The organism is Salegentibacter salinarum (genome assembly GCF_900168115.1).
In the GTDB taxonomy this organism is placed as follows: domain Bacteria; phylum Bacteroidota; class Bacteroidia; order Flavobacteriales; family Flavobacteriaceae; genus Salegentibacter; species Salegentibacter salinarum.
Map to the genome: position 1 here is coordinate 1 of NZ_FUZC01000016.1, position 57,671 is coordinate 57,671.

The following is a 57,671-nucleotide window of genomic DNA, read 5'->3' on the forward strand; positions in this document are numbered from 1 at the left end:
GTTGATCCTAGAATTTCTATTCCATTGATAAGAGGATTTTCCACCCCATGAATAAAGGAAATATTCAGGAAGCCATCGGTAACATTAACCGTTTTATTAATAACCGCCCCTACCTTATGCCCAAAAGTTCCGGAGATATCTATCCCTTCAAGTTCAGGATGAACTATGCCTTCCATCTCAACATTATAAATCCGTTGCCCTGCTTTTGAGGTTCCATGGTAACCATTGCCTAAATATAGGCGTATCTCATAAGTGCCGGGATCCAGTGGAAATGAATACATGACATTTGGCATGCCAGAGAAATAATCTGACCTTTCTGAGTTAAAAATACTGGTCGGGGTTGTTTCCAGATCAACTGAATCGGTATAATTCTTCATGCCGGAACTAGCGGTATTATTCCCTCCAGCTTCAGCCAGGTATGGGGAATTCTCCGAGGACGTGTCTGCCCCCCAGTCTATTTCACCATCGATGGAAGCTATTGCAGGTCCACCAGAATTAACACGGTATAGTACTGTAGGAGGCGCAGGATCTGAAGTTTGTGCATTTACGGTAACCCCAAAAAGCTGTTCCACGTAATAATTATCAGTGTCAGTAGCACGAACAGTAATATTAGCAATTGACGCTTCTGATGGGAAACTTATGGTTAAAAGGCTATCTAAAATGGCAGTATTGACAAGAGGATTACTATTATCTTCGATGCTATATAATATATTTTCCTTTCCAGCATTATCATCAAAAAAATTATTCAAATTAATAATTTCATCATCAGAATCTACCAACCTATTGAGATCGGGTATCTCCTGAACAATATATGGTTCTCCAGCTGTGATGGTCCAGGTAAAGGAAATGTTCGCTGCATCATTCGAATATCCATCTCCATCATCTACTATAATTGTAATAGTATATGGGCTTTGATTATTAGCATTATTATTAATTGTTCCTCCTATTTGTCCGTTAGTAGGCTCAATAAAAACCCCTTCGGGTGCACCTGAAATACTATAGGATAGATTACCATCCCCTCCACTTGCCACAGCGGCCAGACTTCCATCAAGTTCCTCCCCAACAATATTAAATTGATCTGGGATTTGGGAAACAACAATAGGGGTTTCCCCTCTTGAAGAACCTAAGATCTCTATTCCGTTAATAAGAGGATTTTCTATCTGACCGTGCAATAAAGATATATCCAAAAAACCATCATTCACGTCTACTATTTTAGTTAAAACAGAACCAGTGCGATGTCCAAACGTACCAGAAAGGTCAATATCTTTAATTTCCGGATGTGTGATCCCTTCAATTCCAACATCAAATATCCTCTCACCAGGATCTGAAGTACCGTGATAACCATTGCCCATATATAATCGAACTTCATATTTTCCTTGCTCTACAGGAAAGGAATAAGTTACATTGGGTGGACCGGACCAATGATCAGAACGTTCTGTATTAAAGATACTGGTTGGTGTAGTACTAAGATCTATTTCTTCTGAATAATTGTTGAAACTGAAACCACTGGTATTATTCCCGCCGGCTTCAGTAAGATATAGAGAATTCTGCCCAGAGGTATCTGCTTCCCAGTCTACCTCTCCATCAAGAGACATAATAGTCGGACCCCCAGCATTAATACGGTACAAAATATTTGAAATAGGAGCTTCATTTACCGTAATCCTTAATGTTTGTTCTACATATAAATTATCGGCATCTGTAGCGCGTACGGTAATATCAGAAACTTCAGGTGAAGGTGGAAAGCTTATCTCTAAAATGTTTTCTACAACAAAAGCTTCAATAGCAGGATTGGAATTATTAACTATAGAAAACTGTAGGTTGTCAGTTCCATAATCATCATTAAAATGATTACTCAAATCTATGGTTTGGTCTACTGATCCTATTATTCCGGTTACATCCGGGAGTTCTTTTACTATATATGGAGCACTTCCTGATACATGAAGATAATCCCATGTTCCCTCTAATTCTATTCCTTGTTCATTGGAGGATCCTATTAAACCAACAGCCAAATCCTTTTCAGAACTTTGAATAGCTTCCAGAATAGCACCTTGAGCTACAATAGAACCAGCTGAAATGCGAGGACCATTATCAAAAATATACTCGAAAGCAATATTTCCTGAGACAGGATCAATCACATAAAATAGCGCAGCTCCAGACTCCGGTCTATTCTGTTCGGGGACAGGTATTAATAATGGATCTAATGGCACGTCATTAATTTCCTGCTGTATAGTCAGCCCACTTTTGGTTAAAACAAATTTTATATAATTGTCCTGAAAACCAGTTCCTATAAATATCCCTAATTCCCCGTTTGGAGTACTCGGGTGACCATATAACTGCAATGGGTCATTAAAATTAAACAGTCCTCCAGCTACGGTAAAAACTCCTGTAGACTGGTCAACCCTTACTCCATACTGAAACCCTTTTTCCTGATTGTTATTAGTACCCAGAGCTGTTCCGGTAGTCATTTGCATGGTCATAGCTCCGATGGCTCCTCCTAAAATATCATTTGGATTCGGGTCACTGGGGTCATCACGCCTGTCCAGCCAGTTAAGCCAGTTGGGATTCGGATCACCATTATTCATAAGGCCCGTCAGTCCAAGACCCATATACCCCTGAAGATCTGGATTGCTGGAAAAAAGTTCATTAACTACTGGTAAACTAAAAGCATCACTCCCGCTTTCCATTGGATTTCCTAATTGGAAAGGATCTTCGGTATCAGGAATTCCATCATTATCATCATCAAGGTCATTCAGGTCTGAAATTAAGGGAGCGCCGGCTGCTTTATTATGGTCATTAGGTTGAGATCCCCCATTACAATGATCTGTTTCATTGTCTATTTCATCCTGATTGGTATACCCATCGCCATCATAATCTGCCAGAGAGTCATATCCTTCATCTTCAGGCTGTAAACATATACCAAAGTCCTGAGGTTCAAACACAACTAGTTTCCCATTTAGGGTTACCACCCAAATTGTCCCAGGAAAAATATCATTATCTCCATTACAGGCTACACCAAGGGCATCTCCACCAATACCGGAAGCAAATGATGGGGTAAGTTCTTTCAGACTTCCGTCTTCATTGAGTTGAACGCGTCGTAGGACACCCGTGTTCACTCCTGCGATTAGATCTCCCTTCATAGCCCCGTTAAAATTGGAAGCAGTATATTCATCTATAGCATTTGTATTTGTACCCCAGGTAGTGACCAATGCATCTTCTGGTCCATCGGGATTCGGATCTCCGGGGCCTCTGTAATCTCCCTCTACGGGATTTGCAAACCCCACAGGAGGCCAATTAGCGGGAAGACCCAGTGCAGGATTTGAGGTAAACCCATCTATATCCTTATTGGGATGATAAATCAGTGTACGAAAAATAGCTCCTTCAGTACCTGTTATCGCCGGGTTTGTATATAAGCCGGCCCCATATGGATTTGCTCTTACAGGGGTAGGATGCCCACCATAAAAACTACCAAATTGATAAGATTGTATATCCAGAGTAACCAGGCTTAAGTGATCTTTATTATTTATCTTCTCACCTCCTGAGGTATATGAGCTTCCTGGCTCACCAGGGTCATAATCATTATTGGCATCTCCCCCTCCTTCATTTACAGGAAAGCCTCCCCAGCCACCGTTAGCTCCATTATCTGTAACATAGACTGCTCCACTTTCGGTAACTACCAGATCATAAGCATTACGGTAACCGGGAGAAAATATTTGAACAGGTCCTCCAGCCATGATCATAGCCTGGTTGAGTCCATCATTCCCTCCAAATGGGTCATTAAAATCAATCCCATCATAACCAGGTGCATCAGGATCTGTTATTCCATTAAGGTTAGGTCTGGACGGATCGTCTAATGTGGGAATATCATAGATATATTTCCTGCCATTATCATCGAGTATAGGCATATTTTCAAGCATCGTGAGGTTAACTGAGAGAATAGCTGCTGAAAGGGCATACTCGGTTGTATATGCAAAGTTTGTTGAGGGTCCCCCTGCATTAGTATGCCCTCCCGAAGCAACTATTAAATAATCTTCTCCATTAATCGTGGTGAATTCCATGTTATTGGTTGAGTGATTTTCCTCAGATCGTGGTAAACCTCTTACGATGTCTAGCTCGTCCCAGCCGATACCGTTCCAGCTAAATCTGGTAATAATACCGGAATTTGTGTCTAGTCCCACATCTCCACTGCCCCCACCGCCACCGCCGCCAATTCGAAAATCACTGGTGGATACATATATAACCGGATTAGTTGCCGTACCAATTACTTCCAATCCTATGGTTTGCCGCATTGTACTTTCGTGAAGTGAACCATCATCATTGTAACCTTGTATAGACTGGATGCCATTAATTTGCTCCATTTCGGTAACAATATAGTCACCTTCGTCAGTTCTTTCCAGTGTTAGGGCTTTTATCACACCCACATATTCCGCAACGTATAATCTCCCATCAGGTCCAAAGGTTAGCGAAGTACCATTATTAATGGTACCCTTCCCATTAAGATCAATATTGTTCTGTGAAAAACTCTGAGCCTTTAGTTCAGAACTAGGGCAAAAGTGAAGATAAATGGAAACCAAAAGGATGGCTTTTAAAGCCGAATAGAATAAAGTTTTCATCTTTTAAATGATTAGAATTATGACCTGATAATTTTGAAAATTGGATAGAATATTACTCACCAGAACAGCTCTAGCGTAAAAATCTTTTATTTATTTAGAGTGGTAGGGACTATAGATTCCCAGCTAAGGACTTAGCGGGATGTTCAATGCTGAAAATGGAAGAAATGGTTTATTTTAAATATCGAAAACAGTAGATTTATATCCTTTGCTCCAGGAGCGCTCTTTAGCTTCACCATATCCGTAGCCATAATTATTGCCATAACCCAAATGGGCTTTAGACACGTGATTGAGAATAAATGCAATCTTAGAAAATTTTTCTTGTTCTTTTGCTCGCTGCGGAAATTCAAGTAATTCCTTATCTGTAAATCCCGCTTTTACTATATATAAAACTATATCAGCAAACTTGGTAAGTAAAAATGTATCTGCTACTAGCAATGATGGAGCTGTATCTATAACAATATAATCATAATCTTTTTGCATGTATTCAATTAAAACACCCATTTTTTCCGTTTTAAGCAGCTCGTAAGGATTTGGGGGATAGTTTCCACTTAAAAGAATATCTAAATGAGCATTCAAGCTTGATTTCTGAATTAGACAGTCCAAAGTTAAAGTATCATCTGCCAGATAATCGCATAAACCTAGTTTTTGACTTTTATTTATCACAAATGGCTGAAGTTTAGAGTTTCTCAAATCTCCACCAATCAGTAAAACTTTCTTTGAGGTATTTGCAAGCGTAATAGAAAGATTAATTGAGGTAAATGTCTTTCCTTCTCCTTTAATTGTAGAGGTTACTAAAAATGTAATACCCGAATTCTTATTTTTTTTAGTTATAAGTAGGTACTGTAAATTCGTTGTTAGAATTCTAAATGCTTCTGCCAGAACAGATCGATCATTTGATTTAATAAGTTTTAATTTTTGCTTCATTTTTGGAATTTCACCCACCAATGGTATATTTGAAGCCATACTTTCAATATCTACTCGCTTTCTTATCTTATTATCAAGAAGACCAGTTATATAGATTAATGAAAAAGGTATGAATAAACCTAAAATAAATGTTCCCATATATACACTTCTGGAATTAGGAGAAATGGGATAATCGCTAAAATATGCGCGATCTACTATTTTTGCCTTAGGTTCGGTTATGGCCATAGCCAACGAATTTTCTTCTCTTTTTTGCAATAAGAACAAATACAAAGTTTCTTTAATACTCTGTTGTCGTTCTATCCCCCTATACTGGAGTTCTTTTGTGGGAACTGAATAAATTTTAGAACCAATACTGGACGCCTGTCTTTGAATATCTTCTTGTGAAATTAAAAGATTTGATCTGGCTCGGTTTAGACTTTGTACCACATTGGCTTTGATTTGATCTATTTGACTGTTCAATTTTATTACCATTGGGTTTTTTTCACTGGACCCAGCCAAAAGCCTGTTTCGATCTAATATAAGAGAATTGTATTCATCAATTTGATCGTTGACTCCACCTTCTGACAGACCTAAATTAGATGGTAAAAGATTCCCATCAGAGTTTGAAGAAATATATTCCAACATTGCGTTGGAAAGCTCCAGTTGTGTGCCAATCTCCTGTCTTTTTTTATTATAATCACTCGCATTCTGTATAAACATTTGAGATTCTGCGTGTATATCTGTAAGTTGATTTTGTTGTTTGAAAATTTTCTTTCCGGTTTCAACTGAATCCAGTTCCTCATTGATAATTGCCAGGCGTTCATTTATAAAATCAAATGTATTTCCGGCTATTAGGTTTTTATCTTCTATCGCCGATCTGTTGAACTCCATAATTAATTGATCTAAAATATCTCGTGCTTTTTCTTTTACCGGATCGGTAAGTTCAATTCCAATCAAGAGGGAATTTTCGTCCGCCTGGGTAAAATTTATTTTGTTGCGATAATTGGCAGCTATTTTATTTATTTCTGAAAATTGAACTATGGTTTTACCCTCATAATCTCTATTATTTTCCCGGGGGCGAATTATTATTTGTGCAAACCCTAGATCTATCGTGTTACCTGGCTCCTCCTCTTTAATCCTTCCTGTTTGTAGATTTTTAATCTTGTATATCTTATTGGAAGATCTCCAAACTTCAAACCTGCCTCCACCATTTTGTTTCAGAAGATTTTCATCAAAGCCCATGACGTGGATTGAAAAAGGAACGTTCTCATAAAGTTCAATATCATTGAACTCGCCCTCTATATAATATTGAATATATAAATTCAAGGACCTAACCACCTCATTCATTAACCGTCTCGACCGTAAAATACCCAGGTCGTTTTCTATACTTTTAGTCCCCGCAGTACTCATAATTCCCAGGTCTTTAAAGATTACAGATTCAGAATTTTTGGAAGAATCATCTTTAAGAATAATTTGGGTCTTGGCAAGATATTGAGGTGTAGTATATCTTAGATATGTATAACCTGCCGCACCGCAAATAATAATGCATAGTATAAACCAGGGCCATTTTTTTAAGTATTTAGTGATCTCCTTTCTCATATTGATCTTATCCATATGAGCTTTATTGATATTGTTTTCCATAACCAGACTTATTTGGTGATTAAGATAATGAGTGAGGCAATTACAGATATAATAGATAGGTAAGTTGAAGCTAAGCCGGTAGAACCCGCTGACTGCCTTCTTGTTCCTCGTGGTTCAACATAAATAACATCGTTTTGTCTTAAATAATAATGGGGGTTATTGACCACCCCGGCATCGGTAAGATCAAGATAAGCATACGTTTTATGATCTCCATCTTCTCCCATTACAAGAATATTTTTTCTTTGTCCGAAAATGGTAAGATCACCGGCCATACCTAAAGCTTTGGTTATACTTATGTGATCATCATCAATAAAAAATGTCCCGGGGTTCTTCACTTCGCCTAAAACGGTAATTTGAAAATTTAAAATCCGTACATTCACTATTGGATCCTTTACATATTCAGCAATTAAATCCTGTATTTTCTTCGCCAGTTGTATGTTGGTATAACCTTCTACCTCGAGTTCTCCTATAACAGGAAAAACTATGGTACCTTCATCTGAAACAAGATAGGTTTCAAGTTCTACTTCTCCCATTATCCTGTCCTGAGAGGTAATAGATTTGGTAAGGTTAAATGGTAAAGCTGCTTCCTGTTCTGGTGCCGAAACTCGAATAGTAAGCACATCATCTGGCTGGATTTCCAGATTATTCCCAGATCGTTTCGCTTCATTTTTTCTTAATTGTTCTATCTCCTGAAAGTAAACCATCTCTTTTCTAGAAACGCAGGAATAAAGTAATATGCATAATATACCAGACAGCAAAAGCCGCTTGAGAGTAGAATTGAATTTCATAAAATGGTTTTAGTTAAAAATTAGAGAATGCTGTGTTAGAAGGCCTTTTCATCACCCAACACGGCATTATAAATGGTTTGGTAGATGATTTTAAAATCCATCAAAGGAGTCCATTTTTCGAGATAAAAAATATCAAACCTTGTTCTGTTAATAATATCTGATTTACAGGAGATTTCTCCTCTATAGCCCTTAATTTGTGCCAGTCCTGTAATTCCGGGTTTTGTAAAGTGTCTAACCAGGTACTTATCAACAGTTCCCGCATATTCCAAAGTATGAGTTTCCATATGTGGGCGCGGTCCAACCACACTCATTTCCCCTTTTAGCACATTTATAAATTGGGGTAATTCATCAATACTAGTTTTTCTTAATATCCTGCCGAGTTTGGTAACACGCGGATCATTTCGGCTACACATTCTTTCATTAGCCAATTTATTCACCGCCATAGATCTGAACTTATAACACCAAAATGGTTTTTTATTGTAACCGTGTCTAAGCTGTTTAAAAAATAATGGCCCCTTTGATTCAATCTTCATCAAAATAAAAACCAGTGGTATAAGCCAGGATAGTATAAAGACTATAACGAAAATGGAAAATAGGACATCGAAAATGCGTTTTCCGTATTTAGCATAATTCTTTTCCAAAGGGGATTTCCTTAAATTTAAAACCGGAACGGTGCCAAACAACTCAACATTCATTGAACGGGTAAAAATTTCCTTGTTATCAGGTATTAATTTGAGGTGCTTAAGGTTATTATCCGCAAAAGATATTAAACGGTTTAGCTGTTCATTAGAAAGTTGAGAAACTATACAGTAAATTTCATCAATGTTATTCTTCAAAATAAAATCATAGCAAGATTCCACATTTCCCAGGTAATCTTTGTTATCAGAACTTTTGTTATGAAAAAAACCTTTATACCTATAACCAAAATCGGGTTCATCAAAAACTTTTCTGATTATTCCCATATTTTTATCATTTCCCACTATTACCACATTTTGGTAATTTCCTCCCTCTAAACGATAGAGCCGTCTAACGGAAAAGAAGAACCACCGATAAAATGTTAATATTAATAGGAGAAATACAAGGGTAAATACCTGGTACTCTATTACCAGTTCCAATTTCAGAAATGCAAACACTGAAAAGTACGCTAAACAGAATAATAGGTAATGACGAAGAAACTTATTGAATTTGGTTCTAAACCGCTCCTTCCTTTCTACAACATAAAAATTTAGACAAAGGGCAGATAATATCCAGGCTAAATTGAAACCTATAATAGCCAGAATATTAGAATAGAATTCAGGATTTAATAAATGTAAAAAAACATTTATTATTACTAAATGTGCCAATAATGAAAAGGGCATTATAAAAGGAGACCATTTCATTTTATTCATATTTATATTGAAAAATGTAACCTAGCGGAATACAAATTATCTTTTAGGCTTTTGGAAAAATGCTAGTTAAACTACGGAACTGAGGAATTAAATACTGGGGGACTTTACGCCCAATTTTGCAGAAAAGGGTAAAAAAACCACTTAACCTATTGAGCCGAATAATCCTTAAATCTTCTTTAGATTTCTTAATTTGTAATTTCATTGAAGTACTTAATCCGCCCAGACGCATTTTAACTACCCATTCATTAAGGAAGTACTTTTTTATATCATCATTTTGAAACCACCTCAATGAAATTTCGTAATCGCTTGCTATCGTATACCCAGAATTATACATTCCATATATTTGAAAAACCTCTTTCCGAACAAAAATGGTAGTATGCAGGGGTATCCATCCAAAAAACAGAAATCTTTTATTGAATGGTTTGGAAGAATACATTCGTTTAACTTTTTCTGGATTTTTTTGATCTACAAAAAGTCCTTTCGCATACACGAGATCTGCATTTGATATTTTAAATGCCTCTACCACTTTTTTAATCGTATCTGCCTCGTAAAAAAAATCGTCCGAATTGAGGATGCCTATTAAATCTCCTGTCGCATTTTTTATTCCCTTGTTTAAAGCATCAAAAATACCCTCGTCTTTTTCCGAAATATAATATCCCAATTTATCCTGATATTTTTCGACTTCCAGTTGCGTACCATCATTAGAACCACCATCTATCACAAGGTGCTCTATATCATCATAACTCTGATTCAAAACTGACTCAATACATTCCGCAATGCAATATTGCCTGTTGTAAACAATGGTAATTATTGAAATTCTCATATTTGAAAAATTAATTAATTAAAATAAAAGAAGAGAAAAAAAGAATTAGGCTCTTTCATGATTATAAGCCTGTGCCCCTATTAGAACAATAAGTATGACCCATAAAATATTATAGCCCGCAATTATATTTAAATTCATTGCAATTTCAGAACTTAAAAAAAAGCAGATACTGTCAATTACTATTAAGTGCATAAATGCCGCGAACGATAGTGTTAAAGATGAAGTTTTCATAATTTATATTTTATACATTGATATAGGTGGATTTCTATCGCTAAAAATGGAGTAAGCTGAACTGCCATCTAGGCGTCTTTTATTGGATAGAAGCTACATTGAAGGTGGGGCCTTACTTCACAAAAGGCTCAATAAACGTAGGTAGGATATCAGGATATGTCTAAAATATATTAGAAAGTAGAAGTTTGGGAAGGGTACTTTTTTACTGCTCAGGTAATGTTATTAATATTATCGTATTTGAATATTGAACAAACATTTTTAAAAAAGTTGCTATTTAACCAAGTGAAGGGATAAATTTCTTTCTTTTAACGGAGTTCCATGGTAAATGGCTTCAAAATATTGAATTGTCTTAGATAAACCTTCTTTTAACTGGATTTCTGGTTTCCAACCATTGAGTTTGGCTGTTGCCAAATGAATGTCTGGTTGTCTCCTTTGAGGATCGTCCTGGGGAAGTGATTTGAAAATTAATTTTGAATCAGATCCTGTGAGTTCTAAAATATTCTCTGCTAGTTCCATCATAGTATATTCCTTCTGGTTGCCAATATTAACGGGACCGGTAAAAGCGTCTTCAGTATTCATCATTCTTATCATGCCCTCTACTAAATCATCTACATATTGAAATGATCTGGTTTGACTACCATCCCCAAAAATAGTAATGTCCTCACCTTTTAAAGCTTGCATAATAAAATTGGAAACTACCCTACCGTCATTGGGATTCATGTTGGGACCATAAGTATTAAAGATTCTAATGATTTTTATACAAACATCATTTTGTTGATGGTAATCCATAAACAGCGTTTCAGCACAACGTTTACCTTCATCATAACAAGACCTCGGTCCAATTGGGTTTACATTTCCCCAATAACTTTCTGGTTGGGGGTGTATTTGTGGATCGCCATACACTTCGCTTGTACTGGCCTGTAAAATTTTGGCTTTAATTCTTTTTGCCAGTCCAAGCATATTTATAGCTCCGATTACTGAAGTTTTGGTAGTTTTTATAGCATTATACTGGTAATGAACCGGGCTGGCCGGACAGGCCAGATTGTAAATTTCATCTACCTCTATAAAAAATGGCGTCGTAATATCATGCCTAATAACCTCAAACAAAGGATTCTTCATTAAGTGAATTATATTTTTTTTACTACCTGTAAAATAGTTATCTAAACAAATTACCTCATTTCCCTCTTTCAACAGTCGTTCACATAGATGGGACCCAATAAATCCTGCCCCACCTGTAATTAAAATTCTTTTCATAGTTGCATATTTAAGTAGTTATCAATAGTAATTAGAATAGGTTAACGACCTCTTCAGTATTTTTCCATCTTTCTTTTTCAAAGTCGCTCCCGGTTCTTTTGCATATAAGGTTATTCTTCACATCTGATGTTATAACTGAGCCAACCGTAATCACGCTATCAATTCCGATTGTAACATTTGGCCCAATAAAACAACAAGCTCCAATCCAACAACCATTTTCAAGATTTATAGGTCCATTTCTAAATGGCATGGATGGTTTACGATAGTCGTGATTGCCACCACAGAGAAAAGCCCTTTGGGAAATACAAACATTATCCCCGATATTAATTTTCTCAAAATTCAAGATGAACACTTCTTCCCCAATCCACACATTATTGCCCATCTCCAGTTTCCAGGGAAAATGTATATTCACCCTGGGCTTAAGAATTACATTCTTTCCGACTTTTGCTCCAAACAATCTTAATAAAGAAACTTTTAAAGAGCTTGGAAAAGGAAAAGCAGTTAAGAAAAAAAGCATTTTAAATAAATACCAGGTTACCTCTTTTATCCTGCTTGCGCCTCTGTCCAGACCTATTGAAGCGTCAAACTCGTTGAGCTTTACTTTTGAAATAGCTTTTGCATCCATAACCATTGATCTAGAAATCTACTCCTTCCATATTAGTAAGTGATTTGCTTAATACTTCAAACAATCGGCTGGAAGCTTTAGAAATAGCAAATTTTTCCTCAAAGTTTATTTTTGCATTTTTAGCCATATCATCCTTCCTCTCCTTATCTAAAGCCCACCAACGTTCGAGAAGATTTGATACACCAATTAAGGTATCATCTTCAACGAACCCCGCATCAGAGTTCAAGATTTCTCGCCAAATATTAACTTTATTTGTAATTAATACCGGTTTTCTGCAAGCCATAGCTTCAACAATTGCAATTCCAAAATTCTCCTGATGACTAGGTAAAATAAAAGCTTCACACCCATAAAAAGCTCCCCATTTTGCATCTCCGGAAAGCATACCTGGTAAAAAAACATTTTCTTTTAGGGCAGGATTATGATTAATAATGTTCTGAACTTTTTTACCATACTCCGATGCTAATCCGGGTCCAGCTATTACTAATTTTGGAATTTTACTGGCTGATATTTTAGCCTTACCCCCATTATTCAATAAATCTGCATAAGCTTCCACTAAAATATCTACCCCCTTTTTCTCATGGATCCTGCTTAGAAAGAGCACATAATCATTATTCTCAATTCCTTTACATTGTTCTTTAAAGGAAACTTTCATTTCGGGGATAAACTCAGGTGGAGCTTCTACTCCCAGACCCACCACAATTTCTTCTTTTGGATGGTAAGGTTTAAAAGGGATACGTGCCATTAAACACTCTGTTTCACAAGTAAAAAGTATGGCATCTGCATTGTTTACAATCTTTCTTTCAATTAATTCCCAGTATATTTTATTCCTAATCGCCTTTAATTTTCTATCCGGCGCAGTTTGAAAATAGGGGTCTAACATTCCATGAGGCATCACATGAAGTTTCGGTAAGTTTTGTCTAAAATCACCACGTCCCTCTAATTCTTTCCTAATCTTTTCGAATGCATAAGATGGATATTGCCACAGCCCATGGACAATGATAGCATCATACTCAGAGAAATTTTTTCTTAACCAGGGCATAAGCTTAGCACTATAAGACCAGAATTTATCTGAAGGGCCTAGTGCATAAACTTTAAAATCACTTTTTAATATGAAATCTTCATCAGGTGAATTAACACAAACTACTTCATTAGCCACCTCATATTCTGAAAGTCCCGAAATAACGGTCCGCACAGCTTGACAAACACCACCGCGTTCAGGATTCATATTATCTATTGCGTGTAAAAGCCTCATTAGTTATTTTCAGATTTTAGAATATCCAGGTAAATCTTTTCAATCTTATCAAGCGCATCTTTAGAATTGAACCTCCTTGCGTTTTGGATTCCTCTTTCTTTTATCATTTCGAGTTCAGTACTAGAACTACTTATTATTTTTTCCAAAACCTCGGCAGCATTTTCACTCCATTTCATAACTTCCAAAGAACTAGAAGGTTTTCTGGGAACATACAAGGCCGCTTTCTTTGCCACCTCGGTCATTGGCGCCTCTCTCGTAGTAATTACCGGGCATCCGGAGGCCATTGCTTCTGCTATTGGCCAACCAAATCCTTCAGCCAACGATGGAAAAAGAAAAACTGAAGCACCGGCGTAAACTTTTTTAAGCCATTCGTCTGAAAAAGAATCCAGCATATGTATATCTTTTTTGAAGGAAGAACTTTGCCATTCATTCCGAATAAGTTCATCGGGTTTTTCTCCCACAAGCAGGAGCGGTAGGTCTTTTTTAAATTTTATTCGCCAGGCATTATAAATCTCAATAACTCCCCTCCTGTTTTTATACCACTGATTACCGCCAACGTGAAGTATATAACCATGGCAAACATCGATTCCGGTTTTCTCCTTTAAATCAATTCGCACCTTAAAAACATTCATTGGTTTAAAGCTATTATTGAGCCCGTTATAGACCACTTCAGATACTCCGGCAGTGGAAGAGGTAAACCTATGAAGATCTCGTTTCGTATTTTTCGATACAGAGATGTAGTTTCTGCCTCTAGAATAGCCTCTGCGAATCATAGCCTGATATTTTTTGCCAGTCCAACCAGTAATATTTTCTGAAATTTCGTCTAGGGCAGCTCGCTGAGCCAGAAAATCATGACAGTGAATAGCATGTGGCCTATTAAAAACCAACGGCACCCAGGGTCCCAATGCATGATCTGTAAATACAAACAGGGTATCTGCACTCTCTTTTTTTACTTTGAAATATACTTCCAAGGGAAACAATAAATACTGATCTAAATACCCAAGCCATTTTTTAAATTTTTCAACCATAGGCAGATAATAAAATCGTCCTCTAGGTGACCATACTCTGGTTGTGTGTCCCCGTTCCCGCATCCCTTCATCCAGTAAACGGGTAAATCGCGGCATACTTTTGTGAGCGATAAAACTGGGATGTGAGAAAAAGACAATGTTCATCCTGACTAAATATTGTTCTAAAAATGATGTGTGATTTTTTCATCTTCCACGTTTAATGAAGCGAGCAATAACCCACCTATTAATATCGCGAATCCCAAAGTTGTAGGTTGGGCCCATTGGCCCTGGGGTACGATTAAAAGACAAAAGCTTAACAACATCCAGGGTAGAAAATCGCCTGTTTTTAGCCTCTGATAACTAGCCAAGGCCATCTGTAGACAAATTCCCAAGCGGATTAAAATAACTCCAAATCCCATTAAAAATCCCATCTCCCCCATCAATCTTAACCATTCATCTTCTGCTACTAGAAAGTTCCTACCTCCTGTTAACAGGAAACTAGCCACATTTGTACCTAATCCGATTCCGTATCCCCAAAATGGAATTCTTTCTGCTGAAGAACCACTAACTGCAGAAATTAAGTTTCCAAAATATCTGTCTACCAGAGTACCTTGCAAGCCACCTTCTACTTTGCTTGCAGTTTCAAACCGACTGGTAAACACTTCAGTACTTGTTTGAAAAATTTCTACATTATTCAAAACGCTTAAAATAACAAAGCCTGCAATGCCTGCTCCAATGATACGGCCAGCATATTTTGGATTTCTAATACTGGCAAGGACCGCAAATGTTACCCCTATGATAACTTGAAATAATAATGATCTACTAATAGAAAGTGGGATAGCAATAAACAAAGCAATAGTTGCAGCAATGAGCAATAAACGATTCACTTTTATTCCTCCTATCCAGAAATAAAAAACAAAACAGCTAAGGAGGCTAAAGAACATAGTATTACCTGTCGTAAAGGAGAATGTTCCTGACGGCCTAAAATATCCCATTGCGCCACTAAATCCTGACCCTTCCATATCCCCTCCAACGCCACGATTAACCCAGGCCGATTGGGGACTATAAAATTGTAGCGATATTAAAACTATCATTGGTATAGCTATCCATAACATAATCTTTCCAACCTTGATCACATCTTCGTGGGAAAAAACTTTACCAATCACGAAAATTACAGGAAATTGAAGCATAAGAATTCTTGCACCAAAAATTCCAATAGCAAGATTGCCGTGCCCAAAAATTAGCGCCGTAACAAATGCAAACATTCCTATGCCTAACATACCCACTAAGTAAATTGAAGGTGGAAGAAGATTTCTTCTCCAGGCATGGAAAAGGAGAAAAAGAGCAACAGGATCCCGAACAATTAAAAGTGGAGCGGCAAGACCCGGTAAAAACCATTTACGTAGGGCACCTTCAAATAGCAGGAGGAAAAAATAACCCCAAATACCCAGTTTAAGTAATCGGTATGGATCATTTTCATCTACAAGCCTGGCTAGAATGATTCTCATCTTTAAATTCGTAATTTCGAAGCATTTGCTTTTCCGACATGTTCACTTATAGCAGTAGCTAATTCTTTCCCATATACGCTCCAGGGACGTTGTTTTGCAGTTTCCCTGGCAGCTTTTCCTACTTCAGATATACTTTTAGGGTTTTGCAACAAATAATCTAAACACTCTTCCAAAGCAATGGTAGAACCAGCTTTTATGAGCCAACCATTCTCATTATGGATTATCACATCTGGTCCGGCGGTTCTTTCAGTCGTAATCACCGGCGTACCTTGAGACATAGCTTCGGTTATAACCATTCCAAACCCTTCAAACAGGGATGGAAATAATAACACATCGTGATCTCTCATCAGTTTTAATATTTCGGAATGTGGTAAACTGGGAATCCACTTATGTTTAGACAGATTTTCATCCAGTACCCGACAATTATCCGAGGCTTTATAACCTACCACCGTTAAAGTTACGTGCGGTTGTAATTTATCCACAACAGCAAATACATCTGCAATCCCTTTACGCTGTGACAGCCCACCTACAAATAATAATTTAAGGGGTTTTAAATTATTGATTCCTTCATATTTCCTAGTACTAATTGGTGGTGGGAATCCGTATGGTATTATTTCAATAGGAGCTAAATTTCCAGGGTAATTTTTAAGAGTATGAGCAGTGAAACTACTGGCAACAAAAATTCTATCAGCAAGGGCTAATTCCTCATCTTTGCGTATTAGTTTTTCTTCTGAATCTTTAAGACCCGTTAGAGTTGCACTCCATTCAGGCCACCTTTCTTTTTCTAATTCCAGCAATTCCCTCGCGGTTCGCCAGTAGCCAATAGGTAAATCGTAAAAACAGCTTAGACCCAAATTGTGAGCCTCTCGGAACGTTTTTAAGGCACCATCTTCATAGGCATAAACACCTTTTGCTCCTCTTTTCTTTGCTTCTTTTAAGCGTAAGCTCGTTCTGTGGTCCAGGCTATTATATACTGAATCAATACAAAAAATACCTTTTTCGTGCCTTGTAAGAAAAGTTGCTCCTATTTTTCCAGCTATAAGCCTCCCTGTTTCTAACACTGGCCAATTGTGAGTATAATTTTTCAAATCAGGAGAAAAGCTTCTTCGTCTTATTTCAGAAAAAGTTGGAAAAGAAGCCAGACGATCCAGTAAGCCATTTGGAAATAATGCTATTCCAGTATGAAATTCTGAAAGCATATCTTTCTCTAAAAAACCCTGTAATGCTGAACGATTAAACTGATTACTGTTTGGATGGGATACTATTATTTTCATAATGAAATGGTTTTCTATTAGTGATTCAGCAAAAAGGGAGAAAAGCTTCTACTTCCCTATTCTAATCTTTGGATAATAAATTAGATTCGTTTTTAGGCAGCTTTTGATTTTCGCAAAAAGAATTGTGAACCTTTTATCAAATCTTTGATTTTTACAATTAATTTTCTTTTAAAAGAATAATATTTTGCTCCCAAAGATCCTGGATTTAAATAACTGGAAATCCGGGATCTTACCTTTTTACTATCGTAGATATTTAGAACTCTCTGGGTAATAATATCTTTCTCGGATTTGGTGAAATAGCTGCTTTTTAAGGCAAACGCATGTTCAAGGGCAAATTTCTCCCGTTGTGTTTTAATAATATTCTCGGACCAGTTGCGTCTTTTATAAGCTGGTTCTACACATTCATCAAATAATCTTTGGTACCCAATAAGTTCAGCTTCTTTGCGCTGGAGAGAGATCCTATAATTATTCTTATCTACCCATACACGATAATAGGCCAGTATCTTTGATGAAAATACATTACCCCAATTGGCATCGGCAATTCGAACCCATAAATCATAATCCTCTGTGTATTCCGGACGACCGCTGGTAAAGTTCAGTTCTTCTAAAACGTTTCTCCTAAACATACAAATGTTAGCAGCTACTTTATAACCGTAAATGCTTTCCCTTAGGGATTTTTCAGCAGAATAGAATTCTTTTTGGCGAGCGAGTAAACGTTTTCTGGTAAAATGATGGTGTTCATCTATTTGCTGAACATTAACATGTCCCACACCGGCCTCGGGGTATTTCTCGAATAATGAAAGAAGGGTTTTTACATAATTTGGATGTAGGAGATCATCTGAATCTAAGCGGACGATAAAATCTGTTTTTGGCCATCTAAGAAGCTTGTTTACATTTTTAGCAATCCCCAGGTTCTCATCATTTTGTTGGTAATAAAAATTAGAATATTCCGCATTAAATTTCTCGCAGATTAATTTAGTGTTATCTGTACTTCTATCGTCACAGACATATACTGAAATTTCTGGGAATGTTTGGTCCAAGGCAGATTGAATACTTCTTTTTAAATACTCTGCCTGGTTGTAGGTGGGGATGCAAATAGCTACTGTCAATTTTTTCATCGTTTTACATTTTAATCAAAGGGATAGAAACTTTGCTTTGAGCTTCTCCTATTATTTCCAGAATATTTCGTGCAATTTTTTCCTTTATATTTCTGGGGGTAAATTTCTCCATTTTAACCTGTTCTGGGAAACCATCTAATTCCCATTTCAAGTGGTGGTTATCATCAACTAAATCCTTGTTTCCACAATTGAAATTTTTATCGAGCCCGGCAAAAAGTATTGGTAAACCATGCTCCACATAAGCCGCATAAACCCCACTTTTTTCTAAAAGTTGGGGTGCTGTTAAGGTTATGCCCATATCTATATACTGAAGAAATCCCGAAATAATTGCCGGCGGTTGTTCTTCAAGAATTATAATATTTAAGGAAGGTATTTCTTTCTTTAAATCATCCTTAAGTTCAGCTGCTGTATACTGATTTGACCTTCCTGCAATGAATAAAGTAATTGAAGATTTAGTTTTTTTCAACTGTGATATAAATTTTTCCTTTTGCCATACAAATGGAATGGTTCCAAAAATCCCCAGCTTTAAAGATTCCTCAGTATTTACTATACCTCTGGCATTTAGTATATCTTCAAATAATATCTCAGCGCCAGGGATATATGGAATATTGCTGAAAATTGGTAATAAAAAACTAGGAATTCCTTCCTTACTTAATAAGCCCATGTAGGTGGAATTACTGGTAAACACTTTTACAGGTTTTAAATCCCAAACCAGATATTTAATGATGAGCTTATGGATTTCACCTATTATTTTATTTTTTATACTATCTTCTTTCGCAGCCCCTATCCATAATTCATGAAACATGATACTTACCTGTGAATAATTCTTCAATAGTTTATTTATAATATGGATAGGCCTGAAACTAAATCCCCTGGGGTGGTATCCATAAATAACGAAATGCCACATTATATGGTCTGGTTTTATTTCATCTATCCATTCTCTTGATTTTATTACTCTTGAGCCCCAAGATTTTTTATTGCTAAGCCTTAATGAAAGGATTGTTTCAATCTTTTCTTCTTCATTCACTGAAAGAAAAGGATCGTTTATTGCGAGAATTGCAACTTCGTGCTGTTGGAGTAATAATTCCTTTGCCAGGATCTGAACATAATCTCCAACCCCGTCTTTCCCCCCTTCTAAACAACCACAGATAAAAAGAATATTCATAAAAGACTATTTTTATAAAATCTCAATAAATTTCTTGTATGAAAGGGCCTCAAAAATTGACTATAGGTATAAACCTTCTTATTAATTCCACTTTCCCTAGATTTCATAAGATCTTCACACATACATGCGATATGGTGAAAACATACTTCTTTAGAAAACCACATTTCCCAGTTTTTTCTAGCTAACCTCCCCATTTTTCGAGCTTCTCCCTTCTTTTCCAATAGTATATCTGGTATTTCTTGAATATCCTTTTCTGCCACACGTAAGGAAAATTCATCCCAATCCGGCCCCCTCATAGGAACCCAGTCATCTGAGATAATAACAGGAGTTATCCCCATTTCCATGGCTTCATACAAACGGTAAGAATTTACTCCTTCCCCTCTAGGGCATAGTATAAAGTGACTGTTTAAGGAAACATCCGCATATTCTTTCTCAACTATTTTTTTTGTATTTGAATCCAATTCCCACAGGTTTATAGCGCTACTATCTTTAACAAAACTGTTAGAGTAATTTAGGTCCAGAATCCTTTGTCTGATCGTGTGAGTCCTTGCAGCTCCAATAAAAGAAAATAAAAATTCCCTTTCAGTACTTTCTTCTCTAAAAAGAACAGATTCATTTTTATATTGCTTAGCTATATAAGGTCCAGATCTCACCAATCTTTTTCTATAGTATCGACTTTCGATTGATGGCAAAATGCTTGGTAACAAGGGTAAAGGTTTATCTATATCAGTATAGAGAATTGACTTATGGGGGTATTGTTTATATAAATCATTTTTTAGTACTTTAAAAAAATACGGATCTTCAGGTGGGTGATGTTCGGTAAATAATATAATATCCGCAGCGTCCGGATCATCTGAAACAGAATGTTCTTTAAACGTATCTAATCTGGCAGACTCCTTTAACCATGAAACTGCAAAATTTTGAGAATGATGATAAGGATATGCAGAAGTAAGAAATAAATTCATTTAACTATTTTGTTTTGAAACAGTAGCTTAGGTTTGTTTTAATTTAAAAATCACTGGTAGGAGTTTTCAACTCCTACAAAGTGCTATCTTTTAAGGTAGATTTAAAATAAATTATACTTGGGAAGTATGATTAGGAGAATATTCCTTTCGAATTTTTTGAAGCTCCTCTTGAGTAACAAAAAGTGTTCTTATTAAAAGATCGAGATGAATCGCTCTGTGAGAAAGGTTAAACAATATACCTCTCCCTTTAAATTTATAAAAGTTAGCTAGTGTATCTAGCACAATATCTTTTATTAATTGTTTTAAAAAGAAAAATGGACTATGTGCTTTAAAAAGATCTTCATCTTTAATAATGAATTTCCAATAAGATTCTTTGTAAAATTTTCGGGTCTTCCAAAAGTTCAAGGAATCTACTTTTCGCCAGGGATGACAAACTGCTGCCTTTGGGAGAAATAAAGAAGAGAATCCTAGCGATTTTATTCGATAGCTAAAATCCATATCCTCAAAATAGAACTTGAAATTTTCATCGAACCCTCCCAATTTCCAATATAATTCTCGGGAGACCATAAAATTACAAGAAGGCATTTGCCCTCCAGTCTCATTAATTGGAGCTACTTCATTAAATGCCATTTTCAGTTTATCGGGATAGGTTCGTCCTTCAAAAACCATAATTCCAGGATTACTTTGCTCAGCTTTATCATATTCTTTAATCCAATTTGGATCTGGCAGGCAATCGTCATCTGTAAATATCAACCATTTTCCTTTTGCCACTCTGGCCCCATTATTCCTATTTGCTGCAGGCCCTCTACCAGCACCTTTAGTCCATTTCACAAAAGGAAAATTTAATTCAATCATAGATTCTGCCGTGCTTATTTCCCCATCATCGGTCACGATTATTTCAATCTCACCTAATGAGTAATACTGCTTAGAAAGCCTTTCTAAACATTCTGCCAGTAATTCATTTCTATGGCATGTCGGGATTATTACACTAAATTTCAAGTTACTCATAGTTATTACCTTCACTATTTCGCTAAAGATTATTAGCGTATTGCATTCCTATGATTTATTTGGACTTTTGAAGAAAACCATAGGTAGATTTTATCATTTCTATTTTTTCAAGAAGCTGTTCGATCTTTCGATCTAATAACCTTTCGCTACTTAAGAACTGTTGCTTTGACTTTAATCCGACAAATTGTTTAACCACATTTCTATTCAAGAAATTATCCTGGTAAGTTTCATATATTTTGCTCATACCCCTCACGTGTAGATCTTTCTCTTTTGCTTTAAATTTTGCTGTAATTTTTTGAATTATCATCTGGCTGGAATAAATCGAGGGAAGGTTGTTGGGTCTATATTCTAGCGCCAATGATTCCGTCCAGTCCCTCCACTTGAATTCATTAATAGTTGGATAAAGTTTTACCGGTATCCAGGGAACTCTTAATGTATCTGCTACAATAGCTCCATGCATAGCCTCTGCAATTACAACTTTAGATTGTGAAATTTGCTTTAAGATCACTTGAATGTCTCCAGCAGGATCTATATAATTATACCCCGCCTCCTTGCATATTCTTTTCCAGTCGTTAAAATGAATACTCGCATGATGAGGCATAAAAGAATAATCAAAAATCTTTATTTCATTCGGGAAATACATTTCCCTCAATAATGCAGCACCGTCAGTTATTCCTAGTTTTGAATCCAGCCCCAGTACTTTTGCCGTCAAAGGACCCCGAACACAAGAAATTTCGTAGCTTTTATCAATTTTAGGCAAATCGCCATAATACGCATACCCTGTGCTAAAAACAATTTTTCTCGTTTCAGGCGGAAATTCTAAATGTAATATAGATCCAATACCTAAAAATATCTCATCCTTATTTGCGTCAAAAAAACCCGGAAAAAACCTATTAAGGATTAAGGGATTTAGTGCATCTCCAAAATTAGGAACCTTCTGAAAGTAAATTAACTTCATCTTTTGTCTTTTTTAAACCTATGAATCCAACAAGGACTTTGTTTGAAAGATTAAACACACTTAATATTATTGCGTAAATAAGTACGTTATAAGTGGTGCTTAGGTCCATTTTAAAAATTAAAAATATCTGCAACAGGATATTAGATGAGATACTAACTATTGGGATCCAATACCACAACCATTTTCTTGAACAATTCATATCCCACATGACCACATTGAGGAAAATGATTGCGGAATTAAGTACTAGCAGGCCTACTTCGCGATCTAAATGATCATATTTACTACCCATTATCCATAAAAATGGTTGAGGGAACAGGAATGCGATGATTGATAGTAATGCTGCAATTGCTAGAGCCCCTGAGATAATTGAAAAATATTTTTTACTTAGGCCCTCATTGGGCTGCCTTGCTAGAAAGGGAACGATTAAAGTTGAGCTCGCTGCATTCAAAATAAAAAATATCTGTCCCACCCTTCCTAAGGCTCCTACCTCTGCAATATTCTGGGTATTGCCAAAAATGCTTATAAGAAAAAGGGCAATTTGTGCACTAAAAGCTGAATAGATAATTCCGGGCATTACCGGTTTTACGTACTGCAGCATTTCTTTTTTAGTTTCAGAAGGGCTGCTCGATGGTTCTGCTATATACTCCTGAGACCTATTTTTATAGTGTTTTCCATTATACCATATCAAAAAACTTGTACCCAAAGCAGCCAACCAGGCATTGATAATTGAAAAAAGGGCAAGGATTCCCAGAAAGCTTAGGCGGAATAGAGCGCTTTTTAATTGTATCCTGTAAAAATTCTTAAGTTTTGCGTGTATTATTAATGGGGTTGCATAAAAGGCACTGTTTCCCGAAAGATATAAATTGCTTAAAATGGCAATCAATAATAATAATGTTATATAAAAAGGCCAATTATGATGAGCAGTTATAACTGGAAAACCTACTAAACAGGTTGCTCCAACAACAGCAAAAAGCCTATTTCTAAAAAATTTACCGGCTTTTATATAACCACCTAAGACCTCCTTATCATAAATCCTTGATCCAACTAGTGCTATTACAGAACCGGAAAAACCCAACTCCACTAAAACCTGGGCAGTAGATTGAAAAGCAAAGGCTACACTATATTGAGCATATTGCTCTACTGTCAACCATCTTATAAGAAGAAACCCGGTAAATAATTGAACAAATTGTACGACCCCCTGACCGACCAGGAAAGAACTTATTAGCCTTATTTGACCTTTAGTTATAAAAGATCCGCTTTCAATCTTAATACTTATACTTTGAAGCAGATCCTTCATAGTTTTTAAATAGCTGGTTGTCCCGCTTTCAGATGACCTAAGCTTTCAATTTGGATTCCATTTTTTTATAAATACTATACTTATACCAACTATACAAACTTTCTATTCCCTCGTCTAATTCAACCTGAGCCTTCCAGCCTAAAGCCTCCAGCTTGGAAATATCTGTTAATTTGCGATAGGTACCATCCGGCTTTTCCGTATTAAAAAAAAACTCTCCTTTAAATCCAATTATCCTTTTTGTCATTTCTGCTAATTGAGCGATGGATACTTCTTTACCCGTTCCTATGTTAATATGAGTATTACGAACCTCCTGAATTGCACTCTCATTATCCTCTTGAATTGATACAATATCCTGAAAATTCCTGTTTTCCATTAAAAAGATGCACGCCTCTGCCATTTCTTCGCTCCACATAAACTCTCGATAGGGGGTCCCAGTTCCCCATATTTCAATGGAAACCACTTTCTTAGAGTTATCTATCTGGTATTTTGCTCTTTTTATTCTTACACCAAATTTTTCTAAAACACTTAAAATTTCAGTTTTTTTAGCGTTACCATTAATTCCTTCTATAGGCCGGGAGTTTAGATCTTCTTTAATTTTAAACCAATCATCTTCCTCCAGGGCCTTGCCCAAATAAATCTTTCTTATTAAGGCTGGTAAAACATGGGCCGTTTCAAGATTAAAGTTATCTGCAGGGCCATATAAATTCGTTGGCATCGCGCTTATAAAATTTGTCCCATACTGAAGATTATAACTTTCGCACAATTTAATTCCCGCTATTTTAGCAACAGCATAAGGTTCATTGGTGTATTCTAATGGTCCTGTTAGTAAATATTCTTCTTTAATTGGCTGTTTACAGTTTTTCGGATAAATGCAGGTGCTTCCTAAAAACATCAACTTCTTAACATTATTAAGGTATGAGTGATGAATTATATTATTTTGTATCATACTATTTTCATACAGAAATTCTGCCCGATAATTATTGTTTGCTATAATCCCTCCTACTTTTGCTGCAGCCAGGAAAACGTATTCCGGCTTCTCTTCTCTAAAAAATTCTTCAACAGCAATACAATCCATTAATTCAAGCTCCTTATGAGTTCTGGTTATTATTTGAGAAAAGCCTTTAAATTCTAGCTGCTTCAGAATAGCACAGCCAACCAGACCGGTATGTCCTGCTATGTATATTTTAGCGTTTTTTTTCATTAGTTTCTTATTTCTAAATAATTCTCATTCATAATAATTCATAACCGTAAAACCAACATCTTTTAAGCACTGTTCTTTTCTCATTAAGTTGAGATCACTTTCTACCATTTCCTTAATTAAGTCATTCAATTCAAATTCCGGAACCCAACCTAATTTGTTTTTTGCTTTTGAAGCATCTCCAACAAGTAATTCTACCTCTGTCGGTCTAAAATATCTGGGATCTATAGATAGAACTTCAGTCCCTGTCGTAATTTTAAAATCAGGATTGTGACAATAAGTTACTACGCCTTTTTCATTTATGCCCTTCCCTACAAATTTCAGTTCTATTCCTACCTCTGCAAATGCCAATCTTACAAAATCTCTTACGCTAGTGGTTTTTCCTGTAGCGATTACCCAATCTTCGGGCTCATCTGCTTGTAAAATCATCCACATCATTCTTACATAATCTTTAGCATGACCCCAGTCACGTTGGGCGTCCAAGTTTCCCAAGAATATTTTCTCCTGTAAGCCAAGGGCAATTCTGGCAACAGCCCGTGTGATTTTACGTGTAACGAAAGTTTCACCCCTTACAGGCGATTCGTGATTAAATAGGATTCCATTACAGGCAAACATATTGTAAGCCTCCCGGTAATTAACAGTTATCCAGTAAGCATATAACTTTGCAACCGCATAAGGACTTCTAGGATAGAAAGGTGTAGTCTCAGACTGAGGAACTTCCTGTACTTTCCCATATAATTCGGAACTTGACGCCTGATATATTCGTGTTTTCTTTTCTAAACCGAGTAACCTAACGGCGTCGAGTATTCTAAGGGTTCCCAATCCATCGGTATTCCCTGTATACTCTGGAATTTCGAAAGATACATGAACGTGGCTCATCGCTGCCAGATTATAGATTTCATCTGGTTGTATTAACTGAATGAGTCGAATTAAATTGGTGCTATCCGTCATATCACCATAATGCAATATGAAATTACGATTGTTTACATGTGGATCCTGATAAAGATGATCAATTCTATCTGTATTGAATTGGGAGGATCTCCTTTTAATTCCATGAACTAAGTAACCTTTATCTAGCAAAAATTCGCTTAAATATGCACCATCCTGGCCGGTTATACCTGTGATTAAAGCTGTTTTCATTGAAATCTTTTTAGTAAATTTATAATAACGCTTGTGGCTAATGATATATATTAAATTACATGGCTTCGCCGTCGTGAGTCCCATTTTGCTTTTTAAGGGAATTCACTGTAGTGTAAAAGGAATTAGTTGGGGATTTACATAAAAAAGAAGTGGGGACTTCAATTTTTTTATTATCATCTTTAGATAATAGGGTCATTACAAAAAATCCTAGGGTGATTTTTCGTAGCAGGGTATACAATAAATAAAAGTAACGGTGGGGGCTTTAATTAGAAGGTAGAGACATCTAATCTTGAAGTAAAAATATAAATAAAGATTGGGATCAAAAGTATTTTTCGATATAATACCAAGATTCTTGTTAATTAGTAATTTAAAAAACAATAATAAATTATAATAATTAACATATAATTATTAATTATTATAATTTACCCTATAGTTATCGAATAATATAAAAAAAAATGCATTTAAAAAGCTAATTATCCTTTTTAAGCATACGAATTATTTGATTTAAATTAAAATTTTTAACGTATTTATTTGAAGAATTTTCTTACAATAAACAATATAGATAAGGTTATTATTTTCTTTCGTTGAGGAGGCTTTGCTTACGTATTGCAGAGCTCGCTTATGTTTAACCCTATTCAGAACAACTTGATTGACTTTAATAAATAAATTCACTCCATGTTACCATTTCTTAGACCCAATTAAGATTCACAACGAAAAAGGTGGATAGAATAATATCAATTTAAAAAATCTACCACATTATTCAAAGCCTCATCAGTTTGGGTATTAATAAAATTTGATAGGTACATCATCGTAGTAGTAATTGAGCAATGCCTATAAAGTTGCTGTAATAACTGAACAGAAATTTTATCCCCAGATACATTTCCAAAACTAAGTCTTGCAATGTTCATAGTAAGCTTCTTCACAATCCCCAAATATTTTGCAATTCGAACTAATCGTCTATTAAAATTACGCGTTATGGTTTTTTCTCTTTTTCGAACTTCTATTTGATCATCCAAATTAGTGCCCCTTAATTCTGGAAAAACTAAATTACGGGTGGTACTTTTCTGTGGCAGGTACAAGTCTAAAATATTCTGAGCTTTAGTAGGAATTAGAGACACCAGTTTATCATTTTTCTTAATCCTATATTATTATCGGTTATCCTTTAAGTCGGTCTATTTTTAATTGAATAATATCTGTTATTCGTACAGAATAACAACTTGATAGCCATATATTTAAAACATGTTGATTAGCTTCATTTAAATCCTTTTCATTTTCTAATTTCTTCAGTTCTTCTTTTGTTAGGCCTATTTTTTTAGCTATAAAATTTGAAAAACGGGCGCCCCTTCCGACGCACTTACGGTATTAAAGAAACGCAAAATAATGGCTGCCAAATTTCCTCCTACTACTTCAAGCCATTCCTTAGAATATATAAATCATGAGATATCTTAGAATCTACTACCATTGCATAAATCTGGGTGGTCGATAATTTTGTATGTCCCAAAAGTTTAGATAACGTTTCTATGGGAACTCCATTAGCTAAAATTACAGTTGTGGCAAAAGTATGACGGGCGGAGTGAAAACTTAATTCCTTATTGATTTTTACCGCTTTGGTGACTTCCCTTAGATACTGGTTTGTTTTCTGGTTGGAATGGACCCGAAATAAAATATCACTCGAATGTACTTTTGGATGATCCTGGTATTTTTCCAGAATTCTTTCGGCTTCCTCCAATAGTGGAATTCTAAGCATCTTATTGGTTTTTATCCTTCGGGTGTAGATCAATGTCTTTCCATCCACACCTATCTGAATATGCTTTTTCTTTAGATCCTTCACATCACCATACGGCAACCCCGTATAACAGCAGAACAGGAAAATATCACGGTTAATTTTATGGGTATCTCTTTTGAATTTTTGGTTTTTTATTTTTTGTAATTCTTCTTGGGATAGATAGATCATATCCACCTGGTCAAAGCGGAGTTTAAACCTTTTGGTTAGGTTCTTTTCAATCCAGACTAAATCTTCGGCCAGGCGCATCAATTTTTTAAAGCGTTCCAAATGTTTCATTATTTTGGAAGCTGGGCAAGTCTCTTATGTGATTTTCAAATCCCAATGTAAATTGGTAATTAATCTGTTTTAATTAAATATCTGGAGTATGATACTGGGCTTTAAAAAATCTTTGAGGTAATTTTCCGTAGTTGTATAGTTTTTCATTGTAACATACTTTAAAACCTTGCCCATTTTCCTCTTATAATATTTGATCAAATAAATGAGTGTATAATGTTGCTGGTCACTCCCCAGAAATCTAGTTTTGACCGTCTCCGTCGTTACAAGCATCCCATCTTCTACAAGACTGTCATGGGTTTCATAGAGTTACGCCTTGGTTTCATCAATTTTTTTATTGATGAGTCGGCTTTCAGAACAGTTACCGGTAAGTTTGCTGGCAGCTTGATTCCACTTGTCAATCGAAATATTACGTTTTAAACTGATTTCAAGGGATTTACCGTTTACGGTAAATCAGGCTTAGAGGATAGCTGATTCTGGTTGTTGTTTCTTCTTTGGGATTATAAAAGAAATGGAAAAGGTTTGACTGGTACGCCTAGCTTTGTTGTTTAAATGAAACAATTAATTAAGGCGAAAGTCAAACTACCAATACATAATTATGGGGTACCGGTAAGCTAAAAATACAAAAAAATAACTCACGATTAACTCTCAAATTCACCGTGAACTCACGATTAACTCACATAAAAAGAAAGGGTAACTACATGAAAACCATATAATTACCCTTTTTTTATGTTAAAATATAACTTGTAAAAGTCGGGATGACAGGATTTGAACCTGCGACCCCACGCCCCCCAGGCGTATACGCTACCAGACTGCGCCACATCCCGATTGTTCTTATCTGCTCAAATTTCATCTTTTAGAATTCCTTATTTAAAAGATCTTTTTTGTCGAATTACTTGCCTTGAGCTAGCCTAAGTCATCTATGTAATTCAGGCCACAAATTAAAGGGCTTATTTACTATTATCAAAGCGAAATCTTCCTTTTTTAAGAACTAATCTATAAAACCATATTGCTCAATTAGTTTAAATCTTCCTTTATTTAAAAGTGGATAAATTATGGAAACTCAATTCTAAAAAAACTGACAGTACAAAAATTAAGAAACGGTAATATTCATCTATTTTTTTCTTATCGCGGAAGAATTTGTTTAGATTCTTGAATAATTTCTTCCAGTTTCGCGACTATTTTCATCGGTTTTTCTTCCTGTAGAAAATGACGCGAACTTAATTGATGAATGTTAGATAACCCCGCTGCTTCTTTTATTTCTTGCCCATGATGGTCAAGGGTGAGAAAAGGATCGTCTGCACCCCAAACTGCCTGTATAGGATAAGGCACATTTTGTACTGCTTTATAGCATAAACTTCTAAATTCTTCTGAATTATCAAAACTTCTCATAATTTTTAAAAAAGCATCGCCCCCATCAGACCGCTTTAAAATATCTACATAAGCATTAATCTCGTTCTCTGGAATTGCCGAGCTATCGTTTACGCCCATTTTATTAAACATGATTTGCCAGGTAGGATATTGTATGGTGGCCAATTCAATTTCACCCAATGCAGGTTTTTCAAAAGGGCGCATAGGCCATGGCTTTTTAAAATTCACCCCATCTATCCAGGTATTAAGAACAGTAATTGACAAAATCTTATCTCTATTTTCTGCCGCCAGTGTAAATCCAATGGGGCCTCCTATATCGTGAATAAGTAGGTGGTATTTAACCAAACCTAAACTTTTAGCTGCTTCAGCGCAAAATTTGGCTAAAGAAGAAAATGAATAATCAAAATCTTCCGGTCTGTCAGAAAAGCCTAAACCAGGAAAATCGATAGCTACTCCCCTATATCCTTTGTCGGCTAATACGGGAACGATATTTCGATATAAAAAAGAAGAAGTAGGTACGCCATGTAGACATAATACAGCTTCACCTTTACCCTGATCCAGGGCAAAACATTGAAGACCCTTAACATTAAAATATTTCCCGGAAGCTTCGTGCTTCTCGATAACCGATTCAATAGAATTTTTCCCACTCATAATATAAGGTTTGTTCTAATTTAATAAAACTAAAAATTATATAAAGAGATTATGATTGGAATTGGGTTGTTGGATATTCAATAAAGGAAGAGTTTGTGATTTAGAATAAGGTAGTTAAACATATCTTTGAATTAAGACAAAGAATGTTAAACTCCCTCGAAACAAGCTCAAGTGGCATTCATAGGTAACAACTTTTCAATTTACGAATGAAACTACGCGGCATTCAAATTTGATTACGAGTAAATCTTCCGATTTCCACAAGTTCGTAAAATTCAAACAGAATGTTATTTTTTTCTTAGATGACGTTAAAACTTTTAGTCATTCATTACAATAAATTTAAATTGTAAGTATGGGAGAAAAGAAACTTAAAAGGTCTCTGGGATTATGGGACATCTTAATGTTTGGAATTGGTGGTATTGTAGGTGCCGGTATTTATGCAATTATAGGAGAAGCAGCAGCGCTTGGGGGGAATATGCTTTGGCTAAGTTTTATTATTGCTGCAACAGTGGCTCTTTTAACGGGATTATCTTACGCCGAATTTGTTAGTCGGTTCCCCGATTCCGGTGGAAGTTTTGAATATATTAAGCAAAGCCTGGGCAAAAAGCCGGCTTTTTTTATGTCTATTTTTATGGTATTTACCGGTGTGGTGGCAGCCGCTGCCATAGCTATTAGCTTTGCCAGTTACCTAAATAGATTATGGGATCTTCCGGCGTGGATAATTGTAATAGGTATAGTTGCATTAATGGCCCTATTCAATATCTTTGGCGCTAAATACAGTTCTTATTATAATTCAGTCGCTACGGTTATAACCCTCGCGGGACTTGCGGCAGTTATTGCAGTTTGTATTCCCGAATTTGGCTCTACAGATCTAACCAAGCTTAATGATTCTGGCTGGAATGGAGTTATAGCCGGTAGTGCTTTAATTTTCTTTAGTTATATAGGATTTGAAGATCTGGTGAAAATGGCAGAAGAAACCAAAAACCCTGAAAAGAATATGCCTAAAGGTGTACTTTTAAGTGGTTTGGCTGTCCTTGTTTTATATGTTCTAATCGCCATAAGTTCAGTTAGTGTTCTAGACTGGCAAAAACTTTCAGAATCCGAAGGTCCCTTGGCTGCAGTAATAGAAACTAAATTGGGTACAGCTGGTGCTACGGGACTCGTTGTAGTAGCTCTTTTCGCAACCAGCAAAACTATTCTGAGTAATATCCTGGGAACCTCCCGCCTACTCTATGATGTCGCCCGGGATAGCGAAGTAAACTGGTTAAAAAAGTTTACCACTATTTCAGGAATAGGAAATGCTCCAAATTACGCCATTATTGCCATAGCACTGATGGCTATTGGCTTCGGACTGCTCGGAGATTTAAAAATGGTGGCCAGTATCAGTAACATCTTTATTTTTATTGTTTTTGGAATGGTGAATTTTTCTTTATTAATTTTTCGGTATAAAAACAGAATGAATAATAAAAAAGCTCCTTTTCATATTCCTCTAAATGTAAATAACATTCCGATTCCTACTGTTATTGCCTTGCTTACTATCCTGATTTTATTTGGTTACAACCTTTACAACCTAACCCAGGGAAATATGTAAGTTGAAATTTTATAAAACTTAAGGATAGTTTGATATCAATTAGAAAATTTATAGGTTTTCTTTTTATTAAAAAACTTGCTTTTAATCGCATGTTCAAGTATGATGATGGCTGTTTGAATCATATTTTTCAGCTCAAAAAATTCCAAATACTTATTCTTACATAATTTTTCAAGTTTTTCATCTAAAAAATTCAATTTCACCAACGCTTTCTTCTTTTCATTTTCTTCGGAAGTATAAAGCAAGTTATAGCTCATAAGGTGATTTAGCTCTTTTTCGAACTTATTTAGAATATCATTTTCTTCTTTGCTTTGATCAATTTGAAGAGCCGCTTCCTGCTGAAGCTTCTCTACCAGAATTGAATCCAACTTTTCTACCACCTTACCTGCGGCCTGGTGAGAAAATACAAGTGCTTCCAGCAGAGAGTTTGAAGCCAATCTGTTGGCCCCATGCAAACCGGTGTGTGCACATTCTCCCGAAGCATAAAGTTGATTAATACTGGTCCTGGCAAATTTATCTACCTGAATGCCGCCGCACTGGTAATGAGCAGCAGGCACTATGGGGATAAGATCATTTTCATAATTAATACCTTCGTCCAGACAATGTTGTACAATGGTTGGAAAATGATTTTTGAAAGCTTCTGGATTAAGATGTCTGCAATCCAGAAATACCGATTTTTTACCTGATCGTTGTAATTCTCTCATAATTGCTTCAGAAACTATATCGCGGGTCGCAAGTTCTCCGTGAGTATCATATTTAAAAAGGAATCTATTTCCGGTACTGTCAACTAGGTGGGCTCCAAAACCTCTAACTGCTTCAGAAATAAGGAACAAAGAATGCTGATTTTTCGTATAAAGAGCGGTGGGATGAAATTGAATAAAATTCATATTTGATATTTTTGCGCCCGCTCTGTGCGCCATAGCAATTCCGTCTCCTGTAGCCACTAAAGGATTCGTAGTATTTTCAAATATTCTTCCACTTCCGCCGGTTGCCAAAAATGTAATGCGAGAACTAATGCTTACCTCTTCAGCCATTTTCCTTTCTATCGCCCTTACTCCTATGCAGGTGGTAGATGATTCTTGCTTTTTCAGAATTATATCGGTTACAAAATAATGATCGTAAAAAATAATATTTGAATAAGATGCTGCTTTTTGAAGCAATTTTGTCTCCATTTCTTTCCCGGTAAGGTCCTGATGATGTACAATTCGTTTTTGCGAATGTCCGCCTTCCAGTCCCAGTTCCAGTTCTCCCAGTTCATTAGCGTCAAAGCTGGTGCCCCAGTTAATAAGCTCGTACAATCTCTCCGGGGCCTGCGAAATTACCATTTTTACAATTTCGGGATCATTTATGCCTTTGCCGGCTTTCATTGTGTCCTCTATATGTTGCTCAAAACTATCTCTTATTTTATCGACCACTACCGCAATCCCACCTTGCGCTTTAATAGTATTCCCAACATCATTATTACTCTTTGTAAGCACGTGAATAGTGGCTTCAGGTTTTGCTGTAGCCACCTTAATTGCAAATGATAATCCGGCAATTCCAGAACCTATAACTAAAACATCTGTTTTCATAATTTATAGTTCCATCATACGTTTTATTGGTCTGTGAGCAGCTTTCATCAATCTTTCCTTCAGTATTATTTCGGGCGATTCATCTTTTAGACAAGCCTTTAATTTTTGTAACGTATTCATTTTCATAAAAGCACATTCACTGCATGCACAGCTATTATCTTCTTTTGCCGGTACCGGAATTAAGGTTTTATTAGGTACATCCATTTGCATTTGATGGAGGATTCCTGCCTCGGTAGCGACAATAAAGGTATCCTGCTGACTGGATTTTACGAAATTGAGCATTCCCGACGTTGATCCTATGTAATTTGAAATTTTAAGTATATGCTCTTCTGATTCTGGATGAGCAATAATTTTAGCCAAAGGATACTTGGCGTATAATTCCAGCAATTTATCTATAGAAAAAGCTTCATGAACAATACACGCGCCATCCCAGAGTAACATTTCCCTGCCGGTTTTTTCAATTAAATATCGTCCCAGGTTCTTATCGGGAGCAAAAATGATTGACTTATCTAAAGCAATGGAGTTTATCACTCTTTCAGCATTAGAAGAGGTACAAACCACATCACTCATTGCCTTAATTTCAGCAGAACAATTAATATAAGTGACCACAGCGTGGTTAGGATATTGTTCTTTTAATTCCTGAAAAGCTTCAGGAGGGCAACTTTCAGCTAAAGAGCAACCGGCGTTAATATCGGGTAAAAGAACTTTTTTAGACGGATTCAGGATCTTGGCAGTTTCTGCCATAAAATGTACGCCGGCAAAAACAATAATATCAGCATTGGTGGTAGCAGCTTTTTTCGCCAGCTCCAAACTATCACCTACAAAATCGGCGATCTCCTGGATTTCCGGTTCCTGATAATAATGAGCCAGGATCACGGCATTTTTTGCTTTTTTTAATATTGAAATCTCGTTTTGTAGTGATATATTATTTTCCGTTAACACACTCATTATAATGGTTTTTAGAGAAAAAAGTATTCAGAATTTTTTGAAAACCTAAACTTCTGAGACTTTCAGAAGTATATAACCGAATAAAACCACTGCGGAACAAGCTCCATTAATTGCAAGCAATTATTTAATTTCAAGGTAAGCCCCGGAGCATTAACTTTCGATTATCGAGTAAAACTAAAGCGATTTTATTCTTCGTTTTATGACCCTAATCAGAAAAAAGAGAATTCTTATAAATTCTGAATTTTTTTCACGATGAGAAATTGAATTTCTAAAGCTATTTATACAAATTATCGGAATGTGACTGCGATCATAAATTTTTGTATGCCTTAAAATCTTTCTTTGTAAAAATTAAATTTTACGAAAATGAATGAAACGATTGATACTTCTAAACTAGTTGCAGGACACCCGGTAAGTGTTTATTTTAAGGAAAAAGAATTGATAAAATTACTTACTGAAGAACTAAAGGATACAGATCCATCAAGTGAATATCAAAAGTTCTATAATATTTTTAATCAGTTGCAATCGGTAGAAAGACGATTTGAAAGAAAGGAAAATCAATTATTTCCTTTTTTAGAAAAACGAGGCTGGAACAACCCATCACAGGGAATGTGGTCTTTTCACGATACTTTAAGAGAGCAATTTAGATTACTGAGAAAAAAAATTGAAGCACGGGAAATAGAAGAAATAGATCAGGATATTCAATATCTTATCAGCGGAATTTTCAGATTGTTATTAATTGAAGAAACAACATTATTCCAAACGCTCTAAAAATACTAACAGAAGAAGACTGGACAAAAGTACGTGCCGGCGAAAAGAAATAGGTTGGATGTTACCGCAGGTTCCCCCGGTCTTTCCTAATAAGGAATACGTGCATCCCAGCCAGATTTCACCAAAAGAGAACTTCCATTTTCGCTAGAGAATACCGCCCATTACGATGAAGGTTATATGACGGTTGAGCAGGTTAACCTGCTTCTTAAAACTATGCCGTTAGACCTTACTTATGTTGATGAAAATGATAAAGTGATATTCTATAACCGCGGAGAAGAACGCGTTTTCCCCAGAAGTGCAGGTATTATTGGCCGGGAAGTAAAGTTCTGTCATCCTCCAAAAAGTGTAGGAACTGTTTTAAAAATTCTTGAGGAATTTAGAAAAGGAACTAAAAGTGAATCATCTTTCTGGATTAATTTTAAAAGTAGACTTATCTACATCAGGTATTTTGCTGTTCGTGATGCGCAGAAGAAATATAAAGGCGTTATTGAAATGTCTCAGGATATTACTGATATTAAGAATATAGAAGGAGAAAAACGCTTACTGGACTGGGATTAAGAATTAGGTAATCACTAAGTGATTAAAAGAATCCCCACGAGGAAACTAGACAACAAGCTTATGCCTTTGTATTAGGAAACAAAATAGCAGCCGCTTTTTAAATTGATAATTTTAAAAACCTTTACTTTGCGGAATTCGATTTCCTTACCTTTTAAATGTACCATCATGAAATATTCTGCCAATTTTAAAACTTTACTTCCCCTATTCCTTTTAATTATCGTTCCCTTGCTGAGCCTGGCTCAGGAACAGGAATATTATGAACTCAAGGTTTATGAATTCGAAAACGATGAGCAGATAGAAAAGACAGAAAATTACCTTCAACAAGCTCTAATGCCCGGTTTCGAAGAATTGGGAGTGAAAAATATTGGAGTTTTCAAACCAAAGGCCGACAGCCTAAATAAACTGTATGTATTGATCCCTTATACTTCTTTAGAGGAATTTGGGTCAAAAAATAAAGCCTTCCAGAATTCAGAAATTCTCCAGCAAAAAGGCGGTGAATATATATCGGGATCAAATGATAATCCACCTTATAAAAGAATGAGTACCATTCTGCTAAAAGCATTTAAAGATATGCCGGTAATGAAACCATCCGTCATAGAGGGGCCAAAAAAAGACCGGGTTTATGAATTAAGAAGTTACCAATCCTCAACCGAAGCTTTGCTGAAAAATAAAATAAAAATGTTTAATGAAGGTGGGGAAATAGAGCTTTTCGATGAACTGGATTTCAATGCTGTTTTTTATGGTAAAGTTATAGCAGGACCTGATATGCCAAATCTAATGTACCTCACAACATTCAGCGACCGGAAATCAAGAGACGAGCACTGGGAAAGCTTTGGAAATTCTCCTGTATGGAAAAAAATGGAAATTATACCCGAATACCAGGGCAATGTTTCTCAAATAGATATTCACTTTTTATATCCTACTGAATATTCTGATTATTAATACACGATCATAATACAGGTAGTAAAACATAATCATTCAATAAATAAAGATACTGTGTCACTTCCGGTATAATAAATTTCAGGAAAACCCATTTTAGCCATTTACAAAATACTAATCTGTTATTTCTAAGCTTACATTTTTCACAATACCATTTTTCTGCGCAGAAATTTAAATTTAATACGTATAAATACGTATTTTTCTTTAAATTTGATTTAAACTTACGTAGTTATGAGAAAAATAGTTGTAGTTGGAAATGGAATGGTGGGTTATAAATTTTGTGAAAAATTAATGGCCAGCCCAGATAGAGAAAACTTTCAGGTTCAGGTATTTGGGGAAGAACCTAGCCCGGCCTATGATAGGGTTCACCTGAGTGAATATTTTTCAGAAAAAGGGAAAAATGAATTACTTCTAGCTCCAAGAAGTTGGTATGAAGATAATGGAATTGAACTACGTACTTCTTCTCTTATTTCAGAAATAAATACCGAAAAAAAAGAAGTTGTCACCTATAAAGGAGAAAAAGTAAGCTACGAGTACCTTGTGATCGCGACGGGTTCTTCTGCTTTTGTACCACCTATAAAAGGTTCAGAAAAAACCGGGGTTTTTGTTTATCGCACTACAGAAGATCTGGATGCTATAAAAACCTATGCAAAGAAACTTCAGAAGAAATACAAATCTAAAGCTACGGTGCTAGGAGGCGGACTGTTAGGTCTGGAAGCGGCTAACGCGGCCAAAGAGCTTGGTCTTGAAACCAGCGTTGTAGAATTTGCACCTAGGTTGATGCCAAGACAATTAGATGAAGCTGGTAGTAATACCCTTATTGGTAAAATTGAAAGTTTAGGGATAAAAATCTTAACCAATAAAGCAACTTCAAAGATAAGCGGTGAGGAAGAAATTGATGCACTTACCTTTTCAGACGGTTCCAGGCACGAAACCGATATGCTTATTATTTCTGCAGGAATTCGACCTCGTGATGAACTGGCAAAATCTAGCGGACTTAAAACCGGCGAGCGGGGTGGAATATTTGTGAATAATAAAATGGAAACTTCGGCAAAAGATGTTTACGCAATTGGTGAGGCCGCGCTCTATAACAACGCTATTTATGGCCTTGTCGCGCCGGGATATAATATGGCCGAGGTTGCAGTTTCTCAAATTTGTGGTGGTGATAAAACTATGGCCGCTCATATAGATATGTCTACACAACTAAAACTAATCGGCACTGATGTAGCAAGTTTTGGCGATCCGTTTATTGAAAATGAAGAAATTTCTGCTATTACCTACGAAAACAAGCAAAGTGGAATTTATAAACGAATAAACGTATCCCGCGATGGTAAAAAACTGCTTGGTGGAATTTTAGTTGGGGATGCTTCAGATTATCAGAATTTATTTCAGATATATATCAACGGAATGAAACTTCCGGAGAATCCTGAAGATCTTATTTTGGGAAGCCGCGGTGGGGAAAATACAGCCATGGGTTCAGTAACAGACTTACCCGATACCGCACAAATTTGTTCCTGCGAAGCTATTTCAAAAGGAGATATCTGTAAACCACTGGAGTCTGGGGAATGTTGCTCAATGGACGATGTGGTAACTAAAACCAAAGCCTCTACCGGTTGTGGTGGTTGCAAACCTATGGTTACCGATCTTTTTAACGCTACTATGAAATCCCTTGGAAAAGAGGTGAAAGAGGTGATTTGCGAACATTTCGATTTTAACCGGCAAGAAATCTTCGACCTGGTAAAAATTAATAAAGTCCAAGATTTTGATGAAGCGCTGAATCTCTTCGGAAAAGGGCATGGTTGTGAAAAATGTAAGCCGGTCCTGGCTTCAATTTTTGCAAGTATAACTATGGAAACTGCCAATAAGCAGGTTACTATCCAGGATAGTAACGATAAATTTTTAGCCAATATTCAACGAAATGGAACTTATTCTATCGTTCCACGGATTCCCGGCGGTGAAATTACACCCGATAAATTAATGACTATAGGTGCTGTGGCTAAGAAATTTGACCTTTACACCAAAATCACCGGTGGGCAACGTATAGATCTTTTCGGTGCCGAATTGCACCAACTGCCTGAAATATGGAAGGAATTAATTGATGCCGGATTTGAAAGTGGACACGCTTACGGAAAATCGCTGCGAACGGTAAAAAGCTGTGTGGGTTCTACCTGGTGCCGTTTTGGAATGCATGAAAGCGTAAGTTTTGCAATTCAAATTGAAGAACGCTATCGCGGTTTGCGCTCACCGCATAAATTAAAAGGCGGGGTTTCCGGCTGTATTAGGGAATGTGCTGAGGCTCGTGGAAAGGACTTTGGAATCATTGCGGTAGAATCCGGTTGGAATTTATACGTATGTGGAAATGGTGGCGCCACCCCAAAACACGCGATTTTACTTGCCGAAGGTTTAGACGATGAAACTACGATAAAGTACCTTGATAGATTTTTGATGTATTACATCCGAACCGCCGCGCCACTTATGCGTACCGCGCCCTGGCTAGAAAAATTGGACGGAGGTATTGAACACTTAAAAAAGGTGGTAATTGAAGACTCTTTGGGAATCGCTGAAGATCTTGAAAAAGAAATGCAGGGTCTAATTACCAATTACGAATGTGAATGGAAACAGGCAATTGAGGATCCTGAAATGATGAAGCGTTTTAAACATTTTGTGAATTCGGATGAAGGTGATGATAATATTAGTTATGTCCCTCTTCGTGACCAAAAAATGCCAAGAGCCTGGACCTAAGTTTTACCGGCTTTCAAACCAATTCCTAACATCAAACTTTTAAACAATGCAAGAATTATTAGCTCAATACCAAAGTGTAGCCGCACCAGAAGTAATTAAATGGGTGAATGTTGGTAAAGCCATAGATTTCCCAGAAAATGGCGGTGCCTGCATAAAATATAAAAACAAGCAAATTGCGGTTTTTAATTTTACCCGGGAATCCCACTGGTACGCATGCCAAAACCTTTGTCCGCATAAACTGGAAATGGTTCTTTCCCGCGGGATGATAGGCGATAAAGAAGGAATTCCAAAAGTGGCCTGCCCTATGCATAAAAAAACCTTCTCCTTAAAAGACGGGAATAACCTGAATGGCGAGGATTATAAAATTGCAGTCTATCCCGTTAAAATTGAATCAGAAAATGTCTATATTGGTTTTATAGATTAAGACAACCTCCCAATGAGTAAATTCCAGGAAGCCACAAAGCGAATAGACGCTAAAAATGCTGAAGATCCTAATTTGGAAATGTCAGACGGAAAAGAAGCTCCGAAAGAATTATTGTATTCAGAGCGGATGACAGATAAGTTATTAGACTTTCACCCGCAGGCTTCCGAAGAATTACAAATTGCGGTGCGTGCCCAGCATATTTGCCGTTGGAAAGTGCCACGTGACAGCTATCCAAAAAACAGGGTGGGATATTTAAAATGGCGTGAAGGACTTAAAAAAACCCATGCTGAAATTACAGATGAAATTCTTAAAGAAGTAGGTTATGACAAAGATTTTCGTGACCGGGTTTCATTTTTAATAAGGAAAAAACATATTAAAAAAGACGAAGGTTCCCAGGTAATGGAAGATGTAGTTTGCCTGGTTTTCCTTGAACATTATTTTGATGATTTTGCGACAAAACACAATGAGGAAAAAATAATAGATATTGTAAAGAAAACCTGGGCAAAAATGTCTCCTGAAGGCCACGAAGCCGCCCTTAAACTTCCCCTTTCCAATCGCAGCGAAACTCTAATACAAGAAGCTTTAAAATAAATAATGGCGCCCAATAGCTCTCTAGACCAACATACATTTATAAAACTTAGAAAGCTGTACATTCTGGCCCTAACAGCAATTGCGCTTTCGGTAATTATAAGTCAGTTATTTATCGGGAAATTCCTTGAAGAACAGGAAGGAGATTCAAAACTTATCAATATCTCCGGTCGCCAGCGAATGTTGAGCCAGAAACTCACCAAAGAATGCCTTTTACTCCTAAAAACGGAAAATATAAACGAGCGCCAAGACATTGCCCAAAACCTGGAAGAAAGCCTTACCCGGTGGACACATTCTCACGAAGTTTTACAAAATGGAAGCGACAGTTTAAATATTGTTTCAGAACAGACTGAAGAGATTGAAGAAAAATTCAGTGAAATTCAGCCTTATTTTGAGAAAATTAGGGAAGCATCGCAAAGTATAGTGCTGAAAATAAAAGAAAACCCGGGACGTCCCATAGAAAATTTTTCAGCTGAAATTGCCATAATTAATGAAAACGAAGCCGCTTTTCTCGGGATTATGGATGCAATCGTAAATCAATATGACGAGGAAGCACATACACGGGTAGAGCGACTGCAAAACTTGGAATTATTTTTAACAATTTTTACGCTTTCGATTTTATTATTGGAATTTTTCTTCATCTTTTTACCAACTGCCAAAGGCGTTAAAACCAATATTAAAAACCTGATCCATGCAGAATCACGGGCTGTAAAAATGGCGCGGAACGCTGATGCCATAAGCGAGGCTCGTGAAAAATCAGTAAAAGAATTACGCGCCCTTGGGCAGGCAATGGATCAAATTTTACTTTTTGCCAGGATTACTCCAAATGGCGATATTTTGCATATAGGCGATCAGTTTTCCAAACTATTTCAGTATAAAAAATTTAATATAGAGACTAAATTCTCCGAAGTTTTATCACCCAAAGAAAATGAACAACTCAATATTGAAAAACTTATTTCAGCGCATAAAAGATCGGGCTGGCAGGGAGAAGTAAAAGCCACTACGAAAGATAACAAAGATATTTGGCTGGAATTATCTATAGTTCCCTTTCAACCAGAAAAAGATAAAACGGAGCTTACTATTATAGGTGTGGATATCACCAAAAATAAAGAAGCGCAGCTAAAAATTGAAGAACTTACGAGAAGGAGTTACGAAGAAAAAATGCGGCAACAGGGTCTAATTGCAAAAAAAATCATTGAAAATCAGGAAAACGAGCAAAACCGAATTGCAAAAGATATTCACGATGGAATTGGCCAAATGCTAACCGGACTTAAATATAACCTTGAAAGCATAGATTTTAAATATCCAGAAAAAGCCGAAAGCAAAATTGAAAGTTTAAAGGAATTAAGTACAAGAATTATCCAGGGAGTTCGCGCTGCTACTTTCAACCTCACTCCACCGGAACTCACGGATCACGGGATAGTACCGGCCCTTCAAAAACTCACCGAAGAACTTTCAAAACTAACAGGGAAAAATATTATTCTATTCAATAAAACCGGTTTCTCACGGCGCCTGGGAAATATTATTGAAATTAACCTTTACCGCATCACCCAGGAAGCCGTAAATAACGCGATAAAATATGCCGATTCTACCCATATTATTGTTAGTGTGAGCCATAGTAAAGAAATTCTAAGTATTAGTATTGAAGATAATGGCAAAGGCTTTAACCCCGAAGGTATTTCGACAGAAAAAAATGGGAATCGCGGGATGGGTCTTACTTTTATGAAAGAACGTGTGAAATTTATAGACAGCCGACTTTTTATAAATTCATCACCCGGTGAAGGAACCAGGATTACGCTGAATCTTCCGCTGTAACAAGATTAAACTTCTATTTAAAAATGCGTATTTTCGTACGTATAAAATCCGAAATATTATGGGGCAAACCAAAATTCTTTTAGCCGATGACCACGAATTAGTACGTGATGGTATTATAGCACTACTGGAAAATGAAGAAAACCTAACAGTTGTGAATGAAGCGGCAAACGGCAAAGAAGCCCTTGAAATCATTGAGAAAGACACCCCCGATTTACTGATTGTAGACATTAGAATGCCGGAGCTAAACGGTATTGAAGTAGTAAAAAAAGTCAAAAAAGATTTTCCCAATTTAAAAACACTGGTGCTTTCTATGCACGATTCTACCGAATACGTAGTGCAGTGTGTTGAAGCCGGCGCAGATGGTTACTTATTAAAAGGATCGAGCAAGGAAGAATTCCTAAAAGCCATTAATAAGATTGCTGGCGGAGGGAAATATTTTAGTGGTGATATTTCTGCTATAATTGTGAGCAATTTTGTGAATGGAAATTCCGAAAAGCGCGTAGATACAAACTCCCAAAAACAGGATGCTGCACTTAATATTCTCACTAAAAGAGAGAAACAAATCCTGGAACTTATTTTAGAAGGAAAAAATAACCAGGAAATTGGCGATGAGCTTAAAATAAGTAAGCGAACTGCTGAAGCTCACCGCTTTAATTTAATGAAAAAATTAGAAGTAAAAAACCTAATGGAACTCACGCATAAATCCAGGGAACTAAAATTAATCTAAAAAATCTTATCATCTTAATTTATTCTAGCAAATTATAACTGTAACTCCCCTACTCTCCTACCAAAAAATTAATTCTTACCTGAAGATTAATATTTTGAACATCTAATTATTAAATATTTATAATTCTAGAGGCTCAATTTTCTAATTTTCGCATTAATTCATCTTTACTTATTTTTCTAAGTATTTATACTTATTTTTAGATCGCAAAACTAAGTATTATGAAAGATGTGATCACTGGTAAAGCAACGAAATTAGACTTAAGAAATTTAAGAAGTATTCCAATAAGAACGTTTTGGATTTCGGCAATTGCCTTTTTTATCTGTTTCTTCTCCTGGTTTGGAATTGTTCCTTTTATGCCCCAGGTAGAAAAAGATTTAGGACTTAGTCCCTCTCAAAAATGGAATGCTATTATCCTGGCGGTATCGGGAACAGTTTTTGCCCGCCTGCTTATTGGTAAACTATGCGATAAATACGGACCAAGGCTCTGCTACACCTGGTTATTGATGTTAGGCGCCATACCCACCATCCTCTGCGGACTGGTACAAACTCCATTGCAATTTCAGCTATGTCGTTTATTTATGGGGTTCATTGGAGCTTCATTTGTAATTACACAAGTGCATACTTCCTTAATGTTCGCCTCTAATGTAGTGGGGACTGCCAATGCAACTTCTGCCGGTTGGGGAAATTTGGGTGGTGGCGCAAACAGGTTGGGAATGCCTTTAATTGCTGCCGCTCTTGTTGCTTTTGGAGTGGCAGAAGCCGAAGTTTGGCGGTATGCCATGGTCGTTGCAGGGCTGGTATGTTTCAGTATGGGCTTTGTTTATTATTTCTTTACCCAGGACACCCCGGAAGGAAATTTTTCAGATTTAAAAAAATCGGGAAAAAGGATTCCGGTTAAGAAAGATCAAAACGGCTTTTTAACCGCTATCAAAGATTATCGCGTTTGGATACTCTTTGTAGTCTACGGAGTATGTTTTGGGATAGAACTTACCGTGTACGGTACAATGGACAGCTATCTGCAAAACACCTTTAACCTGGAGCGTGTAACAGCTGGAAATATTATTTTGGGCTTTGCCCTTATGAACCTTTTCGCCCGAACCCTGGGCGGATACTTTGGTGATAAATCGGGAGAAAAAGGGGGCTTAAGGGGTCGGGTATTTTTTCTTACCCTAATTCTAATTGCTGAAGGGGTTATACTTTCGTTATTCTCGATGGCCGGTAGTCTTATTATAGCTATTATTCTCCTCACTGCCTTCAGTTTAGCTGTCCAAATGGCCGAAGGTGCTACGTTTGCTGTCGTTCCCTTTATCAATAAAAAAGCTATAGGTTCTATCTCTGGAATCGTGGGTGCCGGGGGAAATGTGGGAGCGTTCTTAGCTGCCTTATTCCTGAAAATTAAATCGGTTGCCGCCGAAGAAGCAGCAATTGCCGCTAACGAAGGCCGCAGTAGTGAAATTATTGAATCAGCAAGGGCTTCTGCATCTTCAGCAGCCATTTCAGATGCATTTCTCTGGATTGGTTTTAGCATTCTGGCCGCAGGCCTTGTTAGCCTGGCCATTCGTTTCTCCCAGGAAGATGAAAAAGAAGCTGCATTAGAATTAAATCATCAAAACGCTTAAAAATCCTTTAATAATCACCTGAGTTTTATACGGATTTAGCAGAAATCAACCATTCTTTTAATGAATTATAAGCGCTTAATAACCAGCGTTTAAGTATATTTTGTCGCTGAATTTATGAAGAAAATACAACAAGAAGAATTTAAAACTACCTGCTCCTATTGCGGAGTAGGCTGTGGTATTGTAGCACAAAAAAGCTCTGATAATAAGATCACGGTTAAAGGTGATAAAAACCATCCTGTAAACCGCGGAATGCTATGTTCTAAAGGTATGAACCTTGATTATGTGGCGAATGACCTATCTGACAGAATCCTTTATCCAGAAATGCGTTGGAGCAAATCTCATCCACGGGAACGGGTAAGCTGGCACAAGGGTCTTGATCGCGCTGCCCGAGTTTTTAAAACCCTCATTCAAAAATATGGACCGGATAGCGTTGGCTTCTACGTTTCGGGACAATGCTTAACTGAAGAGTATTATATAGCCAATAAACTCACCAAAGGATTTCTAGGTACAAATAATATTGATACCAATTCCCGTTTATGTATGAGCTCGGCAGTAGTAGCTTATAAAAAAACATTCGGGGAAGATTCTGTGCCGGTTTCTTATGATGATATTGAGCTGGCCGATTGCTTTTTAATTGCCGGCGCTAACCCCGCCTGGTGCCACCCTATTCTCTTCCGAAGACTTGAAAAACATAAAGAGGAAAACCCCGAAGAAGTAAAAGTAATTGTTGTAGACCCTCGAAGAACCGATTCTGCTCGGTTCGCCGACCTTCATCTTCAACTTATACCAGGGACCGATATTATTCTTTTTAACGCCATCGGCCGCCGTTTAATAGAAAGAGGTTACATAGACAAAAGATTTATAAAAGAGCACACTGAAAATTTTCAGGATTATAAAAAACAAGCTTATTCCCTTTCCCTAAAAAAAGCAGCTAAGGGATGTGGTTTACCGGTAGATGAGATAAAAGAAGCTGCTGAAATGATTGGTCGCTCCAAAGGCTTCATCAGTATGTGGGCTATGGGGCTTAATCAAAGTTCTGTGGGCACCGATAAAAATTTTGCCCTGCTTAACCTTTCCCTAATAACCGGAAGGGTTGGAAAACCCGGGAATGGTCCCTTTTCCCTAACTGGACAGCCCAACGCTATGGGCGGAAGGGAAGTTGGCGGAATGGCAAATCTACTCGCGGTACATAAAAACCTGAATAATCCACAACACAGGCAGGAAGTTGCTGACTTTTGGGGTGTAGATAAGATTTCAGAAAAACCGGGTTATACCGCTACCGAAATGTTTGATGCGCTGGAAAGCGGAGAATTAAAAGCGGTGTGGATTGCCTGTACAAATCCAATGGTGAGCCTACCCGATGTTCGGAAAGCTGAAGCTGCACTTAAAAAAGCTAAATTTGTTGTGGTGCAGGAAATTTCCCATAAATCTGATACCCTGGAATGTGCCGATTTGGTTTTACCCGCCGCCGGATGGATGGAGAAAGAAGGTACTATGACGAATTCTGAAAGACGAATTTCTTATCTGCCCCAAGAGCTTAGCCCCCCCGGGGAAGCACGTGCCGATGTGGAAATTTTTTGCGATTTTGCACAAAGAATGGGATTCTCTGAATTTAACTATAATTCTACAGAAGAAATTTACGCAGAATACTGCGAAATGACGAAAGGTACCAATATTGATATTTCCCATCTAAATTACGATCGGCTCAAAAACGAAGGAAGCATTCAGTGGCCAGTGCCAGAATATCGTCATCCCGGTACAACACGACTATTTGAAGACCATCAGTTTTACACGCCATCAAAAAAAGCGATTTTTAATATACCTGCTTCAATCAATAATACATCTACACTCCCCGATGAAGAATTTCCATTAATACTCACCACGGGAAGGGTTCGGGATCAATGGCACAGTATGACAAAAACCGGAAAGGTTTCCCGGCTACGCACCCATTATTCTTCGCCGGTATTAGAAATAAATCCTGTAGATGGAATTAAATATTTTATTAAAAACGGAGAGGTAGTTGAAGTAAAAAGCGAGAATGGAAATGTTAGGTTACGAGCGAAAATCACTAAAGATGTACGGCCAGGTGTACTATTTTTACCCATGCACTGGGGTAAACAGTTAAGTAGTGATCTTAACCGGGCAAATAACTTAACTTTTAATCGCGTTGATCCGCAATCAAAAGAACCAGATTTCAAATTTACCAGGGTGTCGGTTTCCAAATTTAAAAAACCGGTTGAAAAGATAATAATTATTGGGGCGGGTGCTGCAGCGTTTCGGTTTGTTCAAAATTATCGCGACCATAATGTTGATGACGAATTACACGTCTTTTCAGAAGAAGAGCATCCTTTTTATAATAGGGTTTTATTACCCGAGTATGTTACAGAAGAACTCAGCTGGGAAAAACTTCTAAAAATCAAGGAGACTGAATTAGGGAAATTAAACCTTCAGCTTCATAAAGGCGGTGCAATTTCCAAAATAGACGAAAAAGAAAAATCGGTAACCGACCACCTGGGTAAAAAACATCATTTTGATAAATTGATTATTGCCACCGGTAGTCGGGCATTTGTGCCAAAAGATGCCCAGCTTGATTTACCGGGAAGATTTACTATGAGGAGCAAGTTAGATGCCGATGAATTTAAAACTTATCTGCAAAACACTGGGCTCCCCGCAGAAGAGCAGCACGTAGTAATTGTTGGCGGTGGCCTCCTTGGCTTAGAACTCGCTGCAGCATTGCAAAAAGAAAATGTGAATATTACTATAGTTCAGCGTTCGTCTCGACTTATGGAACGCCAGCTTGATATCCTTTCCAGCAGGCTGCTTGCCAGTGACGTTCAGGAGCGGGGTATTAACATTTATTTTGACAATGAAGTAAGTACTGTTTTTGATGATCAAGAAAACCCAGGAGAACTAGATATTAGTCTTAAAAGCGGGAAAATTCTTAACGCCCATGCTATTGCTTACGCCATTGGAACACGTCCTAATATTGAAATTGCGAAAGAAAGCGGTCTAAATTGTGGCCGTGGTGTGAAAATAAACGAACACTTACAAACCTCTAACCCCAATATTTTTGCAATTGGAGAAATTGCTGAATATAAAGGCCAGTTATTTGGAATCACTTCTGCCGCCGAAGAGCAAGCCGAGGTTCTTTCTAACTTTCTGGCCGGTGATGTTGGCAGTATTTACCGCGGATCGGTATTAATGAATATCCTAAAATTCAAAAACCTGGACCTTTGTAGTGTCGGAGATATAAATGTACCTGATAACGATCCATCATACGAGGAGATTGTTTTTACCGATGTCAGTAAAAGATATTATAAAAAATGTATTGTAAAAGATGATTTGCTGGTGGGAGCCATTTTAATGGGGGATAAAAATGAATTTGCTCAATTTAAAACACTTATTGAAAGTAAAATGGAATTGGCCGATCAGCGGGATACCTTATTACGGGGGTCAGGAAGCAGTAAGCCGGTAAAAGGAAAACTTGTTTGCTCCTGTAGCCAGGTTGGTGCCGGAAATTTACAGGAAGCCATTAAAAATGGAAATAAAGATTTTACAACACTTTGCAAAGAAACCGGTGCCGGTTTGGGTTGTGGAAGTTGTAAGACCGAAGTTCGGGAACTTTTAGCGGTGGGGTAGCTTGCACTTTTGCTCACGGCTTCAGTTTAAATTAATAGAATATTTATGGAAAAATCATTCTCGAGAATAATTATAAAAGGAGGAGTTTTGTCGCCTGCTGAATTAAAGGAAATCGTAGAACTGGCCGAAACATCAGGTTCAGATTCTATTTCACTGGGGTCACGGCAGGATATTTTGATTACCAAAGAAATTGAGGTTGATAATTTTTCTGCTGAAAATAAATATCAAATCATTCCGCCTAAAACTGATGGATCTGAAAATATAGTTTCTTCCTATGTTGCTGCCGATATTTTTCCGGGAACGCACTGGCTTACCGGTGACCGGTATTTATATGTTTTGGAACAATTTAGAAATCCGTCCAATTTAAAAGTAAATATTACAGATCCTAAACAACGCCTGGTTCCTTTATTTACGGGGGATCTAAATTTTATTGCATCGGAACACGAAGATTATTGGTATTTATACATCAGGTTACCTGAATGGAAAAAAATGCAGGTGTATCCCGCACTTATCTATACCTGGGACGTGGGAGAAATTGTCTATGGAATTGAAGAATTGCTTCAGGAAGAACCTGAAGAGGTTGAAATGATCTTCAATTTATTAAGTGATGCCCTGGAATCCAATAATAGAACCGTAGATAAAGCTTTGGAAATCGGTTACCACCCATTTCCCTATTACGAAGGAATGAATAAAATTGGAATGGATAGTTATTGGCTGGGACTTTACTGGCGAAATAATAAATATTACACCAGTTTTTTAAAAGAAATGTGTGATTTATGCGCCGAGTCCAAAATTGGAAAAATTTCAATTACCCCCTGGAAATCTTTGATTATAAAGGGTATTCCAACAAATTCTAAACTTGAATGGGAGAAATTTCTCGGAAAAAGCGGAATTAATGTACGGCACTCTATGTTAGAATTAAACTGGCATATTCCGGTAGATAACGAAGAAGCGCTGAACCTAAAAAAATACCTGGTTTCAAATTTTGATCAAAACGATATTAGCACCTATGGATTGACTTTCGGTATTTTCGATTCAACCAAAAGAAGCAACTATTTTACTGCAGTGGTAATTGAAAAAAATCAGGCGCCAGAAATTCTAAATGAGATTGGGGTACGCGACACTTACAATTTACTTTACGCTCAAAATTTTGATCCCAATACCCGAGATTATGTGATTCACGTACAGGAAGTTGATAAAGTTGAATTACCCGGTTTACTTATAGAATTGAGTAAAATGTATTTTAACCAATTAGGAGAAAAGGAAGAAAAACCCCGAAAAAAGCCCGAACCAGAACCCAGGAAGGAAAAATCAAGTAAAGAGATCTGGCAGTGTAATGCCTGCCTCAGTATTTATGATGCAGAATTTGGTGATATTACTCAGGAAATCCCTCCTGGCACCAGTTTTACGCAATTACCGGGAAACTACGAATGTCCGCTATGTGAGGCTACAAAATCAGAATTTGAAAAACGCATTCAGGAAAAGGTTGGTTAATTTTTAATAAAGAGTTTTATGCAGTTTGGTGTAAATTAAGATAGTTTAAGTTTTGAAGGACAAATTCGTCAACTTCACTATTATTCACCCCGTTATTATATGCCTCACATTCCTTTACCACTTCGCCAATAATGATAATTGCCGGGGTTCCAATTTTATATTTTTTTACCAGGTTTTCAATATTATGAATGTTTCCGGCAATGAGCTTTTGATCCTCCCAAGTCCCGTTTTGTATTATTGCAATCGGTAATTCTCCTTTAGCTTCGTTTTTATATAAAGCCACAATTTCAGCCAGTTTACTCATTCCCATTAAAATCACAACAGTTGCTGAAGTTTTGGCTGCCAGGGCTACATCTTTAGAAAGTTTATGTCCCGAAGTTGTCCCGGTAATCACCCAAAAACTTTCGGCGGTATGCCGTTTGGTCACCGGGATTCCCGCCGAAGCCGGCACCGAGATGGCCGAAGAAATTCCCGGGATTATTTCTACTTTTACGCCATGTGCACAGGCATATTTCTTTTCTTCACTTCCGCGGCCAAAGACAAAAGGATCTCCTCCTTTTAAGCGAACTACCGGTCCCTTTTCCCTGGCAAATTTTACTATAAGCTCATTAATCTGGTCCTGAGCATACGCGTGGCAACCCTTTCTTTTTCCGACGAAAATTTTTTCGGCATTGGATGCGTGTTCCAGAATTTGAGGATTTACTAATGCGTCGTAAAGAACAACGGCTGCAATACTCAGTGTCTTTACAGCTTTTAAAGTCAGCAAATCCGGGTCTCCGGGACCAGCACCAACGATTGTACATTTTGGGTTTTGGATTAGTGTTTGCATTTTTATCTGATTATTTTCAATTCTGACTGCAAAATTAATTCAGGTATAACCTTCAGTTAGAAAACACAATTTATAAAAACCCTTAGAAAATTAAGTATTTTTACGTAATTAATCACTTACAAGAAAGTGTTTTTATCAGCTTCGCAATGTTCCGGATTAAAATTAATACTATATTATTTTCAGAAGAAAATAATAAGAAACCCCTAATAAATTCCTTTCTAGATCTTTCCAAAGTATAAGCAAAACAATTCATAATCCCGCTTTATGATAAAAAGCTACCTCTTTTAATTAAATTCTAAACAAATTAATACGTGATTTATATAATTTAAAATCCATTCAATATCCTAACTCAAAATTTATTATTTTTAGTGGATTAAACTAATTAAAAATATTGCGGCTTTGTGAAAATTTGTGTCTTTTCCCACCGAATATTTGATAATTATAATTATCTGAACAATTAAACCGAAAATCTATCCCTACACCGCCTATGTTTAAGAATAAATCCTACCATTTCCTATTAATCGAGGATAACGATGGAGATTATTACTTAATCTCTGATTATTTAAAAGAAAAATTACCAGAGCATTCCCTAACCCGGTATAGTAGATTCTCAGATTTTAAAGAGAATGAACTTAATGTCAAATATGACGCTATTCTGCTTGATCTTAACCTTCCCGATAATAAAGGAAATGACCTGGTAACCAAAATTTGCCATCTTTTTGCTGAAATTCCTATAATTGTATTAACGGGAGAAGTTTTTGAAGAATTTGCGTTACATGCTATTTCCCTGGGTGCTTCAGATTATTTGATAAAAGATAATCTAAACCCCGATATCTTATATAAAAGTATAATTTACAGTATTGAGCGAAAAGCAAATCTGCAATTACTTAAAAAATCGCAGCAATTATATTACGATTTGTTTGAGTTTAATCCCCAGCCAACCTGGGTTTATGATTTGGAGACTTTACGGTTTTTAGATGTAAATGAGAAAGCTATAAATCATTATGGATATTCTAAGGAAGAATTTCTAAATATGACGATAAAAGATATTCGGCCAAAAGAAGATATTCCAATAATGGAAGCCTCTTTAAAAGATTTTAAAGCTGAAAAAAAGTTAGAGGGGAAAAGGATTTTTACTCATTTAAAACAAAATGGCTCAGAAATTCAGGTGAAGATTGACAGTAAAATTATCACTTATATGAATCGCAGGGCCGCAATAATTGTTGCTACCGATATAACCGAGGAAATTGAACACCAGCAAATAATTGAAAAACAAAACGAAGAATTGAAAAATATCACCTGGATACAATCCCATTTAGTTAGGGCCCCAGTTGCAAAAATTCTAAGTATAGTGAAAGAAACTACCTGGCATGAGCTAAACGGGGAAGAACGTAATTTTTTATTTAAAGGTTTAAATGACTCGGCTACCGAATTAGATGGAATTACCCGCCAAATAATCGGGAAATCTGAAGCTATACTTCAACTATAAAGATATAGCTAAAAAAAATCCAGATCATTCAGCGTTTGATTTATTAACCGATTTAGCGTACCATTTAGAAAAGGCTAAACTACTAAGGCCGTGAATTACCGTAGAAGCCATTACCACCAAACTTGTAACAATCCATGCATTTTCATCTTTAGTCTTTTCAAGAGTTAGTATAGAATAATAAAGTGCAGCCACACCAATGGGACCAAACCAGCCGATTAATAGCTGATCTTTAAATTTGGATTTAAATTGAGGAGCTGCCCTAAGAATCAAGAGAAAACCGGGAATCCTTCTGAATAAAATTATCGCCAGAATTATGGCTAATGAAGTCCAAATCCCTAAATCTATCCACTCTTTCCAGGGAAGAAGTAAACCAAAAATAAAAAATACCGGAATTGTAAATATACGATCCATAGATTCCTGAACATGTTCCTCCTGAATAGTTTCATTTTCAGAAATTTCAGAAGAAAAAGCAAAACCTCCTATAAAAACGCTAAAAATTCCGTTCATACCTATCGCATTAAACCCAGATAATAATAAAAATGCAAGCGCCAAAGAAAAAGGCAATACCGCTTTAGTGGTCATCCATCCTTTCACGTGGGCCTTATGCATTAATTTTCCTAATAATTTTCCTAATCCGAATGCTAAAAACCCGCATAGAACGGTTGCAAACAGTAAATCTTTTAAAACCCAGTTTTGAAAATTCTGCCCGGTGGTTATCGAAGCAAGAATTAGAAGAATTAACGGATAAACCAGCCCATCGTTTACTCCAGATTCAAACGAAATTGTATTTCTTATCCTTGCCGCTAAAAATTTCTTTGCATTCTCTCCAGAAACAATTGTAGAGGCCACTACAGGATCTGTAGGAGTTATGATTGCTCCTATAAGGCAGCTTTCAGGTAGCGATAGAGGCAACAACCAGAATAAGAGAACTGAACTACTTAAAAACATTGCAAGAATTCCCAAAACAATAATCATAGATTGTGTTTTAAAATGCTTTCTAAAGTAATTAGGGGGAATACGTAATGCCGTAGCCATTAGAGCTACAGCCATAGTAAATTCTGTAGCCTTTTTAAGAATATCTAGAGATTTACTATTCTCCAGTGATATTAAGTTGAATAAATCGGGGCCAAGGACCACCCCAAAAATTAATGCAATTAAAGGATCGGTTATATAATGATTCTCCAGTTTTTTATAAAAGGTGCCAGATAGAATAATTAAAGCACTAATAGTAAAGATTAATAACATATCACTCGACTTTAAAGGCGGTTGTTTATAGATATCATTGTTTATCCTAAACCTAAGTTATTAAATTATTTATGCTAAAAGAAAATTGCCGGTTTCATATCATTGAAAATGTAAATGTTTTTTATTCAGTAGTTGGAAAATTTCCTCCATAAAATCTTTAGTTAATTTCTGTAGTTAAAATCAAGAATCGGGTAGGAAGTTAAGGATTAGTTCCCTACCTGTCCTCCCACACCTGATTCTGCCTCGCGATAGACACCCTTGCTTTTGGCTAAAGATAGGCAGCTATAAACCCTCATAACGGACTTGCACCGTCGAGTGATATGCATGCTCGGCACACCATAAACAAGTAGGGTGAAGATAATAAATATTTGAGCATTTATTATCTTCATCCCTCTTCCAGAACCGGGCATACGGGTCTCGTACCCGGCTCATGTTAAATCTTATTCAGTACTGTTCGATAGTACTGATGCAAAGTATTCCCTTCAACGGTGTCCATTGCGTCCAACCCTAATTCTGAGAAGTACTTATTTGGCAGGGCATAGTGTATTAAATTGGTGGAGGAGTTTCTTCATCGGGTTACCGATAGCTTAAGAAAATTCCCCTTATAACCCATACGCCTTAGTTGTCGGTGAAGAGGTTTCCAGCTTTTCCAGCTTTTCATCACCATCATTCGTAACCTTCTCCTGATCCAGCTTAAAAGATCCTGGAACAGCTTTTTGGTCAAGCCTATTCGAAAGTAGTTGGCAAAGCCCCTTAATAGCGGGTTCAGTTCTTTAATATAGAAAGCTATACTTTTGCCCTTTAGTTCTAGGGGTTAGTAATTTTACTCTCTTTTTGAACCTCTTGATGCTTTTGTAGGATACCACTACTCCATAGGGCTTATCACCACACCTAAATATTGAATGCCTTCTTCGATGGGTGTCAGACTGCTCTTGTTTTTATTCACTTCTAACCGAAGCTCTTTTTCCAGATAACTCGTGGCTTTAGCCATATATTTTCCAGCTTGAGCTTTGGTTGGTGCAAACAACAGGACGTCACCGGCGAACCTCACCATTCGTATTCCTGAATTTTTCATATGCTGGTCGAATACGTCTTAGCACTTCGTTTAAGACGATACCCATAACTGGAAGGATGGAATTCGGGATCGAAGATAGGTTGCAATACATTAAGCAGCGATTGTTGTACAATACGATCTCTGATGGTTGGGATACCCAATCCTCTCTTGCTCCCGTCTGGTTTATCGATATTGACCCGCCTTACCGGCTGTGGCTTATACCTCCCCTCTTTTAGTTCCATGGAGAGTTGGCACAAATTCTCCTCTAAAGCTGAATTAAAATCAGCTATACTTTGGTTATCCACTCCCTGGGCTCTGGAACCTTTATTTTTCCTTACCTCACGGTAGGCTTGTTCCAGCCTCGGTAATGCATATACCTTGTCTATAAGACTGTACCATTTTCGCATAAGGAAACTTTCTCTTCTTTGCAGTACGGTTTATTTCTTCAGCAGAATTAGACAGATTGTTTGTTCATAAGATATACTGTTGTCTTTAGCACTGTGGCAATCTATAACAGTAAAAAGGGCACTTTTTGCAACCTTACCCCCAATATATGCCGGAATCGGTTCGATTTCTCTATGTTCCACTAACTTGCTAGGTCTTCCTTCACACCCCACCGTTGCCAGTGACGCACTTGACTTTGCATTGCTCTTCCTCCGATAAGGTGAGCGGGCTTTCTTTCAAGCCTCGGAATTGTTTGTATGAAGGGCAAACAAAAAACCACCGGGAATTCCGGTGGTTTTAAAATATAAATAGAAGATTTAATTACTCTAAACGAGCTTTAAGCTCTGCAGCTTTTTCTTCTTCTCCTAATTGGTTATAGATATTGATTGTAGTCCTAATTGCTTCAACGTTTTCAGGATTTCTTTCAATTACTTCCTCAAGGTATGGAACAGCTTCTTCATAAATCTCTATACGCTCTTCTTCAAGTTCCTCATAACGTTTGTTATCTTCTTCACTCATTCCAAGCTCATTCATCTCGTCAATCAGATCACGTTCTTTTGCCAATATTGCCACTACAATATTCATTCTTGCATTGGTCATATCAGGATCAATTTCAAGAGCTTTTTCGTAATATTCAATAGCCTGTTCGTTATTACCTAAATCTGCAGCTGTTACACCTAGATTATAATAAACGTTTGGGTCGTTAGGATTTTTCTTTACAATTTCCTGCATTAGTTCATTGTACTTTTCCTTATTACCCATTCTGTAATGAACATCAGCTTCTGCCTGAATTAATGCAATATTGTCAGGGTTTTCAGCTTTAGCGTCCTGAATAGCTTCAATTGCTTTTTCATCTTCACCTTCCTGGATGTAGATTAAAGCAATGTTCTTAGCAATCTCTCCTTTTTTGGTAGGAATTTTACGGTCTTGAGGATCTTCGTACTCGCCAGTTTTAATCATTAAATCACGTTGCTCTTTAGGCATTACTTCCTGTTCACCAGTTTCTACATTGGTGGCAAGATATTCTACACCAGAACCATCAAAACCTAATTCTTTAAGGTCTTCATAATATTCCAGAGCAGTAGTATAATCCTGAGCGTTCAATGAGTTACCCGCAGCATAGTACAAATAAAGTGTATCCTGCTTATTTAATTGATAACTGTAATGCAATTTATCTGAAGCACTCTCATAATTTTCGGTATTTTGATCGTTGATAGCACTTTGTACTAAAGCATTCCTTACCTGGTCAAATCCCTGTACGGCTTCATCATCATTCCCCATATCCTGAGCTTTTTGAAAAGCTTCTGCAGCTACTTCCAGGTCTTCCATAGAAGCATTCTCACCATTTCCTAAATACGCCTGACCTTTATAAAGGTAGAACCGCTCTGTCCATTTATCATTTGCTTCAGAGAGCATAGATTCCGCAGTTTGTAATTCAGTTTTGGCTTCTGCATAGTTACCATCATCTACGGCTTTACCCGCACTTCTAATTTCACTTTTTTGTGCAACGGCAGCCACCGATAATAATGACAACGCAACAGTAAAAATATTAGTTTTCATCTTGTTTTGGTTTTTATTATAGTTATTCTTCACTATCGTCTACAATAGTTGTGCCATTTGGGTTTTCTTCAGTCTCTTCAGCCTTCTCCGGGTCTTCCATTAACTCAACATCATCTTCATCATGCAGTACTTTTGCAACTGCTGCAATAGCATCGTTCCCTTTTAAGTTGATTAATCTAACCCCCTGAGTTGCACGTCCCATAACCCTAAGATTTGCAACTTCCATTCTTATTACAATTCCAGATTTATTGATGATCATAATATCTTCTTCATCTGAAACATTTTTAATAGCAACAAGACTACCGGTTTTTTCGGTTATAGAAATAGTTTTCACACCTTTTCCTCCCCTATTGGTAATTCTATAGTCTTCAAGGCTGGATCTTTTTCCGTATCCATTTTCAGAAACTACAAGAATATCAGAATTAAAATCTTCTACCGATATCATTCCTACCACTTCGTCTTTATCGTCGGCAAGAGTTATTCCTCTCACCCCTGAAGCGTTTCTTCCCATAGGTCTGGTTTTTCCTTCTTCAAACCTAATGGCTTTCCCACTTCTCACAGCAAGCATAACCTGGCTGTCACCATTGGTTAGTTTTGCTTCAAGCAATTCATCATCTTCTCTAATGGTAATTGCGTTAATTCCATTAGTTCGGGGTCTTGAATATTGCTCTAAAGAAGTTTTCTTAACCTGGCCTTTTTTAGTGGCCATAATTACATAATGCTTATTGATGTACTCTTCGTCTTTAAGATCCTGAGTACAGATAAAGGCTTTTACGCGATCGTCTGGATCAATATTTATAAGATTTTGAATAGCTCTTCCTTTTGAAGCTTTACTGCCTTCAGGAATTTCATAAACCCGCATCCAGAAACATTTTCCTTTTTGAGTAAAGAATAACATATACTGGTGGTTGGTTCCTGAAAATAAATATTCAAGGAAATCTTCATTTCTTGTGTTAGATCCTTTCTGGCCAACTCCTCCCCTGTTTTGAGTTTTATATTCTGTTAAGGAAGTCCTTTTAATATACCCTGCATGAGAAATTGTGATTACTACCCTTTCATCCGGAATCATATCTTCAATACTTAAATCTCCCCCGGCATATTCTATTGTAGAGCGTCTTTCATCTCCGTATTTTTCTTTAATCTCCAGAAGTTCGTCCTTAATAACCTGCATTCTGCGTTCTTTTCGCGCCAAAATGTCTTTAAGGTCTTCTATGGTTTCCATTATTTCTTCATACTCTGCACGAAGTTTATCCTGTTCCAGGCCAGTAAGCTGGCGTAAACGCATTTCTACAATGGCCTTTGCCTGCAATTCGCTCAATTCAAAGCGCTCAATTAATTTATTTCGTGCTTCTTCTGCGTTACTTGAAGAACGAATTAAAGCAATTACCTCATCTATATT

Annotated in this window: 42 protein-coding genes, 1 tRNA gene and 2 pseudogenes (1 of these 45 running past the window's edge); 12 read left to right on the plus strand and 33 right to left on the minus strand. The window is 36.8% G+C overall.

Going from position 1 to position 57,671, the window contains the following annotated elements; translation table 11 throughout:
* The 24 genes and pseudogenes from B5X53_RS15700 to B5X53_RS15810 all read right to left on the minus strand — a co-directional run.
* On the minus strand, positions 1-4,610 hold a 4,610-nt coding region (locus B5X53_RS15700; protein ID WP_200811840.1), incomplete at its 3' end, for a malectin domain-containing carbohydrate-binding protein.
* Positions 4,611-4,784: 174 nt separating this feature from the next.
* The gene (locus tag B5X53_RS15705) at positions 4,785-7,154 is read right to left on the minus strand and encodes a GumC family protein (RefSeq protein WP_079714185.1); all 2,370 of its coding nucleotides are present in this window, start codon (positions 7,152-7,154) and stop codon (positions 4,785-4,787) included.
* Positions 7,155-7,162: 8 nt separating this feature from the next.
* Complete coding sequence (locus B5X53_RS15710) at positions 7,163-7,942, minus strand: polysaccharide biosynthesis/export family protein (RefSeq protein WP_079714186.1); 780 nt, start codon at positions 7,940-7,942, stop codon at positions 7,163-7,165.
* A 35-nt stretch (positions 7,943-7,977) separates the two neighbouring features.
* Positions 7,978-9,330 carry an exopolysaccharide biosynthesis polyprenyl glycosylphosphotransferase gene (locus tag B5X53_RS15715; protein WP_317042332.1) on the minus strand — a complete coding sequence of 451 codons (1,353 nt, stop codon included), beginning with the start codon at positions 9,328-9,330 and terminating at the stop codon, positions 7,978-7,980.
* A 43-nt stretch (positions 9,331-9,373) separates the two neighbouring features.
* Positions 9,374-10,153 (minus strand): glycosyltransferase family 2 protein, encoded by a 780-nt coding sequence (locus tag B5X53_RS15720; protein ID WP_079714187.1) that lies wholly within the window; start codon positions 10,151-10,153, stop codon positions 9,374-9,376.
* Positions 10,154-10,654: 501 nt separating this feature from the next.
* Positions 10,655-11,638 (minus strand): UDP-glucuronic acid decarboxylase family protein, encoded by a 984-nt coding sequence (locus tag B5X53_RS15725; RefSeq protein ID WP_079714188.1) that lies wholly within the window; start codon positions 11,636-11,638, stop codon positions 10,655-10,657.
* Between the two features lie 31 nt (positions 11,639-11,669).
* Positions 11,670-12,263 (minus strand): WcaF family extracellular polysaccharide biosynthesis acetyltransferase, encoded by a 594-nt coding sequence (locus B5X53_RS15730; RefSeq protein WP_079714229.1) that lies wholly within the window; start codon positions 12,261-12,263, stop codon positions 11,670-11,672.
* Between the two features lie 10 nt (positions 12,264-12,273).
* Positions 12,274-13,488, minus strand: coding sequence for a glycosyltransferase (locus tag B5X53_RS15735; RefSeq protein ID WP_198550734.1), 1,215 nt, complete (start codon positions 13,486-13,488; stop codon positions 12,274-12,276).
* 26 nt (positions 13,489-13,514) lie between these two features.
* Entirely contained in the window at positions 13,515-14,687 is a 1,173-nt protein-coding gene (locus B5X53_RS15740; RefSeq protein WP_079714190.1) for a glycosyltransferase, read from the minus strand.
* Positions 14,688-14,704: 17 nt separating this feature from the next.
* Positions 14,705-16,030: a hypothetical protein gene (locus B5X53_RS15745; protein ID WP_079714191.1), complete on the minus strand. Its 1,326-nt coding sequence runs from the start codon at positions 16,028-16,030 to the stop codon at positions 14,705-14,707.
* A gap of 2 nt (positions 16,031-16,032) precedes the next feature.
* Positions 16,033-17,304 carry a glycosyltransferase family 4 protein gene (locus B5X53_RS15750; RefSeq protein WP_079714192.1) on the minus strand — a complete coding sequence of 424 codons (1,272 nt, stop codon included), beginning with the start codon at positions 17,302-17,304 and terminating at the stop codon, positions 16,033-16,035.
* Positions 17,305-17,396: 92 nt separating this feature from the next.
* The gene (locus B5X53_RS15755; RefSeq protein WP_079714193.1) at positions 17,397-18,422 is read right to left on the minus strand and encodes a glycosyltransferase family 2 protein; all 1,026 of its coding nucleotides are present in this window, start codon (positions 18,420-18,422) and stop codon (positions 17,397-17,399) included.
* A 4-nt stretch (positions 18,423-18,426) separates the two neighbouring features.
* Positions 18,427-19,587, minus strand: a complete 1,161-nt coding sequence (locus B5X53_RS15760) for a glycosyltransferase family protein (protein WP_079714194.1) — start codon at positions 19,585-19,587, stop codon at positions 18,427-18,429.
* Complete coding sequence (locus tag B5X53_RS15765) at positions 19,584-20,552, minus strand: exostosin domain-containing protein (protein WP_079714195.1); 969 nt, start codon at positions 20,550-20,552, stop codon at positions 19,584-19,586. Before B5X53_RS15765 ends, B5X53_RS15760 begins: the two co-directional genes overlap by 4 nt.
* A 111-nt stretch (positions 20,553-20,663) precedes the next feature.
* Positions 20,664-21,560, minus strand: a complete 897-nt coding sequence (locus tag B5X53_RS15770) for a glycosyltransferase family 2 protein (RefSeq protein WP_079714196.1) — start codon at positions 21,558-21,560, stop codon at positions 20,664-20,666.
* Between the two features lie 55 nt (positions 21,561-21,615).
* The gene (locus B5X53_RS15775) at positions 21,616-22,518 is read right to left on the minus strand and encodes a polysaccharide pyruvyl transferase family protein (protein WP_079714197.1); all 903 of its coding nucleotides are present in this window, start codon (positions 22,516-22,518) and stop codon (positions 21,616-21,618) included.
* A complete protein-coding gene (locus B5X53_RS15780; RefSeq protein WP_079714198.1) occupies positions 22,487-23,815 on the minus strand; it encodes a lipopolysaccharide biosynthesis protein in 1,329 nt (442 codons plus the stop codon). The genes B5X53_RS15775 and B5X53_RS15780 overlap by 32 nt, the downstream gene beginning before the upstream one ends.
* A gap of 37 nt (positions 23,816-23,852) precedes the next feature.
* Positions 23,853-25,016, minus strand: coding sequence for a GDP-L-fucose synthase family protein (locus B5X53_RS15785; RefSeq protein ID WP_079714199.1), 1,164 nt, complete (start codon positions 25,014-25,016; stop codon positions 23,853-23,855).
* Positions 25,017-25,040: 24 nt separating this feature from the next.
* Positions 25,041-26,153, minus strand: a complete 1,113-nt coding sequence (gmd, locus tag B5X53_RS15790; protein WP_079714200.1) for a GDP-mannose 4,6-dehydratase — start codon at positions 26,151-26,153, stop codon at positions 25,041-25,043.
* A gap of 734 nt (positions 26,154-26,887) precedes the next feature.
* Positions 26,888-27,271: a site-specific integrase gene (locus B5X53_RS15795; RefSeq protein WP_101023046.1), complete on the minus strand. Its 384-nt coding sequence runs from the start codon at positions 27,269-27,271 to the stop codon at positions 26,888-26,890.
* Positions 27,272-27,555: 284 nt separating this feature from the next.
* Positions 27,556-28,215 (minus strand): site-specific integrase, encoded by a 660-nt coding sequence (locus B5X53_RS19400; RefSeq protein ID WP_232764088.1) that lies wholly within the window; start codon positions 28,213-28,215, stop codon positions 27,556-27,558.
* A gap of 306 nt (positions 28,216-28,521) precedes the next feature.
* A pseudogene (locus B5X53_RS19680) lies at positions 28,522-28,650 on the minus strand (site-specific integrase); the annotation flags it as partial.
* 315 nt (positions 28,651-28,965) lie between these two features.
* Positions 28,966-29,039, minus strand: a tRNA-Pro gene (locus B5X53_RS15805).
* A gap of 298 nt (positions 29,040-29,337) precedes the next feature.
* Complete coding sequence (locus tag B5X53_RS15810; RefSeq protein WP_079714202.1) at positions 29,338-30,234, minus strand: alpha/beta fold hydrolase; 897 nt, start codon at positions 30,232-30,234, stop codon at positions 29,338-29,340.
* 349 nt (positions 30,235-30,583) lie between these two features.
* Between B5X53_RS15810 and B5X53_RS15815 the strand changes: the two genes are divergently transcribed.
* Complete coding sequence (locus tag B5X53_RS15815; RefSeq protein ID WP_079714203.1) at positions 30,584-31,822, plus strand: APC family permease; 1,239 nt, start codon at positions 30,584-30,586, stop codon at positions 31,820-31,822.
* Positions 31,823-31,857: 35 nt separating this feature from the next.
* Here B5X53_RS15815 and nadB read toward each other — a convergent pair whose 3' ends face one another.
* Positions 31,858-33,390 carry an L-aspartate oxidase gene (gene nadB / locus B5X53_RS15820; RefSeq protein WP_101023045.1) on the minus strand — a complete coding sequence of 511 codons (1,533 nt, stop codon included), beginning with the start codon at positions 33,388-33,390 and terminating at the stop codon, positions 31,858-31,860.
* 3 nt (positions 33,391-33,393) lie between these two features.
* Positions 33,394-34,338, minus strand: a complete 945-nt coding sequence (gene nadA, locus B5X53_RS15825) for a quinolinate synthase NadA (RefSeq protein ID WP_079714205.1) — start codon at positions 34,336-34,338, stop codon at positions 33,394-33,396.
* 363 nt (positions 34,339-34,701) lie between these two features.
* On the opposite strand from nadA, the pseudogene B5X53_RS15830 reads away from it, so the two are divergent.
* The 10 genes and pseudogenes from B5X53_RS15830 (at position 34,702) to B5X53_RS15875 (ending at position 49,651) form a co-directional block, all read left to right on the plus strand.
* Positions 34,702-35,664, plus strand: a pseudogene (locus B5X53_RS15830) (PAS domain-containing protein).
* 165 nt (positions 35,665-35,829) lie between these two features.
* Positions 35,830-36,606 carry an NIPSNAP family protein gene (locus B5X53_RS15835; RefSeq protein WP_079714206.1) on the plus strand — a complete coding sequence of 259 codons (777 nt, stop codon included), beginning with the start codon at positions 35,830-35,832 and terminating at the stop codon, positions 36,604-36,606.
* 228 nt (positions 36,607-36,834) lie between these two features.
* Positions 36,835-39,345, plus strand: a complete 2,511-nt coding sequence (nirB, locus tag B5X53_RS15840; protein WP_079714207.1) for a nitrite reductase large subunit NirB — start codon at positions 36,835-36,837, stop codon at positions 39,343-39,345.
* Between the two features lie 46 nt (positions 39,346-39,391).
* Positions 39,392-39,769, plus strand: coding sequence for a nitrite reductase small subunit NirD (nirD, locus tag B5X53_RS15845; protein WP_079714208.1), 378 nt, complete (start codon positions 39,392-39,394; stop codon positions 39,767-39,769).
* A gap of 12 nt (positions 39,770-39,781) precedes the next feature.
* On the plus strand, positions 39,782-40,360 hold the full coding sequence (locus B5X53_RS15850) for a DUF4202 domain-containing protein (RefSeq protein ID WP_079714209.1): 579 nt from the start codon (positions 39,782-39,784) through the stop codon (positions 40,358-40,360).
* A gap of 3 nt (positions 40,361-40,363) precedes the next feature.
* Positions 40,364-42,172 carry a sensor histidine kinase gene (locus B5X53_RS15855; RefSeq protein ID WP_079714210.1) on the plus strand — a complete coding sequence of 603 codons (1,809 nt, stop codon included), beginning with the start codon at positions 40,364-40,366 and terminating at the stop codon, positions 42,170-42,172.
* Positions 42,173-42,230: 58 nt separating this feature from the next.
* Positions 42,231-42,899, plus strand: a complete 669-nt coding sequence (locus B5X53_RS15860; protein WP_198550733.1) for a response regulator transcription factor — start codon at positions 42,231-42,233, stop codon at positions 42,897-42,899.
* Positions 42,900-43,117: 218 nt separating this feature from the next.
* On the plus strand, positions 43,118-44,518 hold the full coding sequence (locus B5X53_RS15865) for an MFS transporter (RefSeq protein WP_079714212.1): 1,401 nt from the start codon (positions 43,118-43,120) through the stop codon (positions 44,516-44,518).
* A gap of 114 nt (positions 44,519-44,632) precedes the next feature.
* Positions 44,633-48,157 (plus strand): nitrate reductase, encoded by a 3,525-nt coding sequence (locus B5X53_RS15870; RefSeq protein ID WP_232764087.1) that lies wholly within the window; start codon positions 44,633-44,635, stop codon positions 48,155-48,157.
* 45 nt (positions 48,158-48,202) lie between these two features.
* On the plus strand, positions 48,203-49,651 hold the full coding sequence (locus tag B5X53_RS15875) for a rubredoxin (protein WP_079714213.1): 1,449 nt from the start codon (positions 48,203-48,205) through the stop codon (positions 49,649-49,651).
* Between the two features lie 16 nt (positions 49,652-49,667).
* Here the strand turns inward: B5X53_RS15875 and cobA are convergent, their stop codons facing one another.
* Positions 49,668-50,480: a uroporphyrinogen-III C-methyltransferase gene (cobA, locus tag B5X53_RS15880; protein WP_079714214.1), complete on the minus strand. Its 813-nt coding sequence runs from the start codon at positions 50,478-50,480 to the stop codon at positions 49,668-49,670.
* A 487-nt stretch (positions 50,481-50,967) separates the two neighbouring features.
* Here cobA and B5X53_RS15885 point away from each other — a divergent pair, with 487 nt between their 5' ends.
* Positions 50,968-51,969, plus strand: coding sequence for a PAS domain S-box protein (locus B5X53_RS15885; RefSeq protein WP_079714215.1), 1,002 nt, complete (start codon positions 50,968-50,970; stop codon positions 51,967-51,969).
* Positions 51,970-51,993: 24 nt separating this feature from the next.
* On the opposite strand, the gene B5X53_RS15890 is transcribed toward B5X53_RS15885, so the two are convergent.
* From B5X53_RS15890 to gyrA, 6 genes are all read right to left on the minus strand, one after another.
* A complete protein-coding gene (locus B5X53_RS15890; protein WP_079714216.1) occupies positions 51,994-53,214 on the minus strand; it encodes a cation:proton antiporter domain-containing protein in 1,221 nt (406 codons plus the stop codon).
* A 568-nt stretch (positions 53,215-53,782) separates the two neighbouring features.
* The gene (locus tag B5X53_RS19685; protein ID WP_198550736.1) at positions 53,783-54,004 is read right to left on the minus strand and encodes a group II intron maturase-specific domain-containing protein; all 222 of its coding nucleotides are present in this window, start codon (positions 54,002-54,004) and stop codon (positions 53,783-53,785) included.
* 75 nt (positions 54,005-54,079) lie between these two features.
* Positions 54,080-54,289, minus strand: coding sequence for an RNA-dependent RNA polymerase family protein (locus tag B5X53_RS19230; protein WP_200811843.1), 210 nt, complete (start codon positions 54,287-54,289; stop codon positions 54,080-54,082).
* On the minus strand, positions 54,286-54,675 hold the full coding sequence (locus tag B5X53_RS19235; RefSeq protein WP_198550731.1) for a reverse transcriptase family protein: 390 nt from the start codon (positions 54,673-54,675) through the stop codon (positions 54,286-54,288). Before B5X53_RS19235 ends, B5X53_RS19230 begins: the two co-directional genes overlap by 4 nt.
* A 358-nt stretch (positions 54,676-55,033) precedes the next feature.
* Complete coding sequence (locus B5X53_RS15900) at positions 55,034-56,272, minus strand: tetratricopeptide repeat protein (protein WP_079714231.1); 1,239 nt, start codon at positions 56,270-56,272, stop codon at positions 55,034-55,036.
* Between the two features lie 22 nt (positions 56,273-56,294).
* Positions 56,295-57,671: the 3' portion of a DNA gyrase subunit A gene (gene gyrA / locus B5X53_RS15905; protein ID WP_079714217.1), read on the minus strand. The gene runs 1,155 nt beyond the window's last position; only the last 1,377 of its 2,532 coding nucleotides appear in the window; its start codon lies beyond the right edge, outside the window — the gene reads right to left on this strand; its stop codon occupies positions 56,295-56,297.

Bases quoted from the DNA above. Each gene is read 5' to 3' on its own strand.
- nadB (WP_101023045.1), bottom strand. From the start codon at position 33,390: ATGAAAACAGATGTTTTAGTTATAGGTTCTGGAATTGCCGGATTATCA.
- B5X53_RS15875 (WP_079714213.1), top strand. From the start codon at position 48,203: ATGGAAAAATCATTCTCGAGAATAATTATAAAAGGAGGAGTTTTGTCG.
- nirD (WP_079714208.1), top strand. From the start codon at position 39,392: ATGCAAGAATTATTAGCTCAATACCAAAGTGTAGCCGCACCAGAAGTA.
- B5X53_RS19400 (WP_232764088.1), bottom strand. From the start codon at position 28,215: ATGAAACATTTGGAACGCTTTAAAAAATTGATGCGCCTGGCCGAAGAT.
- B5X53_RS15870 (WP_232764087.1), top strand. From the start codon at position 44,633: ATGAAGAAAATACAACAAGAAGAATTTAAAACTACCTGCTCCTATTGC.
- B5X53_RS15745 (WP_079714191.1), bottom strand. From the start codon at position 16,030: ATGAGAATCATTCTAGCCAGGCTTGTAGATGAAAATGATCCATACCGA.
- B5X53_RS15740 (WP_079714190.1), bottom strand. From the start codon at position 14,687: ATGAACATTGTCTTTTTCTCACATCCCAGTTTTATCGCTCACAAAAGT.
- B5X53_RS15885 (WP_079714215.1), top strand. From the start codon at position 50,968: ATGTTTAAGAATAAATCCTACCATTTCCTATTAATCGAGGATAACGAT.
- B5X53_RS15725 (WP_079714188.1), bottom strand. From the start codon at position 11,638: ATGAAAAGAATTTTAATTACAGGTGGGGCAGGATTTATTGGGTCCCAT.
- gmd (WP_079714200.1), bottom strand. From the start codon at position 26,153: ATGAAAACAGCTTTAATCACAGGTATAACCGGCCAGGATGGTGCATAT.
- B5X53_RS15705 (WP_079714185.1), bottom strand. From the start codon at position 7,154: ATGGAAAACAATATCAATAAAGCTCATATGGATAAGATCAATATGAGA.
- B5X53_RS15730 (WP_079714229.1), bottom strand. From the start codon at position 12,263: ATGGATGCAAAAGCTATTTCAAAAGTAAAGCTCAACGAGTTTGACGCT.
- B5X53_RS19235 (WP_198550731.1), bottom strand. From the start codon at position 54,675: ATGCGAAAATGGTACAGTCTTATAGACAAGGTATATGCATTACCGAGG.
- B5X53_RS15775 (WP_079714197.1), bottom strand. From the start codon at position 22,518: ATGAAGTTAATTTACTTTCAGAAGGTTCCTAATTTTGGAGATGCACTA.
- B5X53_RS15810 (WP_079714202.1), bottom strand. From the start codon at position 30,234: ATGAGTGGGAAAAATTCTATTGAATCGGTTATCGAGAAGCACGAAGCT.
- B5X53_RS15860 (WP_198550733.1), top strand. From the start codon at position 42,231: ATGGGGCAAACCAAAATTCTTTTAGCCGATGACCACGAATTAGTACGT.
- B5X53_RS15715 (WP_317042332.1), bottom strand. From the start codon at position 9,330: ATGAATAAAATGAAATGGTCTCCTTTTATAATGCCCTTTTCATTATTG.
- cobA (WP_079714214.1), bottom strand. From the start codon at position 50,480: ATGCAAACACTAATCCAAAACCCAAAATGTACAATCGTTGGTGCTGGT.
- B5X53_RS15815 (WP_079714203.1), top strand. From the start codon at position 30,584: ATGGGAGAAAAGAAACTTAAAAGGTCTCTGGGATTATGGGACATCTTA.
- B5X53_RS15785 (WP_079714199.1), bottom strand. From the start codon at position 25,016: ATGAAAAAAAACGCTAAAATATACATAGCAGGACATACCGGTCTGGTT.
- B5X53_RS15780 (WP_079714198.1), bottom strand. From the start codon at position 23,815: ATGAAGGATCTGCTTCAAAGTATAAGTATTAAGATTGAAAGCGGATCT.
- B5X53_RS15735 (WP_198550734.1), bottom strand. From the start codon at position 13,488: ATGAATCCTGAACGCGGTGGTGTTTGTCAAGCTGTGCGGACCGTTATT.
- B5X53_RS15765 (WP_079714195.1), bottom strand. From the start codon at position 20,552: ATGAATTTATTTCTTACTTCTGCATATCCTTATCATCATTCTCAAAAT.
- B5X53_RS15900 (WP_079714231.1), bottom strand. From the start codon at position 56,272: ATGAAAACTAATATTTTTACTGTTGCGTTGTCATTATTATCGGTGGCT.
- B5X53_RS15770 (WP_079714196.1), bottom strand. From the start codon at position 21,560: ATGAGTAACTTGAAATTTAGTGTAATAATCCCGACATGCCATAGAAAT.
- B5X53_RS15850 (WP_079714209.1), top strand. From the start codon at position 39,782: ATGAGTAAATTCCAGGAAGCCACAAAGCGAATAGACGCTAAAAATGCT.
- B5X53_RS15750 (WP_079714192.1), bottom strand. From the start codon at position 17,304: ATGAAAATAATAGTATCCCATCCAAACAGTAATCAGTTTAATCGTTCA.
- B5X53_RS15720 (WP_079714187.1), bottom strand. From the start codon at position 10,153: ATGAGAATTTCAATAATTACCATTGTTTACAACAGGCAATATTGCATT.
- B5X53_RS15835 (WP_079714206.1), top strand. From the start codon at position 35,830: ATGAAATATTCTGCCAATTTTAAAACTTTACTTCCCCTATTCCTTTTA.
- B5X53_RS15760 (WP_079714194.1), bottom strand. From the start codon at position 19,587: ATGAATATTCTTTTTATCTGTGGTTGTTTAGAAGGGGGGAAAGACGGG.
- B5X53_RS15710 (WP_079714186.1), bottom strand. From the start codon at position 7,942: ATGAAATTCAATTCTACTCTCAAGCGGCTTTTGCTGTCTGGTATATTA.
- B5X53_RS15890 (WP_079714216.1), bottom strand. From the start codon at position 53,214: ATGTTATTAATCTTTACTATTAGTGCTTTAATTATTCTATCTGGCACC.
- B5X53_RS15755 (WP_079714193.1), bottom strand. From the start codon at position 18,422: ATGAAAAAATTGACAGTAGCTATTTGCATCCCCACCTACAACCAGGCA.
- B5X53_RS15865 (WP_079714212.1), top strand. From the start codon at position 43,118: ATGAAAGATGTGATCACTGGTAAAGCAACGAAATTAGACTTAAGAAAT.
- nirB (WP_079714207.1), top strand. From the start codon at position 36,835: ATGAGAAAAATAGTTGTAGTTGGAAATGGAATGGTGGGTTATAAATTT.
- B5X53_RS15855 (WP_079714210.1), top strand. From the start codon at position 40,364: ATGGCGCCCAATAGCTCTCTAGACCAACATACATTTATAAAACTTAGA.
- B5X53_RS19230 (WP_200811843.1), bottom strand. From the start codon at position 54,289: ATGAAAAATTCAGGAATACGAATGGTGAGGTTCGCCGGTGACGTCCTG.
- nadA (WP_079714205.1), bottom strand. From the start codon at position 34,338: ATGAGTGTGTTAACGGAAAATAATATATCACTACAAAACGAGATTTCA.